Source organism: Rhodococcus sp. OAS809 (assembly GCF_040546695.1).
Classification (GTDB): domain Bacteria; phylum Actinomycetota; class Actinomycetes; order Mycobacteriales; family Mycobacteriaceae; genus Rhodococcus_F; species Rhodococcus_F qingshengii.
Window position 1 is genome coordinate 2,469,774 of sequence record NZ_JBEPOI010000002.1, and the last position, 56,603, is coordinate 2,526,376.

The window sequence follows — 56,603 nt, forward strand, 5'->3', positions numbered from 1 at the left end:
TTCTCGAGGTCGAACGTCAGGAGTTCGAGCTCGCGGTGTCCAGCCCCTGAAGGGTTTTGAGCATGTTGACCAGGGGCAGAAGCTGGAGAATGCCCCAGCCCATACCGTTGGCCTTGAGGAGGTTTCCGAGGGATCCCATATGTGACTCCTTGCATGAATATCTATGACGCGGCGCACGTTTTGTTCGCTCCACGTCTTTGTCGCCAAGCTAAATACGTACGTCCAGTTTGTTTCTGTCCAAGCGAAAACGTGACACATTGGATGAATATGTAAACCTGCAGTTCAGGTGCTGTGACCTGAATCCAATCTCGAATTCGAGCGTGTTCGAGATCACAGTCAATTAGGACAAAAGGATGCAATCGTCAGAGTCGGTGCCAACCTCGACCGCGATCTGTCATACCGTGTGCGTGTGATCAATCGCGAACGAGCGGCAACCGAGGCAACTCACCGGGAACCGTCGTGCTAGCAAAACTCCTCAAGACGTACCTGCCGCCGTACCGCTGGTTGCTTGCCGGGGTCCTCGCACTGCAACTCTTCGGGGCCATCGCGTCGTTGGTCCTCCCCACACTCAACGCGCGGATCATCGACGACGGCGTCGCCCGAGGCGACACCGGATTCATCATGTCCACCGGCGGGATCATGCTCCTGGTCTCGCTTGCGTCGATCATCGCGTCGGTCGCATCGACCTATCTGGCTGCAAAATCGTCGATGGGCTTCGGCCACGACGTTCGAGGCGCCTTTTACAAGGCAGTCGGCAGTTTCTCGGATCGCGAATTCAACAGTTTCGGTGCGCCGACGCTGATCACACGCAACACCAACGACGTCCTGCAGATCCAGGCCCTGGTCATGCTGACGTCCTCGATGCTCGTCAGCGCCCCACTTATGTGCATCGGCGGCATCATCATGGCTCTGCGCGAGAACCTGCAGATGTCCTGGCTCCTGACGATTTCGGTACCACTGCTCGGCATCACCGTCTCGGTCGTGGTGGCCAAGCTGATCCCGCATTTCCGGACGATGCAGACGCGGATCGACAACATCAATCGATCACTGCGCGAACAGCTCACCGGTATGCGTGTCATTCGCGCCTTCGTTCGCGAACCCGACGAAACGATCCGCTTCGACAAGGCCAACAAGGAACTGACCGACACTTCGCTCCTCATCGGCCGGTACCAGGCGGTTCTGCTGCCCACCGTCATGTTGATCGCCAACCTGTCGAGCGTGGCGGTCCTATGGTTCGGCGCGCATCTGGTCGACACCGGGGACATGCAGATCGGACAGATCAGCGCCTTCCTCGCCTACGTCATGCAGATCCTGATGTCGGTGGTCATGGCGACCATGTTGGCCGTCGTGATCCCCCGCGCCGCCGTGTGCGCCGACCGCATCACCGAAGTACTCGACACCGAGGCGACCGTGCCCGCGCCGGCCCAGCCCCTTCGCCCGACCAGCCCATACGGCGTGGTCGAGTTCGGTGGAGCCGGATTCACGTATCCAGGAGCAGAAACGCCGGTTCTGTCGAATGTTTCGATGCGATGCATGCCAGGCACGGTCACCGCGATCGTCGGCAGTACGGGCAGTGGCAAATCGACCCTCGTCTCACTCATCCCCCGGCTCTTCGACGTCACAGCCGGCGCCGTCCTGGTCGACGGCTTGGACGTCCGTGGCTGGGATCAGGACGAACTCTTCGCCAACTTCGGATACGTGCCCCAGAAGGCCTATCTGTTCGCCGGCACGATCGCGAGCAATATCCGCTACGGAAACCCGACCGCCACCGACGACGACATCTGGGCAGCCCTCACCATCGCCCAGGCAGACGACTTCGTCCGGGAGCTGTCCGACGGTCTCGAGTCACCGATCGCCCAGGGCGGCGGCAATCTCTCGGGCGGACAAAAACAACGTCTCGCCATCGCCAGAGCGGTGGTCCGCAGACCCCGGATCTTCGTCTTCGACGATTCGTTCTCCGCTCTCGACATGCATACGGACGCCGCCGTCCGACGCGAACTCCGGACGGTTTCGACTCATTCGACGGTCATCATCGTGGCTCAGCGCGTCGCATCCATCATCGATGCCGACCAGATCATGGTCCTCGAAGACGGTGCGCCGGTCGGCCTCGGCGACCATCAGTTCCTTCTGGCCAACTGTCCGACGTACCAAGAGATCGTGGCTTCCCAGATTCCCGCGGAGATGAGCGCATGACCAGCCCGCAGGACCCGACATGGGGCGGCCCCAACAGCCAGTACTTCGACGATGCCCCGACGGTGGTGTTCGCCAAGATTCCGAGCGAACCTGAATCCGCGGACGGGGATGCGAAGTCGAGTAACCCCGAGACCCCCGACAAAGAGCCGAAGCCCGCGCTGACCGCGACGGACACCAAACCTCGCCACTTCAAGGCGACGATGAAGCGGCTTCTCTCGCTTCTGCAGCCGCACAAGTTTGCGGTCTTCTGTGTCGTCGTTGCGACGATCGCCAGCATCGCACTCTCCGTCGCAGTGCCGAAGATCCTCGGTCACGCGACAGACCTCATCTTCGCCGGGTTCATCGGCAAGAGCCTGCCCGCCGGACTGACCCGCGAGCAGGCCGCAGACGCCATCCGGGCATCAGGGAATTCGACGTTCGCCGATCTTGTCGCCAACTCGACCGACGTCGTTCCCGGTGTGGGTCTGAACTTCGACGCCATCGGCAAGGTCGTCATGCTCGCGATCGGCGTGTACTTGCTCTCGTCGCTGCTTGCCTGGTTGGAAGCATTCCTCCTCAACATCATCGTCCAGAAGACCATCTACAACCTGCGTGCCTCGGTGGAGGCGAAGCTTCACCGTCTCCCCCTTCCGTATTTCGACAAGACGCCGCGTGGCGAGATCCTCAGCCGCGTCACCAACGACATCGACAACATCTCGTCGACGCTGTCGTCGACGTTGACCTCGCTCCTGACGTCGGTGCTCACCGTCCTCGGCGTCCTGACGATGATGTTCGTCATCTCTCCGATGCTCGCCCTGATCGCGCTGATCGCGGTGCCGGTGTCGGTGCTCCTCGTTGCCAGGGTCGCCAAGCGAGCACAGGTGTTGTACAAGGCTCAGTGGACCGAGACGGGCAAGATCAACGCGCAGATCGAGGAGAACTACAGCGGTCGCGACCTGGTACGCGTGTACGGGCATCAGGCCGAAGCCGAGCGTGAATTCGCCGAGCAGAACAAGAAGCTCCTCGACGCGTCCTTCGGCGCACAGTTCCTCTCCAGCCTGATCATGCCGGTCATGAACTTCGTCGGAAACATCACCTACGTGCTGCTCGCTGTGGTCGGCGCTCTCAAGGTCGCCAGCGGCAACATGTCACTCGGTGACGTTCAGGCCTTCATCGTCTATTCGCGCCAGTTCAGCCAGCCACTGACGCAGATCGCGTCCATGTCGACCAGCCTGCAGTCCGGAGCCGCGTCGGCGGAGCGGGTCTTCGAGCTTCTCGACGAACCCGAGCAGTCGCCCGACATCGACGTGCCGCTTCTCCCCGAGCCCGCCGGACGTCATCGCAACGTCGGTCACATCGAGTTCGAGAACGTCTCGTTCCGGTACGAGCCGGACAAGCCGTTGATCGAGAACGTGTACCTCACGGCCCGGCCCGGGCAGATGGTCGCCATCGTCGGGCCCACCGGTGCCGGCAAGACCACCTTGGTCAACCTGCTCATGCGCTTCTACGAAGTCGACTCCGGCCGAATCACTCTCGACGACGTCGACATCTCGCAGATGCGCCGCTCCGACTTGCGCAAGCACGTCGGCATGGTTCTGCAGGACACCTGGCTCTTCGGCGGCACGATCCGCGACAACATCGCATACGGCCGACTCGACGCCAGCGAATACGAGATTCACGAAGCCGCACGCGCTGCCTTCGTCGACCGCTTCATCCACACCCTCCCGGACGGGTACGACACCGTGCTGGACGAGGAGGCGTCGAACATCAGCTCCGGCGAGAAGCAGCTCATCACGATCGCTCGTGCATTCCTGTCGGAGCCGTCGCTGCTGATTCTCGACGAGGCGACGAGCTCGGTCGACACACGTACGGAACAGCTTGTGCAGCAAGCAATGTCCGCGTTGCGCGTCGGGCGGACCAGCTTCATCATCGCGCACCGGCTCTCCACCATCCGTAACGCCGATCTGATCGTCGTGATGGAGGCGGGCAAGATCGTCGAGCAGGGCACACACGACGAACTCATCGCAGCGGCGGGCGCGTACTTCCGTCTCTACAACGCTCAGTTCGAGGGTGCCGCCGTCTAGTGATCGGCGCCTCCCCTGGCGGACACAGTGCCCCGGAGCACACCTGATCGATTCGACACGTTACCGTCGGGTCAGAAGTGTTGTCACCGTCTGAATTGGGAGTGCGTGTGTCTGCAGAAGCTGTGGAGAAGAAGGGCCCGCTCGCGGGCATTCGGATCGTGGAATTCGCTGGATTGGGACCGGGCCCGCACGCCGCGACACTGTTGGCGGACATGGGCGCCGACATCGTCATCGTGCAGCGCGCAGGGCAGATTCCGCAGGACTCGAACGCAACCGACCAGATCAAGCGCGGCCGCCGCATCGTCGAGGCCAACCTGAAGGACCCGGCCGACGTCGCGAAAGTGCTCGATCTCCTGGGCCGCGCCGACGTCCTCATCGAGGGTTTCCGTCCCGGCGTCATGGAACGCATGGGACTCGGACCCGACGTGGTCTCGGAGCGCAATCCGCGCCTCGTCTACGCCCGTATGACGGGCTGGGGACAGGAAGGACCGCTCGCCAACGCCGCCGGTCACGACATCAACTACATCTCACTGACCGGTGTCCTCAACGCCATCGGACGCAAGGGTGAACGTCCCGTCCCGCCGCTCAACATGGTCGGCGATTTCGGCGGCGGTTCCATGTTCCTGATCTTCGGCATTCTGTCGGCTCTCGTCGAGCGCTCGACGTCCGGTAAGGGCCAGGTCGTCGACGCGGCAATGGTCGACGGAACCCTCGCGCTCTCCCACATGATGTGGGCATTCCGCGGTCGCGGCGTCTGGTCCGACGAGCGCGGCGTCAATCTCCTCGACACCGGCGCTCCGTTCTACGACACCTACGAGACCTCCGACGGCAAGTACATGGCCGTCGGATCCATCGAACCGCAGTTCTACGCATTGCTGCTCGAGGGCCTCGAACTCGATCCCGCGACGCTCCCTCACCAGATGGACACGTCCAAGTGGGACGACATGAAGAAGCTCTTCACCGAAAAGTTCCTGTCCAAGACTCGCGACGAGTGGGCCAAGATCTTCCTCGGCACCGACGCCTGCGTCTCCCCTGTCCTGACTTTCGCCGAGGCTCCGTCCAACGAACACATCGCGGCTCGCGGTTCGCTCATCGAACTGGACGGCGTCACCCAGCATGCTCCCGCACCGCGCTTCTCGCGCACGCCCACCACGACGCCTGCTGTGCCGGCGCGTGAGGCGACGGATATCGATACGGTCTGGACCTAGGGCCTTCGGCCCCATGCGCCTTTTTGGTAGTTACTGCAACCAAAAAGGCGCACGGGGCGTCAGCCCAACCTGTAGAACCTGAACATCTCGTGCTCGATCGGCAGCACGTCCACCCGCTCGAAACCTGCCGCCTTGGCATAGCTTTCGAGTGTCGAGTGCCTCATCACCGTCCCGGTGGCAATGCTTCCCGGATGCGAAAGACTGTCCGGTAAGCAGCAGGTCAGCGAAAATCCGTACAGCAATTGCTCGATCGGACCCGCCTCGGGATCGAACTCATCCGCCGTTCGTTCGTCCATCACGATCACCGGAGCGCCCGGCTGGGCAATCGCCCGAGCCGTGGACAGAAAACCCACCGGATCCGGAACGTCGTGAAGGCACTCGAAAGCGAAGACGGCGTCGTAGGTCCCGGCATCGGCTCGCCCGGCCTCAGGAGCCTGTCCGGCGACGTCGACCAACGAGAAATGCACGCGGTCGTCCACCCCCCGATCATGAGCGTTACGACGGGCAGCGTTCACCGACGCCGCGTCGACGTCGAAGCCGTGCACTTCGATCTTCGGGTATCCGAGGGCGAGCGCGATCGACGACCAGCCCTCCCCCATCCCGAGATCAGCGACCTGCCCGCCGTCCGAAAGTGTGGCGTGCAGGTCGGTGACTACCGGCAGAAACTGCTGACAGAGCTGATGGAGATACATCGACCGATTCAGTAGCGCCTGACCCTCGCGAGCATCGGGGCCCATCGATTCCCACGTGACTCCCCCACCGTGACGATAAGCGTCGAGTAGACGTGGCATCGACGACGACGTCGCGACGAACAGCCTGGCCAGCGGCGCCAGGAAAAGAAGGTTCTCGTCGTCGACCAGAACATCGGCGTGGGCCTGCGGCAGGCTGTACCGGCGATCGGCATCCGAATTGACGTCCACATAACCGGCGACGGCCTGCTGCTCGAGCCACTCCCGCGCATATCTTTCGACGGTCCCTGTCCGGTCCGCCAGCTCCGTCGACGTGAGCGGGCCGTGATCGCTCAGCGCGCGGTACCAGCCCAACCGGTCGCCCAGATACACGGCCTGCAGCTCCGATGCCCCGAGCGTGGCCGCGAACAATCGTTCTGCGAGCGCTTCCGCCGCACTGGTTCCCGCTGCGCCTGTACCGTCTACCGCCGTCATGCCCTACCTCCTGGTTTCACACCACTTTCAGGGTGTGTACCCAGTTCTCAGACGACGACCATTCGTTGGTCTGCCGTGTCGCGATCCGTCGCGAGAGTGTCGTACGCAGCGGCGATGGACGCAACGCCGCGAATGAGGTCCTCGGGAGAACGTGCGTACGGCACGCGGATGAATCGTTCGAACGCACCTTCGACGCCGAAACGGGGGCCGGCAGCAAGGAGTACGCCGAAGTTGGGTGCCACCGCCGCCAACGCCGTCGAGACGGGCGCGGACATTCGCATCCAGACCGACATTCCGCCGGAACCGATGGTGGGACGCCAGTCCGGCAGATGCTCGGCCACCGCACCGAGGAGTACCGCACGCTGTTCTCGCAGAACTTCGCGACGCTGTTCGAGCAACGAGCGGTCGTCGGCGAGCAAGTAGGCGGCTGCCAACTGATCCATGACGGGAGTACCGAGGTCGACCGCGGCACGCGCCCCCACCAACTGGGTGATGAGCGCGCCATCGGCGCGAATCCAACCGACACGTAGCCCGCCCCACAGCGACTTCGCGGTCGAACCGAGCGTCACCACTTCGGTTTTCGCTGCGCCTCGCCCATGTGAGGCGACCGGCGCCGGCGGTGGTGCGTCGAGCCACAGATCCACCATCGTCTCGTCGACGACCAGAGTCATTCGCGTTTCGTGCGCAATCTTCGCAAGCTCGGCGCGGCCGGAAGAGTCCATGCAGAGGCCGGTCGGGTTGTGAAAGTCGGGGATCAGGTATGCCATTCTGGCAGCGGTTTGCCTTGCTGCACTACGAATCCCGTCGAGATCCCAGGCTCCGGCTGCCGCGAACTCCGGTCGGACCGGAACCGGTACGGGCCGAGCGCCGTTTCGCCGAATCGCTTCCAGCGCATTGGGGTACGTCGGATGATCGACCAGCACTCGCTCGCCGGGTGAGGTGAGCACCGACAGCAACAATCGAAGCGCGTGCTGCGCACCCGAGGTCACCATGATCTGTTCGGCGGTGGTGGGAAGACCCCGCGCCGTGTAGCGCTGCGCGATCACGTCACGCAAGTCGGCGATCCCGACCGGTTCCATCCCGTGAGTGGGAAGGAAGTTCGGAAGTTCCTGCAGCGCAGACGCATACGCCAGTTCGACCTGAGCGGCGGGAGCTGCCATCGCCGCGTAACTGAGGTCGACGACGGGTCCACTCGGCCCGGGTTGATGGGAGCGGAACATCAACCCGTTCGGCCGCGCGCCGGCAGGCAATGCCACGGTGCTTCGCGACCCCTGCCTGCTGATCAGGTACCCCTCGTCTCGCAGCACCGAGTACGACGACGTGATCGTGGTTCGACTGAGTTCGAGTACCGCCGCAAGTTCACGCTCACTCGGCAGTGCGACTCCCAGCGGAACGCGACCGTCGTGCACGAGCAGGCGGATACCGTCGGCAAGCGCACGGTACGCGGGCCTGCGTCCGGACTCTTCCTGCCAGGATCCCAGATCGCGAGCAAGCGAACGGGCACCGAGAACTCGAGTCATCATGCAGTCCAGTATCGACAACTTGGCTATGTAACTCAATACCAGTCGAGTTGATCATATGTCCATGACTACCTTCGCAACCCTGATCGGCATCGGACTCTTCGTGGCACTCGTCTACTTCTTCGCGCCCGCCGAAGGTGAAGGTACATACATTCGTTTGGAGCAGTTTCGCCTGGCAGCACCCCTCGGCGGCATCTTCCACGACAAGACTTCAGACCGCGAGAACGACGCTGTCAGACCCCCGTGCGATTGTGATCAGGGGGAAGAATTCACTGATCTCAGTCCAGTTGGGTAAAACTGGACTCTTTTCGCACTCAGAAAGTCTCCAGAGAGGGTTCCCATGCCGGCTTCCAAAAAGATTCTCTATATCGATCTCGACAACACCTTGGTCAACTTCCAGTCGGGCATCGATCGCCTGACCCACAGCGTCCGAGAGAAGTACCAGAACGACCTCGACGAAGCGCCGCACATCTTCTCTCGCATGGATCCTCTCGACGGCGCTATCGACGCCTACCACCAACTGGCACAGCAGTTCGACACCTACATCCTCTCGACAGCGCCGTGGAAGAACGCCACAGCCTGGCACGACAAGGTTCTGTGGGTCCAAGAGCACCTCGGAATGGAGGAAGGCAGCGTCGCATACAAACGTCTGATCCTCTCGCACCACAAACACCTCAATCGTGGCGACTACCTCGTCGACGACCGCGGAGCAAACGGAGCAGATCGATTCGAGGGCGAGTGGATCAAGTTCGGCAGCACCAAGTTTCCCGACTGGAAGACCGTCACCGCACACTTGTCGAAGCTGGCTTGAAACACGAAATCCCCGCTCATGCTTGCATGAGCGGGGATTTCGAGGGAACAAACTAGCGGACGATCTCGCGCCGGACGATCGTTTCGTCGCGGCCGGGGCCGACACCGATGCAGGAGATGAACGCACCCGAAAGCTCTTCGAGCCTAAGCACGTAGTTCTGCGCATTCTGCGGCAGTTCCTCGAAGGTGCGAGCCTCCGAGATGTCTTCCCACCAGCCGGGCATCTCTTCGTAGATGGGCTTGGCGTGGTGAATGTCGCTCTGTGACATCGGCATTTCGTCGTGGCGGACACCGTCCACCTCGTACGCGACACAGATCGGCACGGTGTCGAGGCTGCTCAGCACGTCCAGCTTGGTGAGGAAGTAGTCGGTGATGCCGTTGACGCGCGTCGCGTAACGCGCGATGACAGCGTCGAACCATCCCGTACGACGAGCGCGTCCGGTGGTGACACCGACCTCGCCGCCCTGCTTCGCCAGGTATGCGCCGTGATCGTCGAACAGCTCCGTCGGGAACGGACCGGAACCGACACGCGTCGTGTACGCCTTCAGGATGCCGAGCACTGTGGTGATCTTGGTGGGACCGATTCCCGAACCGACCGCCGCACCACCCGAAGTGGGGTTGGACGAGGTCACGTACGGGTACGTGCCGTGGTCGACGTCCAGCAGAGTGCCCTGCGAACCTTCGAGCAGAACGGTCTCGCCGCGCTCGAGGGCGAGGTTGAGTTCCAGGCGCGTGTCCGAGATGCGGTGCTTGAAACCCTCGGCCTGCGTCAGTACCTCTTCGACGACCTGCTGCGGGTCGAGTGCCTTGCGGTTGTAGATCTTGACCAGCACCTGGTTCTTGAATTCGAGTGCTGCTTCGACCTTCTGGGTCAGGATCTTCTCGTCAAGGACGTCCGCGGCACGGACACCGACACGGGCGATCTTGTCCTGGTAGCACGGGCCGATACCGCGGCCGGTCGTGCCGATCTTCTTCGCTCCCAGGAAGCGTTCGGTGACCTTGTCGATGGCCACGTGGTACGGCATGATCAGGTGCGCATCAGCAGAAAGCAGCAGGCGGGACGTGTCCACGCCGCGCTCTTCCAGGCCTGCCAATTCGGTCAACAACACACCCGGGTCGACGACGACACCGTTACCGATGACGTTGTTGACGGCGGGGGTGAGGATTCCGGACGGGATGAGGTGCAGTGCGAACTTGTCACCGTTCGGCAGAACCACGGTGTGTCCGGCGTTGTTACCGCCCTGGTATCGCACGACCCACTGAAGCTGCTCGCCCAGTAGATCTGTAGCTTTGCCCTTACCTTCGTCGCCCCACTGGGCGCCGATCAGGACGATTGCCGGCATGACGTTGTCTCCTACGGTCGACGTGCAGCAGTTGTCCCGCCGCATTGGTACTGCCTGGCTTCCGCGCACATGATGCAGCGCCGAACTGTTGCAGTGACCGAAGGAGCAGTCTAGCCCAGAGCACCAGACCAGACCTGACGGTCCAGAATTTGGCCGGTGACCATCACGATTGCGAGTCGACACAGAGACTCGCACTAAGATCGTCGGCAGTGATTCGGACGGCCATTTCGGGGAAGGGTGGCGAGGTCCCACTACCCGAGAAGAAGTCTTGATCGAGCTAGGAGTGGCTTTGACCCCTGTGGTGCTCAAATGTGGCGATTCGCCGGTTCCACTCCCCCTGGGTGAACTCACGTCGTTCACTGTCCCCGAGCTTCCGGAGAAACAAGACTTCGACGAGGCACTGTCCCAACTGCAGGTCGTGACGGAGCCGCGCTTGATCGTCGTGGGCAACGACGGCGCGTTTGCCGCGGCATTGACGCGGTTGATGCGATTGGAGCGACTCAACGTCGAACTCGCCTACGTCACCGAGAACAGGTCCGACGCAACCGATGCGTACAAACTCGCGACCGGTGCACGAGCTGCGCGCACGGCCTTGAAAGGCACAGTTCACACCGTGCCGCTCATTCGCGACGACGCTGGAATCGCGCTGGTAGGCGCAGCAACTGTCACGGGTCCGGCGGATGCAGACGAACTGATCGGCGAGGCCTACGTCGACGACAACAAGCTGTTCTCCGGCACAGTCCCCGGCATCCGGATAGTGCCGAGCCCCAAGCTCCCCGGGATCAAGGCATCAGTCGACCGCAAGAGCCGCTGGAGCGGGCGACGCTGGCTGGAAGGCCGAGCCATTCAACTGGGCTCGCCGGCAGCGCGACTGGTTCGCGACGGGGTGGCCAACCCACGCGATCTGAAGCGTTCGACCTTCTACCGGCACGACAAGACTTGGTTGTTGGTCAGGTGAGAACCGGAGCAGCACGGTCGGCGGTTCGGCCGAGCCCTGTCTTCCTCGGCGTAGTTGCGATCACTGTCATCGCCGGAATCGTCGCTTGGAACTCGACGTGGGGTTCCATCGCGGGCCGCGCGGGTGTTTTTGTCCTCGTGGTTGCCGGCTGGGTGGTCACGCTCTGCTTGCACGAATTCGCGCATGCCTATCTGGCGTGGCGTCATGGAGACACCGACGTCGAGGCTCGTGGCTACCTGACGCTCAACCCGCTCAAGTACAGCCATCCGATGCTCTCGATCGGTCTGCCGGTGCTGTTCATCGCATTGGGCGGCATCGGGCTTCCCGGCGGCGCCGTGTACCTGCGCACCGGGATGTTCCCGCCCAAGGTGCAGGCCCGAATATCGCTCGCCGGTCCGTTCACGAATGCCGTCGCCGCCGTGATCCTCCTCGTCGTCATACGTACGTACGGCTCATCGGCCGAGCATCTGACGTTCTGGGCCGGCCTCAGTTTCCTGGCTTTCTTGCAGGTCATGGCAACAGTTTTGAACCTGCTCCCAGTCCCGGGTCTGGACGGTTACAACGCGCTGGAGCCCTACCTCGCACCCAATACACGGCACCAACTCGACCAGTTCAAGCCGTACGGACTGCTCCTGCTGGTTGCGCTCCTGTTCGTCCCACAGATCAATGTCGTCTTCTTCGACGCGATCTACTGGATCTTCGAATTGAGCGGTGTGTCCGACTACTACGCCATGCTCGGTAACGCCCTCATGCGTTTTTGGACGTGATCGAGTGCGCTGGAGGAGACTCGTGAGAGTCTGACATTTCAGACATTCATTCTTCTTCAGGGGAGCATCGATGATTGCGACGTCATTTCAGTCCGGCGGAGTGGAGTACACCCTCACGCGGGCCGAGATTCGACACGTGGAGGCACTGATCGACTTGCTCGCCGACGACCCGATCGGCAGCACCCGGGAGACGACCAACCCCGAAGCCCGAACGATCTACGAGGACGCGTTCAAGCGAATCGACGAGGATCCGGCTCAACTTCTCGTCACCGTTCTGGTCGGCGACGCGGTAATCGGCACAATGCAATTGACCTTCATTCCGGGTATGAGCCGGATGGGTGCCACGCGACTGCAGATCGAAGCTGTTCGCGTCCACGAGGACTACCGAAGTAAAGGCATCGGCAGTTCGATGATCCGATGGGCCTGCGAAGAAGGTGCCCGGCGCGGCGCGTTTCTGGCGCAGCTCACCTCGGATCAAACTCGCAAGGAAGCTCACGACTTCTACGAGCGACTCGGATTTGTGGCCTCCCATGTCGGGTTCAAGAAGTCACTGAGCTGACGCCCTGCCACAAAACTCCCAAACTCGGGGACTCCCAAACGCGAGCTCGAGCACCGGGGCATGGTTGTGCCCCGGTGCTCACGTCTTCAGTTGTCGCGATTCACGCCGCGGTGGGCGGACTGTTCCCGCCGATGGGCCGCTGGAACGGATCAATCGACATCGGTGGATAGAACACTGTTTTTCGGTCGGGGCCGATCTCGACCCGCCATTCGGTGTGGTGCAGCGTTCGATGATGATGACCGCACAACAAGATCAGATTGTCGAGATCTCTTGGGCCACCATCGTTCCAGTGAACAATATGATGGGCATCGCACCACCCCGACGGTGTCCCGCACCCCGGAAACGCGCAACCACCATCACGAACCGCCAACGCCCGCCGCTGCGGAACCGTCGCCGTTCTCGCTTCCTTGCCGCAGTCGAGCGGAACACCATTCTCGTCCAACAAAATCCGCGTCACGGTGCAGTCGCACGCCAACATCCGCGCGGTATCGATACTGATGGGGCCCACCCAATCCGCCCACGCGAAACCCAGTTCCTCGGTGGACGGCAGGAGGTCTTTCAAAGCCTGCAGATCCGTCATGTCTTTCGCGGACGCGGTGACCGTGATGTGCGGTTTCACCCCGCCTTCGATCGGACCCAACCCCGCCCGCTCGTACCGCCGCAACAATTCGCAAAACCCGTCCGCCCGCCGTAATGCCGGCGTACGCGTGTCTTTGACGCCGTCCTTCTCCGGCGTCGGCGCCGACAGACTCGACAACAACGTCATCAACCGGGCCCCGTTCACAGCATCCAGATCACCCTTCACAGTTACTCTGCCGTACAGGCCTTTCGACGCGTAGAACTCGTTACGCTCCGAATCCTCGCCGACCGGGACGCCGTCCTCGCGCTTGCCGTACTGCTTCTCGATCCGCCGAATCGCCGCCCGCACCGCATCACAATCAGCAATGTTCTTCGACGCCAACCACAACAAGATCCCTCGGGCCTTGTCCACATCCGCCAGGGTCATGTTCTTCGGCGGATGCTGACAAAACGACGCCACCTGCCGCGCCTTCAACGCATCCACGTCACCACGATGAAACGCATCCGCGACAACAGGTTCGAGCATCAACAACCGCGCCAACCCGACCAGCAGACTGCACTCACCGATCTCCAGATTCGTCGAACCATGCAACCACTGCGCGATCGCCCGAAAACCCTTCCCACCGAGAACCTCACGGGAAAACATCTCCACGATCAGCAACACCATCCGCGACTGCAACTCGTGTCGGGCGCGCACCAGACCCAGAACCTCACTCTTGAGGTCCTCGCCATCCAGCTGCCACGCTTCCCGACTGTCCATGCTCAAAGTTTAATCGAACATACTTTCGATAACCAGAGACAAACCGGACAACTTCAAGAAGACCTACACTCGAGAGCTGTTGAGATGCATCGCTATTCGCGCAACCGCCGACGCGATTCGTTGACAGAGACTCGCAACTCCCCCAAAGGCACTTCACGACCCGACTCACTGCGCACCTCGACGCGAACGCGCTCACCAGTAGCGTCGTCGGCCACCTCCAACGGTCCACCTTTTCCGCCGTGCAGATACTTGTCGCCCCACTGCATCAGCGCGAGAACCGCCGGCAGCAGGTCACGGCCCTTCTCGGTGAGCACGTACTCGTGCCGCGTCCGCTTTCCAGGCTCCTTGTACGGCACACGCTCGAACAGTCCCGCCTCAGTGAGTTCTTTCAGCCTCGCCGACGCAACCGCCTCGGTGATGCCGACTCGCGACGCGAAGTCGTCGAAACGCGTTGTGCCGTAATAGGCCTCTCGCAGAATGAGCATCGCGGATCGAGTGCCGACCACTTCCATGGCCCGCCCGATCGAACAGTGCGTGGCCCGCCAGGCGTCGCGATCTTCGAGCACTCCGGTCAGTCGTACAGCGTCCATGCAATTCACCATACCCCCTGGCTTGCCATAACCATAGCCAGAGTCTAGATTGCTGACTATGGAACTTCATAGCCAGCCGGTGCGGACCGGACCCCTGCTCGCGATACTGTCGGGGGCGCCGTTTGTCGCCAGCCTCGATCTTTTTGTGGTCAACGTGGCCTTCGGCGACATCGCCAAGAGCTACCCGGGTCACTCGCTCGGCGAGTTCAGTTGGATCCTCAACAGCTACGCGATCGTCTACGCCGCACTGTTGATACCCCTCGGACGCTGGGCGGACAGGATCGGGCACAAGCGCGCCTTCATCGCCGGCCTCGCACTGTTCACCCTCGCCAGCGCCGCCTGTGCCTTCAGCCCGTCCTTGTGGGCACTGGTGGCCTTCCGTATCGTCCAGGCAGTCGGCGCCGCTGCGCTCACCCCGGCCAGCCTCGGGCTTCTGATCAATGCGCTTCCCGCCGCGAAACGTCAATCCGGCGTTCGCATCTGGGCAGCCGCCGGCGCTGCAGCAGCTGCATTCGGCCCTGTCGTGGGCGGCATCCTCGTAGAGGCCTCGTGGCGCTGGGTCTTCCTGATCAATGTTCCAGTGGGCATCGTGTTGCTCTACTTCGCAGTCCGACTCGTACCGGATACAACACACAAGGACCCCGATGCCGGTATCGACTTCGTCGGCGCTGCCCTCCTCACCGTCGGAATCGGCTCTCTCGCCCTGGCACTCGTCCAGGGTCCGGACTGGGGATGGACCGACAATCGCGTTCTGATCGCCTTCGCCGTGGCCGCCGTGACACTACTCTCGTTCTGGTGGAGCAACTCTCGTCACCGGACTCCGTTGATTGCTCCGGATCTTCTGAAGATCCGCTCGTTTGCCTGGTCCAACGTCACCGCCATCCTGTTCAGCGCAGCATTCGCCGCGGGTCTTCTCTCGAACATCCTGTGGCTCCAGGAAGCCTGGGGATACTCGGCTCTGCGAACCGGTTTCGCCGTCTCACCGGGTCCACTTCTCGTTCCGCTGTTCGCCATCGCCGGCGGATCGCTGACGCGCAGGTACTCGGCGGGACGCGTCGCCGCACTCGGCAGCCTTCTGTGGGCAGTCGGAACCGTACTCGTTCTCGTCTCGGTTGATACGACGCCCAACTACGCGACCGGACTCCTACCAGGCTGGATCATCGCCGGGATCGGTGTCGGTCTTGCCCTGCCGACCATTCTGTCGCAGGCCACGGCGGATCTGGCACCTGCCAGATCGGCCACCGGTAGCGCAATCGTCAGCATGAGCCGACAGATCGGAACCGTTCTCGGCGTGAGCGTTCTGATCGCGGTTCTCGGCTCTGCTGTCGACTACGACACCTTCCGCCAGGCCTGGTGGGTGATCTTTGCCGTCGCGCTTGTGTCTGCCCTGGCATCACTGGGAATGACGCCTGCGACCACACCCACCCCGGTTGTCCCTGCTGAATCCGCCATCCCTGAAAGGAATTTGTCATGAGAGACGCAGTTATCGTCGAAGCCGTTCGCACTCCGATCGGCAAGGGAAAGGCGAACGGCGCCCTGCACGGCATCAACGCCGTCGACCTCCTCGCCCACAGCCTCAAGGCGGTAGTCGAACGCACTGGAATCGATGCAGCATTGATCGACGACGTCATCGGTGGAGCGGTAAGCCAAGTCGGTGAACAGAGCCAGAATGTCACTCGCACTGCCCTTCTCGCCGCAGGCTACCCTGAGTCGGTACCGGGAACCACCGTCGACCGACAGTGTGGAAGTAGCCAACAAGCAGTTCATTTTGCCGCTCAGGGCGTCATTGCCGGTGCGTACGACATCGTTGTCGCTGCCGGAGTCGAGTCGATGAGCCGAGTCCCTATGGGCTCGAGCAGCATCGGGCGCGAATCACTCGGCGTGGGTTTCGAAGAGCGCTATCCGGACGGTCTGGTACCGCAGGGCATCAGCGCCGAATTGATCGCCGCCAAGTGGGGACTGAGCCGCACCCAACTCGACGAGTTCTCGGCGTCGAGCCATCGGAAAGCCGCGCTGGCAACCGAGAGTGGTTACTTCACCAAGGAACTCGCCACGCTCCCGCAGCTGTCGGTCGACGAGGCCATCCGCCCCGGCACCACGGTCGAGACCCTGGCCGGCCTACGGACCGCCTTCGAATCCGACTACTACGCACAGCGATTCCCACAGATCGACTGGTCCATCACCGCGGGCAACAGCAGCCCGCTTTCGGACGGCAGTTCGGCGGTGATGATCACGACCAGTGAGATCGCCGCGAAACTCGGCCTCACCCCGAAGGCACGATTGCACAGCTTCGCAGTTGCCGGCGACGATCCGCTCTACATGCTCACCGCGGTCATCCCGGCTACGCAGAAGGTCCTGGCCCGTGCGGGATTGACGGTCTCGGACATAGATCTGTTCGAGGTCAACGAGGCCTTTGCCCCAGTGGTCCTCTCGTGGGCAGCGGACACCGGCGTCGACCTGTCCAAGGTCAACGTCCACGGCGGCGCCATCGCGCTCGGCCACCCACTGGGCGGCAGCGGAACGCGGATCATGACCACCCTGGTCAACGCGATGGAGCAGCGCGGCGCGCGCTACGGACTCCAGACCATGTGTGAGGCAGGTGGGTTGGCCAACGCGACCATCCTGGAGCGCCTGGGCTGAGCAATCCCCGATGGACGGCATTCCGACATCAGTGACCGAGTGCCGTCCATTCGGGATCCGGCTTGCGCGCAACGACCCGAAACACGATTCCGCCCCGGCCGCTGCGCTGCACCTCGTCGATCAGGAAACCGGCGTTTTCGAGGTATTCAACCGGTTCACGGGTGAGATGATCGGCACCGAACCGAACAAAAAGCGGTTCGACGACCTTCATCAACGTACGAGCAACAACGTTCTTGCTCGGTCCGTGCTCGGCGAGGACGAATCGACCACCGGGTACCAGGACTCGAAATGCTTCGTTCGCAACTCGGTCCGGATCGGGGATCGTGCAAAAGGCGTAGGTCGAGACCAACGTGTCCACGCACTCGTCGGGAACATCGAGTGCTTGCACGTCTCCGAGTCGTAGGTCGACTTCGGTCTTCACTCCCTCGGAGACCTTGAGCCTGGCCTGATCGAGCATCGCAGTCGAGATGTCCACGCCGATGACGTAATCGACGTCGTCTCCGTAGAGAGGCAGGTTCAGTCCGGTACCCACGGCGATCTCGACCACGCGGCCATGCGCCTGGTCCACGGCCCATTTCCGGGCGTCACCGAGCACAAAGCGTTCGAAGCGCCCGATCTGTCGGTCGTAGTGCGCCGCCATTGCGTCGAAAGTCTTGGCGACCTGTGCAGTGTCTGGTTCACGCATAGTGCCCCGTTTCGATCGATCTTCTGTGCAGTCTTACACGCGAGCACCGGGTCGGGAAGACCTTTCGTGACGAAGGGCAACCGACCTCGCGAGGTCGTCCCTGACGGATGCCCCCGGTATCGTTCCAGGTGACCTGACCTCACCTACGACGATCATGGATAGAGACCTCGTGCGATCAAGTAACTGCGTCACCGGTTCGGTCCGGCCACCTTTTTCCACTGATTCCACTGGAGGTCTGTGATGGCCGGCGGACTCTTCGCCCTGCTCGACGACGTCGCAGCCCTGGCTCGTATGGCTGCCGCCTCGATCGACGACGTTGCCGCCGCAACCGGTAAGGCGACCGCCAAAGCTGCCGGCGTGGTCATCGACGACGCAGCCGTCACGCCGCAGTACGTCCGTGGGCTCGCAGCCGAACGCGAGTTGCCCATCATCAAGCGCATCGCCATCGGATCGCTGCGCAACAAGCTGCTGATCATCCTTCCGATCGCTCTGCTGCTGAGTCAGTTCCTCCCCTGGCTGCTGACGCCACTGTTGATGGTCGGCGGCTGTTACCTCAGCTACGAAGCGGTTCACAAGATCTGGGGTGCAATCTTCGGCCACGGTGACCACCACGAGGCCGCTGACGAGCATCCTCGCGACGAAGAAGCAGTGGTTTCGGGCGCCGTCCGCACCGACCTGATCCTGTCCGCCGAGATCATGGTGATCGCACTCAACACCATCGCAGGCGAAGGCTTCTGGAGCCGATTGGTGATCCTTGCCGTCGTGGCGGTCGTCATCACCGTGGTCGTCTACGGAGTCGTCGGACTGATCGTGAAGATGGACGACATCGGATTGAAGATCGCCGAGACGTCGTCTGGCTTCACCCACAAGGTCGGCCGAGGCCTCGTTCGCGGCATGCCTCACGTGATGTCAGTGCTCTCGGTGGTGGGTACCGCCGCGATGCTGTGGGTCGGTGGCCACATCCTGTTGGTCGGCATCGACGAACTGGGCTTCCACCCGCTCTACGACGCCGTTCATCACGGCGAAGAAGCAGTCAGAGACATCGCCGGAGTCGGTGGCGTGTTGGCGTGGATCGTCAACACACTTGCGTCGGCGGCACTGGGTCTGGTGGTCGGCGCCATCATCGTCGCAGCTCAACTGGGTATCACTCGCCTGCTCGCAAAGCGTTCTGCAACGGCCTAGTCACTGCGAGTGTGGCGGAGCACCATCTGCTCCGCCACAGCCCGCAGTCCTTCACGCAACGACCGTGGCTCGAGCACTTCGACGTCCGCTCCCAAACCGATCAACTGCGAGAGCGCGACAGCTTCGCTCTCGAGTTTCAGCTCGGCACTCACCCATCCGTCGTTGTCCTCTGGCCCTACTTCGACTGCAGCGGCAAGCTCGCCCACCACATCGGGGAGCCGGCGCCTGCCCTCTGGTGTCAATCGCACGCGACACTCGAAGCGAAGCAGCGACCGGTCGAACTCGGCCATCGACGCCGCCCACCACGACGGCAGGTCGAAATCCACCGGCCGAGTGAACGAATCATCTTCTACCACGGCATTTTTGATGCGCCCGACTCGAAACGACAGCGTTCGACCGTTCATCCCCGCCACCAGATACCAAACACCGGCTTTGATGACCAGACCCAGCGGATCGACCGTCCGCTCGCGATCGCGATAGGCGAAGCGCAGTCGACGCGAGTCCAGCACAGCGGATGTGACGATCGGAAGCGCAGAGATGTCGTCGACGCCGCCGAACCAACCCGGAACGTCCACGAGAATGCGGTCCTGCCACAGTCGTGCACTCTCGCGCAGGGGACCGGGCAGGGAGCGGAGCAGTTTGGCCCCCGCCGAACCGACGGCGTCTGATCGTCCGAGATCTGCAGCGATGGACGGCACACCCAACAGCATGAGTGCGGACGTCTCGTCGTCCGTCATGCCGGACAACTTGGACTGCCATCCGTCGAGCAGACGGATGCCACCACCGGGGCCGCTCTCGGTCCAGATCGGCACGCCGGCAGCCGACAACGAGGCCACGTCGCGGTAGATCGTCCGCACCGAAACGCCGAACTCTTCGGCCAACTGCTCGGCGATAACGCCGCGACTCCCCTGCAAACGCAGCATGAGTTGGAGCAACCGCGCGGATCTCATGGACCGAACATTACCGAGAATTACTGACAGAAGTTGTCAGGAATAGGGGTGCACAATGACCGTCATGGTCACTTGGAAGCAGTTCTCCGAAGAAGTACCCGCTCTTGCCGACGCGGTCCAAGCGCGATTCAAAGCCCACAAGCATCACGTCCTCGCAACGCTGCGCAAGGACGGCTCACCACGGGTCAGCGGCACCGAAGTCGAAATCCTCGACGGGCGTCTGGTGCTCGGTTCGATGTTCGGCGCACTCAAGGCGAAGGATCTCATCCGTGACGGGCGCTACGCCCTACACAGCAATCCCGGTGAGCACACCATGGAGGGCGGCGATGCGAAGATCGCCGGACTCGCACGCGAGGTGACCCGCGACGAGTTCGAAGCCGTGCTCGCAAGCTACACCTACGAGGTTCCGAAACCTCTGCACCTCTTTGTCCTCGACATCGACGAGGTGGTGCACACGACTGTCGACGACGAACACATGTATGTCGACCTCTGGAAGCCGGGCAAGGAGATCACCCGCTTCACCAAGTGACGTTCTTCTCGCAATGCTCGCCGTTGGCACACGATTCCACCTGAACGGTGGCGTGGGAAAGACCGTGACTCTCGAGGACGGTGCGCGCGGATTCCAGAATGTTCGACGAATTCGCGTCACTGGTCAGGTGGACCGTCGCGACATCCATGCCGGTGGTGAGCGTCCAGACGTGTAGGTCGTGAACACCCATCACGCTCGGCAGCGCCGCCAGGTCGGCCTCGACCGCTTCGACGTCGACGTCGGCCGGCGACGCCTGCGTCAGAATGCGCAGCGATGCTGCGGCCAGTTTGATCGCACGCGGCACCACCCACAGCGAGATGAGAACACCGACGACGACGTCTGCCCACGTCCAGTTGAACAGCAGGACAAGGCCACCGGCGATCAGAACGCCGACGCTACCGACGGCGTCGGCAAGCACTTCGAGGTAGGCACCACGCACGGCCAGGCTGTCCTTGGAATCGCCGCGCAGCATCAGCATCACGACGATGTTCGCGGCCAGGCCGGCGGCCGCCGTGATGATCAGGGCGCCGCCCGGGATCTCGGGTTCGTTACCGATGCGGCCGATTGCCTCGTAGAAGACCCAGGCGGCGACGGCCAGCAGCATCACCGCATTGGCCATGGCGGTCAGCACTTCGGCGCGGTGCCAACCGAAGGTCCTGGCCGCGGTGGTGCTGCCCCTCTTCGCGAGCAGCAGCGCCGTCAGTCCCATGGCCATACCCACCACGTCTGTGAGCATGTGACCGGCGTCGGCAAGCAGAGCCAACGAGTTGATCAGGATGCCGACCGTGGCCTCGAGTACGAGGAACGCAACGAGGATCGCAAGCGCGATCGCCATTTTTCTGATGCGTTGCGGTGACGGTCCTACGCCGACCGAATCTGCTGCCGAGTGGCCATGTGAATGACCGTGCCCTGCTCCCATTTGTCCTGTTCCCTCCCAAGTCCTTCTCAGAGCATATGCATACATTCGCATACATACAACGAGTTGCTCAGTGAGCGGGAAACGGCAGAGGTCAGTGATCCGGCTCGTAGGCGGGATGAGGCACGGTGGGCGGCAGAGTGGCGATCGACGAGATTCGCTTCATGCCCGCGACCTGCAACAGGTCGACGACCAGCGATCGAATCTGGGCGAACACCACCGTCGAGGACAGGCCCGCGTTCTCCACTATCGCCGGTTTCAGTTCCTTCGCGACCGAGCGCAGGACGCGCGCTGCTTCGGCCTGATCAGGCTGCTCCCCCGGCTCCGCCAGGATCATGTCCTCGAGAACTTCGACGGCTTTCGACAAGCGCTCGACCTGAGCCACCAGACGCGGATCGAGGATCTCGTCGTCCCTGACCAACGTCAACGAACGACGCGCGAGCACTCGAATGTTGCGCATCGCGTTGTCGATGGGATCGGCTGTCGCCATGAGCCTTTCGAGGCGAGGCCGACTGTTCCAGTACAGCGGGGAGATTCGGCTGATCTCGCGCCCGCCGAGAAGGTTACTGCGCAACCCGTCGATGGCACCCTGAGTTGCGCGCGCCTTCTGCAGTGCCTTCACGATCGGGTCCGGGTCATTCGCGACGAGGCCGTCTGCCACCAATTGCAGTACCTCGGAAGCGGTTCCGAGGATCGATGCGGCATCCTTGCGCGCGCGTCGTACCGGGTGGGTGGGGATGATCGCGACCACCGCGATACCCACCAGACCACCGACAAGGGCATCGATCATGCGATCGGGACCGCCGCTGCCGCCCGGCGGGATCAGCGTCGCCACCAGCACAGCCGAGTTTCCCGCCTGCATGGAGAAGATCGGCCCGCTGTTGAGAAGCACCGCGACGGACATCGCCAGCACGACAACCAAACTGATCTGCCACGGTCCGCTCCCGATACCGGAGATGATCAGATCACCGATTCCGATACCGACCGTGACTCCCGCAACCAACTCGAACGAGCGTCGTAGTCGTGCACCCAACGACAGACCGAGCGAGACCACAGCGGCAATCGGCGCGAAGAACGGCGCGTGGTGCCCGATCACCGTGGTGGCAACCCACCACGCCAATCCGGCCGCCAAGGCACATTGAATGATCGGTAGCGCCGACGTCTGAAGCCGACGCACCGATTTGCGAGCCCGGTCCTTGATGCCGGCCCGGCTCGGACGGAAACTGCTAACCGAGGCCAAGCGCTTCGGCGGCGTTGGGATCGCAGTCTTCGAGCAGATCGAGGCAACGCGCGTACTCGTCGGCTTCACCGATCGTCTTCGCGGCCTTGGCCAGGACTGCGACGCAACGCAGGAAACCACGGTTCGGTTCATGGCTGTAGGGCACGGGACCGAAACCCTTCCAACCGTTGCGACGCAGTTGGTCGAGTCCGCGGTGGTATCCGGTACGCGCGTAGGCGTAGGCCGTGATGGTTTCGCCCTTGTCCAGTGCAGCCTCGGCCAGGTAGGCCCACGCAATGGAGGCAGTGGGGTGGTCGGCCGCCACCTGGGCCGGATCAGCGTGGTTGAGCAGTGCCGATTCCGCGTCGTCGTCGCCGGGAAGCAGAGTGGGCTTGGGTCCGAGCAGGTCACCGAATTGGGTCATGCGCTCATTGTGCCCGCTACGCCTTTCTGCCACAGGACCGCCTCGCCGACGGTCGGAGTTATGCAGGCTACATACCGGTCGTTACCCTGACATGGTCATTGCTGCATAAGACCGAAGGGTTACCCGTGCCGGACTCGAAAGACGACAACTCGAAAAAGAGCGCAGCACCGAAGGGTGCGCCCGAGAAGTCGGCCCCGACCGAACCTGCGACTGTGGCGATCCAGAAGACAGACAAGGCCTCGAAAACGGACGGCGACGCCAAAGCTGCCAGCGCACCAACCGTCGCGATCCCCAAGGCAACTCAGGCAACCACAGCAGCACCGACACCCCAGCCCAAGCCGGAGCCTGCCACCGTCGCGATTCCGAAAGCCGCGCAGCCGACACCACCACCCCGGCAGGCTCCGACCCCACCACCACCGCAGCGCGCTGCGCCTCAACCGCAGCAGCGCGCCGCGCCTCAACGTGTGGGTGTCGCAGCGACCCCACCGCCGGCTCAGCCGAAGCCCACTCGCATCGAGCCCGCCGCGCCGGAGAAAACCAAGCGCAGCGGCAAGGGCTGGTACATCGCGGCAGCAGCGGCCGGCGTCGCCGTCCTCGCGGCGATCGGCGTCGCCGTATTCGTCTCGTCCAACAGCGGTAGCGGTGAAAGCTCACCCGAAGCTCAGGTCCAGACCGCCATCTCGACGTACGTCGACGCTCTGCAGACCGGCGATCTGGCAACGCTGCGAACGTCGACCTGTGGGGCGTTGGGCGAGTACTACCGCACCATTCCCGACGCAGCGTTCGCGCAGGTCCACGACAATGCCGTCGCGCAGAAGACGATCCCGCAGGTCGGAGCCGTCGACGCGGTGCGCATCACCGACGACACCGCGATCGCTCAGGTCCAGGCGAGTTTGCCGAGCACGGGCGAGCAGTCGTGGCGCACGTTCGACCTCGAGCGCCAGGACGGCACGTGGAAGGTCTGCGATCCCAGCAAGTAGGTACCTGAACAGAAAATGCGCGCCGGCGAGAATTTCGCCGGCGCGCATTTTGTTCTGTGAAGCGCAGTTGTGAAACCGATCAGCCTGCCGACACCGAGCGTCCGGCCGACTTCAGGTCGTTGCACGCCTCGACGACGCGAGCCGTCATGCCGGCTTCGGCCTTCTTGAGGTAGCTGCGCGGGTCGTATGCCTTCTTGTTTCCGACCTCGCCGTCGACCTTGAGGACGCCGTCGTAGTTGGTGAAGAAGTGTCCGGCGATCGGACGGGAGAACGCGTACTGGGTGTCGGTGTCGACGTTCATCTTGACGACGCCGAAGTTCAGCGAGTCCTCGATCTCCGACTTCAACGATCCCGATCCACCGTGGAAGACGAAGTCGAAGGGCTGCGAACCGGAAGCCAGGCCGAGCTTGGCAGCGGCGACCTTCTGGCCCTCTTCGAGAACCTCGGGCTTGAGCTTGACGTTGCCCGGCTTGTAGACGCCGTGGACGTTGCCGAAGGTGGCGGCAAGGAGGTACTTGCCCTGTTCGCCGATGCCCAGAGCATCGACCGTCTTCTCGAAGTCTTCGCTCGAGGTGTAGAGCTTGTCGTTGATCTCGGCTTCGACGCCGTCTTCTTCACCGCCGACGACACCGATCTCGACCTCGAGGATGATGCGTGCAGCCTTCGAGAGGGCGAGCAGTTCCTTGGCGATGGCCAGGTTCTCGTCGATCGGGATAGCCGAGCCGTCCCACATGTGCGACTGGAACAGCGGGTTACGACCGGCGTCGACGCGCTCCTGCGAGATCGCGAGCAGCGGACGCACGTAGGTGTCCAGCTTGTCCTTCGGGCAGTGATCGGTGTGCAGCGCGATGGTGACGTCGTACTTTGCCGCGATCACGTGTGCGAACTCGGCGAGCGCAACAGCGCCGGTGACCATGTCCTTGACGCCCAAACCGGAACCGAACTCGGCGCCGCCCGTCGAGAACTGGATGATGCCGTCACTGCCGGCGTCCGCGAAGCCCTTGATGGCTGCGTTGATGGATTCGGAGCCGACACAGTTGATGGCGGGGAAGGCAAAGGAATGCTCCTTGGCCCGACCAAGCATCTCGGCATAGACCTCGGGAGTTGCGATAGGCACGGCGGGAGTCCTCCATATACGTGTCGTTCGGAGCGCTCGGCGATGTGAAAGCGCTTCGTGTGGTCCTAGCAGTATGGCAAGTCCGACTCGTCACGTCTCTTTGCGGTCTCGGCCCGCCGCCACCGACGCGATGACCTGCGGTGGTGGGAAACACTCAGATTCGGCCGGTACTCTGGCCACCGTGAATGTGCAGGCAGCAACTGAATCCGTGACGAACCTGGCCTTGCTGCCCGGCTTCCTCGATCCCGTGAACCTCTTGAATTCCTTCGGAACGTGGGTTCTGGTGGGATTGCTTCTGGTGGTCTTCATCGAATCAGGCCTGCTGTTTCCGCTCTTGCCCGGCGATTCGCTCCTCTTCACCGCAGGGCTGATCGCGGCGTCCAAGTCCACCGAGATCGAACCGTTCGCGCCACTGTGGGTGCTCCTGGTGACGATTCCGATCGCCGCGATTCTGGGTGACCAAGTCGGGTTCTACATCGGCGCCAAGGGCGGAACTGCCCTGTTCAAGACGGACGACGCGCGGTTCTTCAAGAAGAAGTACATCGACGAGTCACACGCCTTCTTCGAAAAGCACGGCCCGATCACCATTATCCTGGCTCGGTTCGTGCCGATCGTGCGTACTTTTGCTCCGGTTGTCGCCGGCGCGTCGAAGATGAAGTACTCACTGTTCCTGACGTACAACATCGTCGGCGGCATCCTGTGGGGTGCCGGCGTGACTTTGCTCGGCTACCTCCTGGGGCAGATCGAATTCATCCGCGACAATGTCGACTACATCTTCATCTTGATCGTCCTGGTGTCGGTTCTGCCGATCGTCTTCGAAATCGGGAAGCGAATTCTGGCGTCGAGACGTGGTGAAACGGCGAATACTTCCACTACGGACAATTCGACGGTGACAGTCCCCGAAGACCCCACCCCCTGATTGCAGAACGAGGCGAAGAACTGACGACGATGACGCTCGCATCCGGCAGTTTCTCCCCGCTCGAGACTGCCGGGCCTCTGTTGGTCTGGATCATCGTCGTCACGTTCGTCTTCATCGAGTGCGCGATCATCCTCGGGTTGTTTCTCCCCGGTGATTCGCTTCTGATCACAGCCGGAATCGTTCTTGCCGGCCACGAATCCGGCGCGGGCCACGTGTGGGCGTTGTCTGTCGGTGCGATGATCGCGGCCATTGCCGGCAACCAGGTCGGGTACGTCATCGGCCACCGGACCGGCAATCACATCAAAGCCCGTAAGGGCGGCAAGTACTTCACCGAGAAGAACCTGCACCGCGTGAACATCCTGTTGGAAAAACACGGGTTCTGGGCGGTCCTGATTGCTCGCTGGGTTCCGTGGGTGCGCACCCTGTGCCCGATGGTCGCGGGCGCAGCCAAGATGAACCACACGCGCTACACCATCGCGAGCACCATCGGCGCGATCATCTGGGCGCCCGTGCTCCTGCTGCTCGGTTTCTACGGTGGCTCGTTCCTCGATCGCGTGCCGTGGTTGCTGCCCGCCGTGCTGATCGTGATGATGGTCAGCTTGGTCATCGGTACTGCGCTGGGAATCTGGCAGTACCGCAAGGAAATGGCCCGACCGGCCGAAGACGTCGAGGTCGAAGAAGTCCTCGACTAGAAGCTGACTACTCAGTGCAGGTGGCTCTGGTCCCACGCCGGCAGCGGGTCTTCGTAGCGAGTCCATGCCCGCGGTCCTTCGCGTAGTTCGTCATCGGTCAGCAGAGCCGGATCGAGGATTCGTGACGGCGCCGCCGGGTCCAGTTTCACTCCGATGAACACGATCTCCTGCCCTGGCACCTCCGCCGCCGACGCCCACAGTTGAGCCGGTTCGATGACGAGGTTGGGGCCTGCCTGCGACCAGATCGCGGCGAACTCGGGCCGACTGGCGATCCAGCAGAATCCCTTGCTCCGCAGGAGTCCGGCGAACTGACCGAGCGCGGCCTCGAGTCGCGCCGGATGAAAGGGTCGCGAGGCGCGGTATGTGACGCTGCGTATTCCGTATTCCTCGGTTTCCGGGGTGTGCCCACCGGCCAGTTCCTCGTCCCAACCGGGTACCTGCGCAGCAAGTTCCGGGTTGTAGAGACCGGTTTCGAGGACACGGTCGAGGGTGACTTTGCCGTGATCTGTTCGAATCAGTTGAGCGGTGGGGTTGAGCCTACGAAGCGTCGCCTCGACGGTTCCTGCCGCCCGCGGGCTCACCAGGTCGGTTTTGTTCAGCAAGATGACGTCGGCGAACTCCACCTGATCGACCAGGAGATCGGAGATGCTGCGTCCGTCCCCCTCCCCGGCTTCGAGGTTGCGCTCGTCCAGTCGTTCGCCTTTTGCCAGCTCGCCGAGGAAGGTCGACGCGTCCACCACGGTCACCATGGTGTCGAGCTTCGCGAGCGAGCCGAGGCTGAATCCGTCCTCGAATTCCCAGTCGAAGGTGGCCGCCACCGGCATCGGTTCGGAGATGCCGGTGGACTCGATCACCAACTGATCGAACCGTCCTTCTCGCGCGAGAGCGCCGACGGCGTCGATCAGATCCTCACGCAGCGTGCAGCAGATGCATCCGTTGGTCAGCTCGACCAACTTCTCTTCCGTGCGGTCGAGATGACCCTGGCCCGCGACGAGGGCCGCGTCGATGTTGATCTCGCTCATGTCGTTGACGATGACGGCGACCCTCCGGCCATCGCGATTGGCGAGAATGTGGTTGAGGAGTGTGGTCTTGCCTGCGCCCAGAAATCCGGACAGCACGGTTACCGGTAGCTGCTTCATTCCTTAATGGTAACCATTGTCATTATCGACAACAGCGGGCGGGCCTACTGCACTGCAGAGGCACTACCCGAGAACTGGCTCTCGGGCCTCGGCAAACCGAAATGATCACGAAGGGTCGTACCCGTGTATTCAGTCCGGAAAAGACCGCGATCCTGCAGGATCGGGACCACACGCTCGGTGAAGATCTCGAGCCCACCCGGGTAGTACGGCGGCATGACGTTGAAGCCGTCAGCAGCACCGCTGGTGAACCATTCCTCGATCGTGTCAGCCACCTGCTCGGCGGTTCCGGCAAACACCCGGTGTCCGCGCGCACCCGCCAAACGATGAAGCAGTCCCCGAACCGTCGGACGCTCACGCTCGACGATGCCGGCGATCACCTGCAATCTACTTTGCTTGTTGTCGGTGACATCACCTGCCGCCGCGAACAATTCGACGGGAACCGGTGCATCCAGTTCCAGATTCCGAACATCGGTCCCGGTGAGTGCACCGAGTTGCGCGAGCCCGTACTCCGGCGAAGTCAACTCGTTGAATTCTCGCTCGAGCGCCTTGGCTTGTTCCTCGGTGTCACCGATGAACGGGCTGATTCCCGGCAGAATCTTGACATGATCGGGGTTGCGCCCGAACTGCGCAGCCCTCGACTTGATGTCGGTGTAGAACGCCTGCGCATCGGAAAGTCTCTGGTGCGCTGTGAAAATCGCCTCCGCATACTGACCGGCAAACGCGCGACCGTCGTTGGACGCACCGGCCTGCACCAGCACCGGGTATCCCTGCGGAGTTCGCGGTGCGTTGAACGGTCCCCGCACCCGCAGATGCCGCCCGACGTAGTTGATCTCGTGAATCTTGTTTCTGTCCGCGTAGATTCCGTTCTCCCGGTCCAGACTGATCGCGTCGTCCTCCCAGCTGTCCCACAACCGCACCACCGCGTCGACGAATTCCCTTGCACGCGAATACCGGTCCCCGTGATCCGGGTGCTTGGCCAGCCCGAAGTTGGCTGCCGCCAGATCCGTACCCGTGGTGACGATGTTCCACCCCGCGCGTCCGTTCGAGATGTGGTCGAGCGAGGCGAACAGCCGAGCCAGGTTGTACGGCTCGTAGTACGTGGTCGACGCCGTCGCGATCAATCCGATTCGCTCGGTCGCCACTGCAATGGCCGTCAACAAGGTGATCGGCTCCAATGTCCCTGCGGGACCGTGCTCGACGTCGCTGCGCAACGCGGGACCGTCGGCGAAGAAGATTCCGTCGAACTTCGCCGCCTCAGCAGTGCGAGCGATCTCCTGGAAATACGTGACGTCGAACAGACGTTCCGGGGTTGTCCACGGATGACGCCACGCCGCTTCGTGATGACCGGCGGGGTGGATGAACGCGTTGAGGCTCAGTTGGCGCGGAGAATCAGACATGCCTGAATGCTGGCAACTGCCGCCGCAGTCCGACAGGGTTAGGGTTCGCGTGATTCCAACTCAGGGTGGGCAGGTCGGTATCGTCACATGGGTGAGCCGCGTAGTTGTAGCCGAGTTCGTACCGTCCGGAGCGACAGCAACTGTTCTTCATCAGTGGTGTGAGGTGTTCGCCGAAGGCCAGCGTCACCTGTCCGGGACTGCGCCGACAGCGACTGCGCTGATGGAAATGATCGAGGCCGAGGACAATTCGGCCGATGTACGGCGTTGGATTGCACGCGACGCCGGCACCGACGAGGTCCTCGGCATCGCCCAGGCACGACGCAACTCGGCCGAAGCCGATCTCGCAGAGTTTCGGATGTACGTGACACCCCACGCGCAGCGACGAGGGGTGGGACGAGCGCTTGCCGAACTCGTCGAGATCGACATCGCCGGGTTCGGCGTGCGAAGAATCAGAGTGACGGCGCTCGTCGGAAGCGCAGCCGAGCATTTCCTGCGATCGTTCGACGGTCACCGCGTGTTGCTTCGGTTGGCCAACCAGGTCCAGCACCTCAGTGCTCCCACCGCACACAGCGCTCGCCCCGGCTATCGAATCGTCAGTTGGCGCAACCGAACCCCGGACGAGCTGATCCACTCCTTCTCGGAGGCTTTGAACCGACTCCTCGACGCGCCGGGCGCTGAACTGCAGGTGCCCGAACGCAATTGGGGAGCCGACGAGGTCAGATCGTGGGAACAGAAGATGACGGGTGGCTCTCAAGTACTCCTGGTGTGCTGCGCGGTCGACGACAGCGTCGGCGAAGTAGCCGCAGCGACAGTGGTGACGGTGGACGAACATGACAGCACCCACGCATCGCAGCACGACACCGTGGTACTTCCCCAGCACCGCGGACACGGTCTCGCTCAGTGGGTCAAGGAGCAACAAGCGTCTGTGTTGGCAGCTGAATTTCCCTCCGTGCGAAAGATTTACACAACGGTGAACGCGGAGAATCACCCGATGCTGACCGTCAATCGGAGCCTGGGATACCAGACCGTCGCGGAGCGGATCCTGGTGGAAATCAGGAGAGCCGAGAGTGCGCCGCACAAGCCTCGGTGACGATCTTCCTCCACAGGAGCGGGTGAGACTGCCAGAAGTTGTGCGCGACACCGTCGACGACCTCGAAACTACCGTTAGGCACGAGCTCGGCCAGTTGCTGCAACGGCCACGACGGGCGAATGTCGTCGGCCGCCGCGAGAAATGTCATGGGCACTGGTGAGTCGGCCAACTGCCGAAACAGCTGTGGTTCATGGATCCATTCGATGAACGATTCTTGAAGCGATTGCCAGACAACAGGTTCCCAAGGTATCTGCGGGTCCGGCTCGATTCCCGCTTCGTACTGCTTCGACCATGTCCGGTCCTTGTGGAGGCCGTGCCCCGCGATGCCGACGACGCCGGACACCGATTCCGGACAGTCGAGTGCGTACCGCACCGCCAAGTCGGATCCCCACGAGTGCCCCAGCACGACCCAGCTGTCGATCTCGAACGTGCGGCGGACGAGTTCGAGGTCCGCAACGGCCTGCGCCATCGTATGAGCGCCGCCACCGGACCGGCCGACTCCGCGTGGCTCAGGGCACCACGCGCGCATTCCTTCCGGAACCAGCTCGTCGTGAGCAAGATAGTGAACGCATCCCGGGCCGCCGGAGAGAACCAGAACGTCCGCCCCTGCCCCACCGACATCGACGTGAAGACGTACGCCGTCCGTGTCGACCACGTGCCGGGATTCCATGAGGAAAAAGCCTAACGCTTACGCGGGTATCCAGCCGCCGAGACGACAAATGCCGCCTCCATGAGCATCCACCCACCTACCTGCACCGAGAGGTCTCGCTCGGGCACGCTCGACGAGCGCACGGTTCCGGCGGCGAAGGTGGCGATGTCGCCGGACAGACTCGGCAACTGAGCATCCTTGGTCCAGTCGTGCCCGAACAGCGGCAGACCTTCGATCTGCAGTCTGTTGTTCCAGGCCGCTTCCGCGGAGGACAGAACGATCTGCGCTGCGAGTTCGCGCGCTCGCAGGTCCTCGTGAGTCTCCCAGGACAGGTTCACCACCACGAACGCGAGGTAGCGAGCCAGGATTGCGTTGAACAGTCCGCCGTCGCCTCCGCCACCGCCCGTGATGACTCCGTACTCGGTCATGCCGTCGTACACGGCGTCGACGAGTTTGTGGACTCGCTCGCGGTGACGCGGCTCGCCCAATCGCGTCGACAACTCGGTTTCCAACCCCAGCGTGACGCCCTGACAGTACGAATAGATCGCGCGCTCGAGGGTGCCGTCGCGGCGGATACCGTCGAAGATCAGTCCGGAGTCCGGATCCCGCAGTGTCTCGTCGATCCAGTCGGCCGTTGCCTGCGCACGCCAGAGTTTTCCGGTGCGCGCCAGCATGATTCCGGCGGGTCCGTTTGCCGGTGTGTTGTAGAAATCGGAGCCTTTGCACCACGGAATACCGCCGCCGTCGGCCGGGGACCACGAATCGAAGAGTTGCGATTCGAGCGCCTGAACCGCGGTTCGGTGATCGACCGAGAACATGCGTTGCGCACGTTCGAGCGAGAGGCCCAGCCACGCCATGTCGTCGTAGTAGTTGTTGGTCCACGCCGAGACGTTGCGGACCCGCACACTGCGGGCAACCTTCGCGACCCGGCGACGACGCTTGGGGGTCGGGTCACGTTCGAGTGCGTCGATCGCAGTATCGAGCAGGTGCGCTTGCCACCAGTAGTGCCACGGCTTGAACATCCGCTCGCGTCGAACAGCAGGCCAGGCAACCACGCCGAGTGCTGTCCGGGGCATTCCCCACAGGCGCCGAAGGTGACGACTGACTATCGCGCCCTCAGCCGCATCGGCCCGCTCTGCCCACACTTCCTGCATAACTACCTATCCTGTCTGGTCGAGGCGCTACACGCTAGCCGGAATTCGCGAGCGAGATCAGCGGGAATCGGCGAGATCGGCATGCTCACGTACCCACGCGTGCATCGCGATGCCGGCCGCGACACCGGCGTTGATGCTACGAGTCGAACCGAATTGTGCGATCGAGACCGTCATGGACGCAACCTCTTTCGCATGATCGGTCACTCCGGGGCCTTCTTGACCGAACAGCAGGATGCACTCCCGCGGCAGGCTTGCCGTTTCCAGCGGCACCGACCCCGGGGTGTTGTCGACGGCCACGATCGTGAGTGAATTCTCACGGGCGTACTCGACGAGTTCGCCGATGTCTGCATGGTGAACGATGTGTTGGTATCGATCGGTCACCATGGCGCCCCGCCGATTCCAGCGCCGACGCCCCACGATGTGGACCGCGGCCGCGGCAAACGCGTTGGCCGTGCGGACCACCGTGCCGATGTTGGCGTCGTGCGCGAAGTTCTCGATGGCGACATGCATCGTGTGACGGCGCGAGTCGATATCCGCGACTATCGCTTCCCGCGTCCAGTACCGATACTCGTCCAAGACGTTTCGACGATCACCCTCGGCCAGAAGTACCGGGTCGTAGCGCTCGTCGGTCGGCGGTTCCGTGTCGTGCTCCTCGGCCCAGGGTCCGACGCCGTTGGGATTCTCGCCCCACTCGGTGGGTCCCGGTTCACCGGCTCCGCCGGACACGTCGTCGGCTGCGACTTCGGACATCAGAACACCTCGTTGGAATCTGCAGCCACGGTGAAGCCGTGCGTGGTCTGATCGTTAACACACGAGACGTCTGTCGCGGTGGTCGTACAGGTGAAACCCAGTTTGCTCAGCGGTTGACCGGCCGCCAACACCGGATCGGCGTCGGGGCCGCCAGAGGTGTACACCTCTCCGCCCGAACACATGAAAGCACCCTCACCCTCGTCGGTGACGCGAATACCGTTGCCCCAGTTGACCATGCAGCTCTCCGGCCGCGGCGGAACGGGAGTGGTCGTTCCCTCGCACCCGGCTTCGATTCTGGTGGGCAACTTGATGATGCCGCACTGGAAGTTTCCGTCTGGAGTGGTGAAGTAGTACGACTCGTTGCGCTCGAACTGCACGTCCGTGAGTGTCGTCGTCGGTGGCAGCGTCGTGGTCGGTGGTTCGGTGGTCGTGGGGACGACGGGCGCGACGGTGGTGGTTGTCGTCGGCACTGCGGTAGTGGTGGACGAACTGGGCTGCGCCGCTACGGTCGGCGCTGAATCCGCCTCCCCGCTGCACCCTGCGAGCACGAGCGCCGACCCGACGCCCAACAAGACGAACCCCACCCGAACACGAACCACCCGACTACCTCCACACACGTCATCTTGGCCCAGCAACAGCCGACAGTGCACTCTATCGTGCGGTCGACTAAGTGCTGGTGACGCGCTTGTTCATCAGCCGTGAGAGCCACGCGGGCGAGAACCGCGACGCGCTGAGGAAGAGCTTCGCCTGAGTTCCGACCGGGTAGTGAACCTTGTGCATCCGTCCGGCGCCGCGTGTGGCCGCCCACAGTTCCTGCGCGACGTCGGTTGCAGTCAGCTTGATACCCAACGATCTGGTGGCTCCGGTGTCCATTCCAGTGACCATCGCGGTCTGGACGAACAACGGCCAGAGCGCGAGAACACGGATGTCGTGCTGTGCCCATTCCAGATCGAGCGCCTCGGTCAGGCCGCGGATCGCGAACTTGGTTGCACCGTACGTCGCCAGTTCGGGCTGGCCGTAGATCGCCGAAGCGGAGCACAGATTGACCACCTGGGCGCCGACGGTATCGCGGAGGTACGGGAAAGCCGTGTACGTGCCGTTGAGGGTGCCGGTGATGTTGATGTCGACCATCCGGCGATGCGCCGCAAGAGAAATATCCTCGAACCGTCCCGAGGAGAGCACGCCCGCATTGTTGATCAGGATGTCCAGACGCCCGGACTCCCCGGCAAAATCGGCCAGACACTGCGCCCATCCGTCCGGATCGGTGACGTCCAGGACACCTGTCACGACACTGCCGCCGAAACCGTCGATCTCGGCCTGCAAGGAGGCAAGGCCGGCGTCGTCGATGTCGAACGCGCCGACGCGGTATCCGTTGCGCGCGAACAACAGCGACGTCTCCCGCCCGATTCCAGCCGCAGCACCGGTGATGAAGACGTTCGGTTCGCTCATCCGGTCAGGCTATCCTGGATGTGGAGGAAATCTGATGAATCACCGTCGCGTCGTACACACCGTGTGTTTCATCGCGGTGGGGTATCTGATCGTGCTCGCCGTGTGGCTCGGATGGCTGGTCGAGCACACCCCACCTGGCACGCTGCCCTATCAGATCGGCGGGTTGCTCGCCGCTTTCGGCTCGGTTCTCGGATTCGGAATGGCATGGGCCAACCGCCCGACCCGCGCCGAGCGCAAACTCGAAAAGCACGGCCTCGAAGGGTGGGCACGAATCGACACCGTCACACCCCTGCGCCGAACTGTCGACGGCGAATTGGCCAAGCTCGCACTCCACCTCACGGTTCCAGGTTCCGATTCGTACTCGGGCCGGATCGAGTACGAGATCCGACCCGAGTACAAAGACAAGATCACTCCCGGATCCACGGTCACCGTCATGGTGGACCCGAAGAACCGAGACCGAATCATGCTGTGCCCGTGAAAGACTAGACGCTCTTCTTGCGTCCCAGCGCCAACATGCCTTCCACCAGCATCAGCTGCGCTCCCGCGTACGACGCCAGGATCACACCCTCGGCAGCAGCGCGGCCGGCGGTCCCGCGGATGAACAGACGACGCACCACGATCAGTCCGTCGGATGCGGTGAAGAGCACTCCGCCCAATCCGAGCCAGGAGCGTCGATCCTTGTTCGGGACGACTACGTCGAGCACGGCCTTTGACTGCGGTGCCAGAGCGGGGTCCGCCGACAACGTCGAGGTGGTTCCCAACATCAATCCGTATCCGGTGAGCGGCGTCGACACGCTCGGGGCCTTGGCACGGAGCAGTCCGGACGCCGTCGACCAACCGCTGATGCGGGGCCGCAGGGCAGCGCGGGTCGGCCGAGCGCCGCGCCGCAGCAGGAGCGCCGAGTAACTGGCCTGCATCACCGCGAACGAGGACGCGCCCTTGATCAGACGAGCATCGTTGTCCGGGTCGATCATGAACACGTCGCCGACAGTTGCAGCGGCGAGACCGGCCAGAAGCAGTGCGGTATCGGCAGTTTCCGTCTCCGAGCGCTTGCGCAGCACTCGGGCGGCCAGAGCGGGTGCGATCAACGGCTTCGCGATCTGCTGAACCCGCTCGTTACCGACTACTGCCCCGAACACTGTCGCTGCCGTCGCCGCCGCAAAAACTGCGTGCTCGATGCCCCACTTGCCCGCCATCACAATCCTCCTGTTGGTTACACGTCCAACAGCGACCGTACTGGGTCACTCAGGCGGCATCGCCGGATTTGACGTCCGCGCCGTAGACATCGACGTATTCCTGCCCCGACTGGTCACAGAGCACTGCCATCAATTCGTCCGTCGCCGCACGCACGACGGCCTGGTAGCCACGAAGTTCGCGGTACCGAGAGAAGTCGATCGGCTCCCCTACCGTGATCCGGACCTTGCTGAAGCGCCACATCCGCGTACCCGGCGGGTTGACTGCGTCGCCGCCGTGTACGACGACGGGAATGACCGGCGCCCCGGTTTCCAATGCAACTCGAATCGCTCCGGTCTTTCCCTTGTACAGGCAACCGTCGGGTGATCGTGTTCCCTCGGGGTAGATCCCCCAGACACCACCCTTGTCGAGAATCCCGATGGCCGTGTCCAACGCCGCACGGGAGGCGTCGGCGCCGCTACGGTCGATCGGCACCTGACCGGCCCCACCGAAGAACCAGCGCTGCATCGCGCCCTTCACACCGGTCCCGGTGAAATATTCACTCTTCGCGACGAAGGTGATGCGTCGGCGCACCATGAGAACCAGGAAGAACGAGTCGACGACTGCCCGATGGTTGCCGGCGAGAATCACCGGCCCTTTCTTGGGGATGTGGTGCTGACCCTCGATCGTCGGCCGCCCGAACAGCCAGAGGACCGGGCCGATCAGGACGTATTTGAACAGCCAATAGAGCACAGGGCATCACCTTTTCCGTCTAGTAGACAGTGTCTACGACGAGAATAGTAGACACTGTCTTCCATGACTGTCAGCAGCCTTCGCGAAACACTCGTCGCCACCGGCGTCGAGATTCTCGATGCCGACGGCGCCACAGAACTGACGCTACGGGAGATAGCGCGTCGGGCGGGCGTGTCGCACGGCGCCCCGCGGAGATACTTTCCGACCCACAACAGCCTGCTAGCCGCAATTGCCTCACACGGCCTGCGCGATCTCGCCGACAGACTCGATCCCGTCCTCGCCGGCAAACAATCCGCTCGTAGCCGATTGATCTCGGCAGCAATCGAATACGTGTCATTCGCCCAGGAGCGACCGGCGATGTTCGAGTTGATGTTTCGCCACGACCTCCTCGAGGGCGCAGGCAGCAACCTCCGAGAGTCTTCTCTCCCACTCTTCGCCGCCCTGCAATCCCTGACCGAAGAGGCCGACGCCTCCGATCCCACCACATCTGCGTTGAACATCTGGACCGGAACCCACGGCATCGCAGTGCTGGCGGCAAATCGAAGCCTCGCACTCGTCGCACCCGACCTCGATGTGCCGTCGCTGGTAGCCACCGCCGTGACGGACCACCTTCCACGGACTCGTTGATTTACATAGTTAACCTATGCAATAATATTCTTCGTGACAGACGAAGAACAGCAACTGCACGAACTACTCGTCGACCTCGTGAGCAATACGCACCGCTTCGCGAAGCTGGCAGGCTCCTTCGCGTCCGATCAGTACCCACGCGCCTGGCTGCGCGCACTCTCGTTACTCGAGGAATACGGCGAAATGCGGATCAGCGACTTCGCTCGACTCGACAGAAGCTCGCAGCCCTCTGCCACTGCACTACTGCGCAAACTCGGCGAGAACGGTTACGTCGAACGCCGCGCCGACCCCGAGGACGCCCGGGCAGTTCGAGTGGCCATGACGGACAAGGGCCGAAAGATCTTGAACGACGGTCGAAACGAGATCGCCGACGCTCTAGTCCCCCACTTCGTCGAACTCGGGCCCGAGCAGATCAAGAAACTGGCCGACGGATTGGCCGAATTGCGGTCCATCATCAAGACTTCCGATCCCAGCTGAAACACCCACCACTGAAAAAGGAGGTGGCCGTGAGCAACACGACCGCGACATCAACGCACCAGAACGAGGCTCCGCCGAGCCTCCTGAAACAACCGAAAGCGGTGTGGGCGGTAGCCTTTGCCAGCGTCATCGCCTTCATGGGCATCGGATTGGTCGATCCGATCCTCAAACCGATCGGCGAACAACTCGACGCCACACCGTCGCAGGTTTCGCTGCTGTTCACCAGCTACATGCTCGTCACCGGCGTGGCCATGCTCATCACCGGTGTGGTGTCCAGCCGCATCGGCGCCAAGAAAACACTTCTTGCAGGCCTTGCCATCATCATCGTGTTCGCTTCTCTGGCAGGCGCTTCCAGCACCATCGGCCAGATCGTCGGATTCCGTGCGGGCTGGGGACTCGGCAATGCACTGTTCATCGCAACGGCGCTCGCGGCAATCGTCGGCGCGGCCAGCGGCGGCGTGGCACGGGCGATCATCCTGTACGAGGCTGCATTGGGCATCGGTATCGCAGTCGGACCGCTGGTCGGCGGAGTTCTCGGTGACATCAGCTGGCGCGCACCGTTCTTCGGCGTCGCAGCCCTGATGGCGGTCGCCTTCATTCTCATCGTGGTGATGCTTCCGAGCGCACCCAAGCCCGAACACCACACGTCCATCGCTGCGCCCTTCCAGGCGTTGCGGCACCGCGGGCTACTCACCGTTGCCATCACCGCGCTGCTCTACAACTACGGATTCTTCACGCTGCTCGCGTACACGCCGTTCCCCCTCGACATGGGGGCGTACCCGATCGGATTCATCTTCTTCGGTTGGGGCCTGATGCTGGCGATCTCGTCGGTTTTCCTCGCCCCTCGCCTGCAACGACGCTTCGGCACCCTGCCGATGATGATGCTGGCACTGACCCTGTTCGCACTCGACCTGGGCATGATGGCGCTCTTCACCGAGAACAAGATCGTCTTGATCGTCGGTGTCGTCCTCGCCGGTTTGTTCCTCGGCGTGAACAACACACTCATCACCGAAACCGTCATGATCTCAGCTCCCGTGGAGCGGTCGACCGCCTCGGCTGCTTACAGCTTCGTTCGATTCGTCGGCGGCGCCGCTGCTCCGTGGGTAGCCGGCAAGCTCGGCGAATCCAACGTCCACATGCCGTTCTGGGTCGGCGCGGTGCTCACCCTCGCCGCCGTATTCGTCCTGTCGAGCGGACGTAAGGTTCTCGCTCACGTCGACGACCACGATCCCGCGCCGCACAGCGTCGACGAAGCACTCGCCGTCACCGTAGGCGACTGACCCCTGTGAGTGGTTGAGGAGCGCAGGGACTCCTTAACCACTCACGGGGCGTCAGCTCAGGTTCAGATCTTCCAGGCCCAGCAGCGAGCGGTACTCGACGCCCTCGGCACCGATCACCGCATCCGCACCCGTCGCGCGATCGACGACCGTAGCGACTCCGACCACGGTGGCCCCTGCCTCGCGCAGGGCCTTCACTGCTGTCAACGGCGAATTGCCCGTCGTGGTCGTGTCCTCGACAACCAGGACACGCTTGCCGACGATGTCCGGGCCCTCGATCTGGCGCTGCATCCCGTGGGCCTTCGCGGCCTTGCGGACGACAAACGCATCGATCGGTCGGCCGGGAGCGTGCATCACTGCCATAGCGACCGGATCGGCGCCCATCGTCAAACCGCCGACGGCGTCGAAATCCCAGTCCGCGACCAGTTCACGCAGCAGCGAGCCGATCAGCGGCGCTGCCTTGTGGTGAAGTGTCGCGCGGCGAAGGTCGACGTAGTAATCGGCTTCCTTGCCCGAGGACAACGTCACCTTTCCGTGTACAACAGCCAATTCGCGCACCAGCGCAGCCAAATCCTCACGATCGCTCATGAGTGCTCAGCCTACCGACCACTGCCTTGTGTTCGGCTTCTGCCTCTGGGCTACGTCCGGCTTCCGCCTCTGGGCTACGTCCGCCCGCGGCCACGTCCGACGATGTTGGTCAGCCGGCGAACCAGCCCCTTGGGAACGAGACGCCCGGCCGTCGTGAGGACCTTGTACTGGAATCCCGGAATACTGATGACCTTGTCATCACCGAGATCCTTCATCGACGCCGCAACCACCTGGTCGACGCTCAGCCACATCGGCTTGGGGATCGTGGACATCTCGATGCCCGCGCGCTCGTGGAACTCGGTGCGAATGAAGCCCGGGCACAGCGCCTGCACGCGCACTCCCGTCCCGGCCAACCCGCCGGACAGCCCTTCGGTGAACGAGATGACATAGGCCTTGCTTGCCGAATACGTCGAACCCCGCCCGGACAGCAGGCCCGCGACGCTCGCCACGTTGACAATCGTTCCGTGCGCCGACGCGATCATGCTGGGCAGCGCCGCACGGGTCAGCCGCATCACGGCGGTGACGTTGACGTCGAGTTGAGACTGAAGGAGCGCCGGATCGGCGGTCCAGAACTCGCCGGAGGTACCGAATCCGGCGTTGTTCACCAACACCTCGACGCCCTTCTCCAAACGAAGCGCGACCGTGTCGCGTCCGGCCTCCGATGCGAGATCGGCAACCAGAATCTCCGACTCGGTGCCGAACATCGTCTTCAACTCGGACGCGAGGTCGTGCAATCTGACCTCGTCACGTGCGACGAGAACCAGGTCGTATCCGAGGGAGGCGTATTTCTTGGCGAAACCGGCGCCGAGACCAGAGGTGGGTCCGGTCACCAGGGCAACGGGACGCACAGGGCGATCCGAGTGGGAAGTCGACATACCGGCCACGCTAGTGGTTATCACGCCTGGACGGGAACCTTAAAGGTCAGTCGACCGGGCGAATTGTGCCCGAGCGCTGCGACGCCGGGCGCTGAGCCGGCTTGTCAGCCGCCTCGGGCTTGCGCAGCGATTGATCCGGACGTGGCGCAGATTCCCGCGGTGCGGGCTCACGCGGTGCGGACTCACGCGGGGCAAATTCACGCGGCGGAGCGTCACGGGGCGGCTGCTCTTGACGCGAACGGGGCTGTTCTACCGGATCCGGAGTTGGGCGAGACTTCTCGGCGCCCGGCCGCGGGCGGCTCGGATCGTGATCGACCTCGAGTTCGTTGGGATCGGTGACGGGAGGCAGGACATGCAGAATGCCGGACAGGCGCGCAACCGACTCGATTGCCGCGTCCCAGTCCCGGCCGTTACTGGTCACCGGAAGCGAACCGAGCGTCCACTGCCCTTCGCTCCACAGCATGCTGATCGACGGCGGAACCGATTCGGTGAACGCCACCATGCGCTGATCACAGACACGACGTGCGATCTCGAGATCGGTCGCGAAGACGACTCGTGAACCGATCGCACCCAACAGGTTCAGGTCGCCGTCCTTGGGCGGAGCCGTCGACTTCAACCGAAGATCGATGTCGACGTCCGACCCGATCTCGCGGCGAACAGCCACGATGGTTGCGGTCTCCTCCAGGTCGAACAGCACGAACTGCTCTCCGCGACGGCGGCCGCGGACGACGTCGGTAGCAGTGAGGTAGTCCTGCTTGGCCATGACCGCGCGGTGCCATTCGCCTGCCAGCTGATCGTCAGTGGCCGTGTACGTGTAACCCTGCGCCTTGGCCCAGATCTGACGCACTCGCCCGGATTGATCTCGCCTCGTCCTGTCGACGTACAGAAGCGCACCCGCGCCTGCGAGTGCAATTGCTGCCAGTCCGAACCACATTCCAGTCATCACCCTCCAGGGTAGCGACTCGCGGCCTCAACCTCCCGCGACACCCTGGTGGACTCGCCCGATGTGTCGTGAACGACTCAGTTGCCGAACTTCGGCAGCGACGTACTCAGAATCGTGTTGGCGGTCATCGTGCCGTTCTCCACCGGCGTTCCGTCCACGACGATGTTGTCTCCCGGTTGCAGATCGGCGATGGTGGCGCGGTTGAGCGCGATGAGCGTGGTGTCCGCGGTGGTCAGAATCGTCACCTGCGAACCCCCGATCGAATCGATGACCAACGTGCCGCCGTCGTTCGACTTCACGGTGCCGACGGCTCCCCCGGCGTCACCGATGACTTCGCCGAGCCCGCCTGGAAGCTGGCTGAGCGGAGAATCCGTCGTCGGAGTCGGCGCCGTGGTGCTGGCCTTCGGCGGTGTCGTGGTGGGCGCCTGCGTCGTGGTGGTCGGGGGAACGAAAGCGGTCTGGGTGCCCTTGTCGTTCGAGCCGAACGCCGAGAACGCGATGATCGCGATCACGGCGACCAGGATCCCGACCACACCGGCGGCCACCCACGTCGCGAGCTTGCGCTTCTTACCGCCGCCCGACGATCCATCGTCGATGAACGGCTGTTCCGGCGGAACTCCACCGCCACCACCGGCAACCGGATACTGCTGTGTATTTCCGTACTGCTGCGTGTTCCCGTACTGATCCGGGTTCCCGTACTGCTGAGCGGTGTACGGCGGATAGGCCTGCGTCGCACCAGGCGGCGGCGCCTGCGGATCGAACTGCGGGTTGTAGGCAGGGAACGCCTGAGTGGGATTCGGCTGCTGCCCCTGCTGCCCCAAGTACTCCGTGTTCTGATCCGGTCCGCCGTAGGGATACTGCTGTGCCCCCGGATACTGCTGTGCCCCCGGCGGCTGACCGAAATACTCCGTCGGCTGGTTCGGATTCTGGCCGGACACCGTCCCGTACTGCTCCGTCGGCTGGTCGGGCGTACGCCCCCACACCTCGGTGGCCTCGGGATCCTCACGGCGCGGCCCACCCGAGTTACGCGGATCGTTCTCATCGGTCATGCCTGGCTCACCTTCGGTTGGGACGAAAGAGCGTCGAAGTCGTTCGGAGAGGCGCGGGTGCACTCGTCCCCGGTTCGAGCATCCAGCCATCCAGGGTAGAACAAAATGCGAATGCCCCGCCGATCCAAGTGGATCGACGGGGCATTCCGCCTACCGAATCAGGAGAGAACCAACTGATCCGCGTCCTCGCTGACACCGACGTGCACGGTGTCGCCGTCCTGGACCTTGCCGGCCAGGAGCAGCTTGGCGAGCTGGTCGCCGATCGACTGCTGAACGAGTCGACGCAATGGCCGAGCGCCGTACAGCGGGTCGTAGCCGCGCACTGCGAGCCACATCCGAGCCGCACCGTTCACCTCGAGGGTGAGACGACGCGCAGCCAGACGCTTCTGCAACTGCTCGAGCTGGATGTCCACGATGTGCTCCAACTGCTCCTCGGAGAGCGAGTCGAAGATGACCACGTCGTCGAGACGGTTGATGAACTCCGGCTTGAACGCGTGGCGTACCGCATCCATGACCTGCTCCCGCGTACCACCGGATCCCAGGTTGGAGGTCAGGATCAAGATGGTGTTGCGGAAGTCCACCGTGCGGCCTTGACCGTCGGTCAGTCGGCCTTCGTCGAGCACTGCAAGCAGGACGTCGAACACGTCGGGGTGTGCCTTCTCGACCTCGTCGAAGAGGACCACGGAGTACGGGCGTCGTCGAACTGCTTCGGTGAGCTGGCCACCGGCTTCGTAGCCGACGTATCCCGGAGGAGCACCGACGAGTCGGGCCACCGAGTGCTTCTCACCGTATTCGCTCATGTCGATGCGGATCATCGCGCGCTCGTCGTCGAAGAGGAAGTCCGCCAAGGCTTTGGCGAGCTCCGTCTTACCGACGCCGGTCGGGCCGAGGAACAGGAAGGAACCGGTGGGCCGATTGGGGTCGGCGACACCTGCTCGGGCGCGGCGAACCGCATCCGAGACGGCGACGACGGCGTCGGTCTGGCCGACGACGCGCTTGCCGAGTTCGGACTCCATGCGGAGTAGCTTCTCGGTTTCGCCTTCCATCATCCGGCCGGCGGGGATTCCGGTCCAGGCTGCGACCACGTCTGCGACGTCGTCGGGCCCGACCTCTTCCTTGAGCATCACGTCACCGTCGGAGGCAGCTCCGGAAGCGGCTGCTGCCTCTTCCAGTTCCTTCTCGAGCGCCGGGATACGGCCGTAGCGCAACTCGGCTGCCTTGCCCAGATCGCCGTCACGCTCAGCGCGTTCGGACTCTCCTCGCAGGGTTTCGAGCTGTTCCTTCAGCACGCGCACCGAGTCGATGGCCTGCTTTTCGTTCTGCCAGCGGGTGCTGAGCTGATTGAGCTTTTCGCGGTCGTCCGCGAGTTCCTGACGCAGCTTCTCGAGCCGAGCCTTGGACGCGTCGTCGGTTTCCTTCTCGAGTGCCACTTCTTCGATTTCGAGTCGGCGAACCGTGCGTTCCACCTCGTCGATCTCGACGGGACGCGAGTCGATCTCCATACGAAGTCGCGATGCGGCTTCATCCACGAGGTCGATGGCCTTGTCCGGCAGGAACCGCGACGTGATGTAGCGGTCCGACAGCGCGGCAGCCGCCACCAACGCGGAGTCGGTGATGCGCACGCCGTGGTGCACCTCGTAGCGCTCCTTGAGGCCGCGCAGGATACCGATGGTGTCCTCGACCGAGGGCTCACCGACGAGCACCTGCTGGAAACGACGCTCGAGTGCTGCGTCCTTCTCGATGTACTTGCGGTACTCCTCGAGTGTGGTCGCACCGACCAGCCGTAGCTCACCACGGGCGAGCATCGGCTTGATCATGTTGCCTGCGTCCATCGCGGATTCACCGGTGGCTCCGGCGCCGACGATGGTGTGCAACTCGTCGATGAAGGTGATGACCTGTCCGGCACTGTTCTTGATGTCGTCGAGGACAGCCTTGAGGCGTTCTTCGAATTCACCGCGGAACTTGGCACCGGCGACCATGGACCCGAGATCCAGGGACACGACGGTCTTGCCTCGCAGCGATTCCGGGACGTCACCCGCGACGATGCGTTGGGCAAGGCCCTCCACGATCGCGGTCTTGCCAACGCCGGGCTCACCGATGAGTACCGGGTTGTTCTTGGTACGACGCGAGAGCACCTGCACGACACGGCGAATCTCGGTGTCGCGACCGATCACCGGGTCGAGCTTGCCGCTACGTGCAGCTTCGGTGAGGTCGGTGGAGTACTTTTCCAGCGCTTGGTAGGTGCCTTCGGGCTCCGGGCTGGTGACGCGAGCGCTACCGCGGACGGTGGTGAAGGCTTCACGCAATGCGTCCTGGGTGGCGCCGTGCCGTACGAGCAACTGTGCGACGTCGGAGTCGCCGCCGGCCAGTCCGTAGAGGACGTGCTCGGTGGAGACGTATTCGTCGTCCATCTCGGTGGCGAGGTGCTGAGCAGCAGTGAGTGCCGCGAGTGCCTCACGCCCGAGTTGCGGGGTGGAGCTTGCGCCGGTTGTCTTGGGTAGGCGATCGACGATTGCCTGTGCTTCACGGTGTACGACCGTGGGGTCGACGCCTACAGCTTTGAGTAGTGGGGCAGCGATGCCGTCGGTCTGGTCGAGCAATGCGACCAGCAGATGGGCAGGCCGGATATCGGGGTTACCCGCCGACGACGCCGACTGCAGTGCAGCCGTCATCGCAGCCTGGGTCTTGGTTGTTGGTGTGAACGAGTCCACTTGTCACCTTTCTGGCGAAGTCGAACGGGAAGAGCCGCGACCGGTTGGTATTGCGACTGTGTCAATATGCTCAACGCGGACAAACTTGAGTCTATTCCGCTCAAGTTTGTTTTCGCCAGGCCGAGTTGGTTTCGTAGGTCACATTTTCAGCCGTACTAGAATTGTGGCGAGAGTTGCAGCTGGTGCGAAAGGGGGATGGATTGGATCCGACAGTGATCGCCCGTCTGCAATCCAGCCTCGATTCTCTGACCGACGACGAAGAGAGCCGTGCGCACTTCTCGGCAGTGTTCTACACCGGCCTCTTTGCGGAACATCCTCTGTACCGCTCATTGTTCCCGGCCGGGATGGAATCGCAGGGCCACCGTTTCTTCAGAGCCATCGAGTTCGTCGTGAAGAATCTGCCCCAGCATCGCCGAATCCGGAAGTTCCTCACCCAACTCGGCCGCGACCACCGTCGCTACGGCGTCGAGCGTGAGCACTACGAGGCCGCCGGCGTCGCTCTGAAGCGTGCGGTTCGGTCGATGTACGGCACGAGCGCGCACAGCCGCTACAAGTGGACGCCGGATCTGGACGAGGCCTGGTCTCAGTTCACCGACCTCGTCGTCGGCACGATGGCCGACGGCGCCGAATCCGATACGACCCCGGCGCTCTGGGGCGCAACCGTGGTCAGTCACGAACGAGTCCTCGACGATCTGGCGATTGTTCGCCTCGAAGCCGACCCACCCATTCCGTACGGGGCGGGGCAATACGTAGGTGTTCAGATTCCCCAGCGCCCGAAAATGTGGCGGTACTACTCACCGGCGATTCCGACCAACCCTTTCGGTCAGCTCGAGTTCCACATCCGCAAGGTGTCGGGAGGATGGGTCAGCCCCGCGATCGTCAGCGAAACCAACGTCGGTGACCGCTGGGTCATGTCCACTCCCCTCGGCGGTCTCGAGGTCGACTTCACCAGCGACCGTGACGTTCTCATGATCGGGTCCGGCACCGGTATCGCTCCACTGCGGGCACAGGTGATGGAAATGTCTCAACGCGCGCACAACCCGCGCGTGCACCTGTTCGTCGGCGGCCGCTATCCGTGCGATCTCTACGACCTCGAAACCCTCTGGCACATCTCGCTCAGCAACCCGTGGTTGACCGTCGTACCGGTTTCCGAAGAACCCGAAAACCCTTGGTGGCACAACGGACCGGTGCTCGAACCACCGTTCGGAATGCACAGCCGGCTGATCGGACCGATCGGAAAAGTGGTCGCGCAGTTCGGCTCGTGGGCCGACCGCCAGGTGCAGATCTCGGGGTCACCGTCGATGATCAAGACAACCGTCTACGCCTTGCGTGCCGGCGGAACTCCGCTCGACCAGATCCGGCACGACCCGCTCTACTGACTACAGGAGTACTTTCATGGCCCAGCGAACCTGGTCGAGCACAGTCGTCGAACATCACCGTCTCCGTGAGGATCTGGCGGTTGTTCGTCTTGTCGGCGACGTCGTCCCGTTCCGACCCGGCCAGTACGTCGACGTCAGCGTCCCGCAGAATTCGCGGTTGCTCCGTCGACTCCCCCCCGCACTGCCTCCCTCACACGACGGGAAGTTGGAGTTTCACGTCAAGACGGTTCCCGGTGGTTGGGTCAGCGGTTCGATAGTCAAGGACACCCAGCCTGGTGACGTCTGGCAGATCCTCGACCCGCGCGGCAACCTGTCCGTCGACGAGAACGGCCCCACCGTCATCATGGTCGCGGGCGGAACCGGTTTGGCCCCACTCCGGTCGATCATTCTCGATCTGGCTCAGACCCCGAACCCGCCGCAGGTGTACCTCTTCTTCGGTGGCCGAACGCTTCGTGATCTCTATGCTGCGGACATGCTGTGGCTGCTCGCCGACCAGTTTCCGTGGTTGCAGCCCATTCCTGTCGTCGAAGATCTCTCCGACGGCGGCCCGCCCGACGGATGGTTCGACCGGTTGAACGTCGACATCGGATTCGGCGACGATCATCTCATCGAAGGCACGCTCGCCGACGTCGTCGCGTCGTACGGTGCATTCACCGAACATCAGGTCCTGGTGTGCGGATCGGCGGCCATGGTTCGGTCGACGCGTGATCGATTGATCGAGGCCGGAACGCCGGCCGAGGTCATTCAGTTCGATCCGTACTGACGGTCAGTACGTCGGGTCGTTGCGAACGGTATCGACGTCGATGCCCACTGCGCGAAGCCTGAATTTGGTGCTGTTGACCATGGATTCGCTGCCGACGACCTGAATGTCGTAGCCCGCCCAGTCCCCGAACGAGGTCACGACCTTACCGACCTTGCCGACGATGCGCCGCTTCATGCCGATCGGCGGCAGTGGCTCCGCTTCGGTGTGCCACCACGGATTCTCGTCTTCTTCGGAGACCGGGATGATCGTGAGCCACGGGTACTTCTCGGCCAGCTTCCACAGATGCGGAAGGTCGTAGAGATCGCACGGATGCTGTCCGGAGTAGAACAGTTGGACCTTGCGAGTGTTGCCGCGTCGGATCAGTTCGAGGATCTGAGCGCGAAGAGGCGCGACACCTGTTCCCGACGCGATCATCAAAAGGTCCTTGGAGTTCTCCGGAATCCCCAAGGCGCCGATGGGCGAACCGACCACCCAGGTGTCACCGACAGCGGTCTGGTTCACCATGACCGGGCTGACCCACCCGCCGGTGACCTGGCGGATGTGGAACTCGAGGATTCCGGTCCCGTCGTACGGCGTGGCCGGAGAGAGGTAGCGCCACATCCGTGGCCTCGCGGCGACCTGCACGCTGACGTATTGACCGGCGCGGTACTCCATCGTCTGGTCGAGTTGCAGCCGCACGACGGCGACGCCCTTGATGACCGGGCGGCATTCGATGACCGTGGCACTCCACGCGGGCGGACCGTCTTCCGCGTTGGCGGCATCCATCATCGCCGCCGAGATGATCGCGAGCGCGTTACGCCACGCGCTGTCGACCTCGTCGGTCCACATTTCGGCGCCACCGAAGGTCTCGAGTGCTTCGATCAAGGCATTGCCGACTGCCGTGTAGTGCTCGTCGGTGACGCCGTACTTACGGTGATCGCGGCCGAGCTGTGCGAGGTACTCGAGTATCGCGTCGGACTCGTCGAGGCGTTCGACGACGTGAGCGATAGCGCTGACAAGCCGGTCACGCTGCACATCCATCGCTGCCGGAAAGAACTCCCGGGTTTCGGGCGATCGAGCGAACAGGATCGAATAGAAGGTACGGGCGAGCCGTTCCGGACCATCTTCTACCGCAGCGACGGATTTGAAGCTCGACCGGACCAGAGAGATTGCTTGCGAATCCACGCTCATCCTCGTCCCGACTAGACGCGGCAAGACCCGCCGCGGAATTTCGTCTGCAGCTTATGTCACAAATGTCTGACTCGTAAATCATTCTGGACAAGTGTCACAATGCGACCCCATTTCGCGGTGTGACCGTCCCTTTCTTATTCTTGCGTGCAAGATAAACAAGAGCTTCGACACTCTCGATCGCCGAGCTAACGTTCAGCGAAATCTCAACCAGCCAAACAGGAGTCGTGCCGTGGATTTTGTTCGACAGGACGAATTGCCCACCGATAGCGGGCTTACGTCCCAGATCGCCTCCACTACCCCGACGCTGACCGAGCTTCAACGTCGGGAACTCGAGTGCGTCGAATTTTTCGACTCTCCGGAACTGGGCCACCTCCCGACGTCTCGGCGGCGTGAGGCCTTGCGTGAACTCCATCGGACCGGCACCTACACGCACACAGCGGAGGAATTGCTCGTCGGCGCCAAACTCGCGTGGCGAAACCACGCCAGGTGCGTCGGTCGCGCGCATTGGCGGACCCTCAAACTCATCGACGCGCGCGATGCCGTCACGGCTTCCGCTCTCGCCGAAGCATGCTGGGAGCACCTGCGACTGTCGACCAACGGCGGCGCTCTGCAGTCGGTCGTGACGGTCGGACCACTCCCCCGCGAGGACGGTCAGGAGTACCGAATCCTCAGCCCGCAACTGATCCGCTACGCCGGCTACCGGCAGCCTGACGGCACCATTCTGGGCGACCCGTGGCACGTCGATCTGACTGCTCAGGTCACCGCGATGGGGTGGAAGGGCGCCGGTACGCCGTTCGACGTTCTCCCCGTACTGATTTCGGTTCCCGACGAACCCCTGCAGTACTTCGACGTCCCGACCGACCTGATTCTCGAGGTCGAGATCGAGCATCCCGAATACAGCTGGTTCGCTGATCTGGGGCTTAAATGGCATGCCGTCCCTGCGGTCTCGGACATGAACCTCGACATCGGCGGAATCGTTTATCCCTGCACGCCGTTCAGTGGTTGGTACGTCAGCACCGAGGTAGGCGCACGCAACTTCAGCGACACCGATCGCTACAACATGTTGCCCACCATCGGAGCGATGATGGAGCTCGACATGAGCCACGACCGCACGCTCTGGAAGGACCGCGCACTGGTCGAACTGAACCGTGCAGTTATCCACAGCTACCGCAAGGCCGGCGTCATCATGGTCGACCATCACACTGTCGCAAAGCAATTCATCGATCACATCGCGCGTGAGGACAAGGCCGGGCGCAAGTGCCCGACCGACTGGTCATGGGTGAACCCGCCCATGTCCAGCTCGCTCACGCCGACGTTCCACCGCCTGTACGACGAGCCCGATCTCGACATCCGGCCCAATTTCGTGACAAAAAAGAAGAAGGGCACCGACCAAGGCCGGTGCCCCTTCCACAACTGATCGCGCTCAGAAGGGGATCTGCCCCAATCCGACGCCGACCACGAGCATCGTGATCGAGATCAGGCCCGCTCGCCACAGAACCTTCTTGTGGTGATCCGCCAGAGAAACACCGGCGAGTGTGACCAGTAGCAGGATCGCCGGGACCAGCGGGCTCTGCATGTGCACGGCCTGCCCGGTGATCGAGGCGCGCGCCATCTCCACCGGCTCGATGCCGTACTGCGCTGCAGTCTCGGACAGCACCGGCAGCACACCGAAGTAGAACGCGTCGTTGGTCATGAAGAACGTGAGCGGGATACTCAGGACGCCCGTGATGACGGCGAGGTGCGGGCCCATCGCGTCGGGGATGACCTGCAGCAGCCACTCTGCCATCGCCTCGACCATGCCGGTTCCCTGGAAAACGCCGGTCAGCACCGCTGCTGCCAGCACCATCGCGACCACCGAGACGATGCTCGACGAATGGCGTGCGATTGCTTCACCCTGATCCTTGACCGCCGGGAAGTTCACCGCGAGGGCGATCGACGACGCGATCATGAACAGCACCGGGATGGGCAGGATGTCCATCACGAGTACGACGAGAAGGATCGTCGTCAGCGCAGCGTTGAACCAGAGCAATTTCGGCCGCAAGGTGTCCCGCTTGGGGTCGAGGCCGTCGATGAATCGTCCGGTGTCGCCGCCGTCGTCCTCGGAGTCGTTCGAGCCGCCGGTGCCGGCGCTACCGGTGCTGGAACTTCCACCGTTTCCGACCTTTTCGAGGATGCGCTCAGAAGTCAGGACCAAAGTCCCGATCCTGCGGCGCTCCATGATCCCGAGGTGAATCGCGAATCCGAGCACCATGATCAGGCCGACGATCAACGACGGCACCATCGGCACGAACACGTCGGAGGGTGAGAGTCCCAGCGCGCTCGCGGCCCGGACGGTCGGGCCGCCCCACGGAATGATGTTCATCGTCGCGTTGGACAGGCCGGCGATCACCGTCAGAACGACGGGACTGACACCGAGTTTGAGGTAGAGCGGAAGCAGCGCCGAGGTCACGATGATGAAGGTCGTCGAACCGTCTCCGTCCAGCGAGACCACCATCGCGAGCACTGCGGTTCCGACCACTCGAGCCTCATCGGATCGTCTCGCACCATCCGCAGGATGAGCTTGACCAGCGGATCGAAGAGGCCGACGTCGATCATGATTCCGAAGAAGATGATCGCGAAGAACAACAGCGCCGCGGTGGGTGCGAGCGACTTGATGCCGTCGGTGATCATGTCGCCGATTCCGAGGCCGGCCCCGGCAAGTAGTCCGAAGGCCACCGGAACCAGAGTCAGTCCCACCACCGGGGTCGCGCGTTTGGTGAGAATCAGGAACATGAACACCGCAACCATGAGGAAGCCGAGTGTGACGAGCATGATGAACTCCTTTAGTGCTGAATTGCCGAGAAAAACGGCACGGCAAATCGAGCCGGTGACCTTCGTGGAGGTGAAACGAAACTTCGGTAGTGCTCAGTTGATGCCGGGCGGATCGAGTGTTGCGTCGACGAACCGGGATTGATCGGTGAGGAATGCGGAGAACTCGGGTTCGGTGAGAACTGCACTGTTCCAACCGTTTCGGCGAGACAGCTCGTTCCAGCGCGGGCTTGCCGCCAGATCCCGCACCAAATTCTGCAAGTGCTGACGCTGATCGTCCGTCAGGCCCGGCGGCGCCATGAGACCCCGCCAATTGGTGAACGTGACGTCGACGCCAGACTCCGCCATCGTGGGCGCATCCACCGCCGGGGTACGGGCCGGCGAACTGACCGCAAGGACCCGAACCGTGCCTGCCGCAATCTGATCGAGGTACTCACCGATACCGGTGGCGGCTACGTCGACCTGCCTCGTGAGCAGTGCGGGAAGCAGTTCGCCGCCGCCGTCGTAGATGCGGTACGGGGAGCGCGACGGATCGACGCCGACCGCCCGTGCGAACAGAAGGCGGAACAACCCGTCCGGTCCACCTTCACTCGAACCACCGCCGATCGAGATCGACGACGGATCCGCCACCCAGGCCTGCGTCAGATCGGCGAGAGTTTTGTACGGTGAATCTGCTGGAACCAGTAGCGCTTCCGGTTCTTCGACGAGTCTCGCAATCGGTGTCACGTCGGCAAGTGTGTGCTCGGACGGCAGTATCTCGAGCGAACCGAGAACTCCGAGCCCCATGACCATGAGTAGGTCGGGATTCCCGCTTTCGAGAGCCAACCGGTTGAGTCCGACGATGCCACCCGATCCGGGCAGCACAACGACGTCGGCGTCGACGGTCCCTTCGTCGGCCAGTGCTTGCACCATGGTCCGGGCGGTCAGGTCGTAACCACCACCGGCCACCGAGGGCACCAGCACGCGCAGTTCTTCGGAACTCTCACCCGCTCGGCCACCGGCGAAGAAGGACTCGACCGGAGTGCATCCGGTCGAGAGCACGAGAGTCATCGCGCAGGCACCGAGCAGGGCGATATGCCTGCTCAGCCGCTTCGATGTGCTCATGGCTTCGTCCTTGTCTGCCGGTACCGATGTGTGAACAGGTTTCATACTGACGCACTTTGTGACTGGGGTCACCATTGGGAAAGCAAATTGATTTGTGCTCATTGTGCTCACGAACGGCCGCTTTCCCGGCATCGAACTGAAGGCTAGGGTCTGGCTGGTGTCCTCAGGAAACGAGCAGGCGGAGCGAGAGAGCAAGTCGTCTCTGTTTGCCCGGCTGTTTCGCCGCCGGCACACTCTGGCGACACAACTTCTCGAACTGCAACTTCTGATCGTCGTTGCAGTTCTCGTGTGCGTCACCGCCCTCTCCCTCGCGCAGTCGTCCGCGAGTTTCCAACGCGAGGAGGGACGTCGCGCACTCTCGGCAGCGGAATCGCTCGCAGCCAATCCGGCAGTACGCGAGCTACTCCCCCAGGCGCAGACCCGCCTCCGCTCCGGACTACAAGGTTCGGTCGACTCGGTACGCGCCATCTCGGGCGTCACCTACGTCTCGCTTGCCGACGCCGACGGCAGTGTCGTCATTTCGACGCGTCCCGGTGATGTCGGCATCGACGCACGTCAGACGGAGGATCGGTCGTGGACGGGTTTGGTCGACACGCCCTCCGGCAAGGCCGTGGAGGCGCACGTTCCGATTCTCGGCAGCGAAGGAGCGATTACCGGAACCGCGATCGTCGGCATCGAGTACCCCTCGATCTGGACACGGCTGCTGCAGTCTGCACCGAATCTCCTGGTATACCTCGCGGTGGCATCCCTTCTCGGCGGCGTCGGGTCGATCCTGTTGGCCCGCAGGGTAAAACGGCAAACCCTCGGCATGGAAGCCGGCGAGATCCTGGACCTGGTTCGCCAACGTGAAGCAATGCTGCGCGGTCTCAAGGAAGGCGTCATCGCATTCGACGCGCAGGGAAAGGTGGTGCTGATGAGCGACAGTGCCCACCAACTCCTCGACATCCCACGCGGCAGCGCCGGTAGATCGGTGCGGGACCTCGGTCTCGACGACCGCCTCCAGAGTGTACTGACCTCCGGCACAACCGAATCCGATCAGTTGGTTCTTGTCGGCGATCGCCTGCTCGTCCTCAACACCGTCTTGATCGAATCGAAAGGCCGCACCATCGGGTCGGTCACCACTTTCCGCGACCGCACCGAATTGCGCTCCGTGGAAGAAGAACTCGACGTGACCAAAACCAGCACCGACGCACTACGCGCCCACATCCACGAGTTCGACAATCAACTGCACACCATCTCCGGCCTCATCCAGCTCGGCGAATACGACGAGGTGGTCGGCTACGTCGAGGGTCTGACCATGGAGCGCGCGCAGGTCAGCGCGACCGTGACCGAGAAGATCGCCGACGTCGGCACCGCCGCACTCGTGATCGCCAAGATAGGTGCTGCTGCACAGGGGTTGGTCACGGTCGAGCTGGCGGCGGACACGCATCTGGAACCGGTGGACCGCAGACTCGGACGAGATCTCGTGACAGTGGTCGGAAACCTCGTCGACAATGCCATCGACGCCGTCGGTGAGATGCCGGAAGCCGCGCGCCGCAAGGTTCGGTTGTCGATTCGGGGCCGTGGCACAGCGGTCGAAGTGCGGGTCGAGGACGCCGGCCCCGGTATCGCGCCGGAGAATCGCGACAGGGTGTTCGGCCAGGGTTGGAGCACCAAGGGACAATCGAGCGACGGACACGGTTTCGGTTTGGCGCTGGTGCGCCTGACGTGTCGTCGGCGGGGCGGCGACGTCACCGTGAGCACTCGTTCGGCAGAGGACATCGAGTGGACTGTCTTCAGCGCGGTCCTACACGACGGAGAGGGCGCATGATCCGGGTACTGGTGGTCGACGACGACTTCATGGTGGCGAAGGTGCACAGCGGATTCGTCTCACGGATAGACGGTTTCGAAGTGTGCGGCGTTGCCCATTCGGCCGAGACCGCGCTGGCCGCAGTCGGTGAGTTGCAACCCGACCTGGTGCTTCTCGACGTCCACCTGCCTGGCACCACCGGACTCGATCTGATCGCCCCGTTTCGCGAGCTGGCACCGGAGCTGGATGTTCTTGTCATCACTAGTGAGCGCGAGGCCGGCTCGGTCAAGAAAGCGCTGCGCAGCGGCGTCGTGCATTACCTGATGAAGCCCTTCACGTTCGAGGTTCTCCGTGAGCGTCTCGAGCGTTACCGATCGACATACGCAAACCTCGACAGCTCCGGCGAAGCAGAACAGGAGGCGGTGGACGAGGCTTTCGGCGTGGCAGGTGGCGCGACAACGGCGTCGTCCCTCAAGGGTCTACCGAAAGGACTCAGTCCTGAGACCCTTCAGCTGGTCGAGGCAGCACTACGAGACGAAACCGAACCCGCCTCGGCCACAGACATTTCCGAGAGGGTCGGCATCTCACGCGCGAGCGCGAGGCGCTACCTCGAATACCTCTACGAAACCGGGCGGTCCACCACTTCGCTGAAATACGGAGTGGTGGGCCGCCCGGAACGTCGTTACGTCTGGAAACGCTGACCCTTCGCTACACGACGCTGGTTCCTAGACCGCGCGGGCGCTGGTCTCCCAGTACCGCGCGCGCAGCGCCTTCTTGTCCAGCTTGCCCAGCGGTGTCAGCGGGAGTGATTCCACGAAGTCGATGCTCTTGGGAGCGTGAACCGAACCCTTGGCTGCCTTCACCTTGTCGACCAGTTCCTCGGTGTCGACGGTCAGTCCGGCACGAAGTACGACACAGGCCTTGACGGCTTCGCCCCACTTGTCGTCCGGCACACCGACTACCGCCACCGACGCGACGGACGGATGCGCCGAGATCACGTCTTCGATTTCGCGGGGGAACACGTTGAAACCACCGGTCACGATCATGTCCTTCTTGCGATCGACGATGGACATGAACCCGTCCTTGTCCTTGCGCGCGATGTCGCCGGTGTGCAGCCAACCACCCCGGAACGCCTCGGCGGTTTCGGCCGGCTTCTTCCAGTAGCCCTTCATGATCAGCGGGCCACGGACGCAGATCTCACCGAGTTCTCCCTGCGGCACCTCGTTGAGGTCGTCGTCGAGCAACCGGACGTCGAGCCACGGCACCGGACGCCCACACGTGGCGAGGCGGGCCGGATCGTCGGCGAGGTGTTCTTCCTTGCGCAGCACCGAAATAGTCATGCCGCACTCGGTCTGACCGTAGAACTGGAAGAAGATCTGACCGAACTTCTTGATGCCCTCCTGCAATCTGGCGGGAGACATCGCGGACGCTCCGTAAAACAGCGTCTGCAAACTCGAGACGTCCCGCTTGGGCAGATCGGGGTGGTCCATGAGCATGTAGATCATGGTGGGCACCAACATGGTTGCCGTGATCTTGTGCTTCTCGATCGCTTCGAGCACAGCACCTGGCTCGAAGGCAGGCAGGACGATCAACGCACCGCCGCGCAGCAAGGTCGGGATGAAGAACGCTGCACCTGCGTGTGAGAGTGGCGTGCAGATGAGGAAGCGGTTGTCCTCGGGCCACTGCCACTCCGACATCTGGATCTGATTGAGCGCAGCACCCGAACGGAAGGATCCGACAACACCTTTGGGCTTGCCGGTCGTTCCACCGGTGTACACCATGCTGCTGGCGTCTTCGGCGTCGACGTGCGCTGCCTTCAGCGGCGCGGGCTCGAACGTGGCAGCCAGCGCGAGGATGTCGATTCCCACCTCGGACGGCCCCATCGAGAGCACGTTGGTCAACGAGGGTGACGACGCCTTCAACTCGGCGGCGCGCTCTTCGAAGGCATTGGGATCGAAGATCAGCGTCTCGATCTCGGCGTCGTCGACGATGTACTTGTGGTCGTCGAGCGATCCCATCGGGTTCAAGGCGCTCGCCCGGCAGCCGGTGATCATGGTCGCGCCCATACTGATCAGAACCTCGGGGCGATTCTTCGACAGCATCGCGGTGCTGGTGCCCTGAGTGATTCCCAAAGACGCGAGCGCCTGGGCGAAGCAGCTGATCTGATCGCGCATCTGACCGCCGGTGAGGATCACGTCGCCGAGGTACAGCGCGGGCTTGTCGTGATTGCGTTCCAGAGCGGTGATGAGCAGGTCCGGACCGTATACCGGTCGGTGCAGGTCAGCGAACTCGTCTGTCATCTGGTCTTCCTTCTGCTCGGCGCGTGCAGTCATCGAGATGTGCTCCCGGTCACGGATACGATATCCAGAATTGCACAAAACTGGAACAGGTTCCACCTCTTCGATCGAATCCGAGAATGCTCCCGATCAGCGGGAAGCCCGTCGTCACCCGCGAGAGCGGTGGTTAGCGTCGATGTACCCACCGAGACGACAGCGTCTCGGTCGCGTCCAACGGAGAGTGTCATGACTACCAACCTCGGTACCGCCCACTTCACGGCAACTGCTCCGCGTACTGCCACCACGCTCCTCTCCGATTTCGACTCGTTGTACGGCACCGTGCGCTCGGCACCCGACGGGGCCGTCGTCGAGCAGGACGTCGTGTTCTTCGGACGCCCCGATCCCGGCGCACTGCTCACCGGATCCGTGAGGGCGCTGAGTTCGACA

The 56,603-nt window shown here is 62.9% G+C and carries 55 protein-coding genes and 1 pseudogene (1 of these 56 only partly in view); 26 read left to right on the forward strand and 30 right to left on the reverse strand.

The features are described 5' to 3' along the window. Positions 1 to 16 precede the first annotated feature (16 nt). Complete coding sequence (locus ABIE52_RS14520; RefSeq protein WP_003944443.1) at positions 17 to 139, reverse strand: hypothetical protein; 123 nt, start codon at positions 137 to 139, stop codon at positions 17 to 19. Between the two features lie 320 nt (positions 140 to 459). Here ABIE52_RS14520 and ABIE52_RS14525 point away from each other — a divergent pair, with 320 nt between their 5' ends. The 3 genes from ABIE52_RS14525 to ABIE52_RS14535 all read left to right on the forward strand — a co-directional run bounded on the left by ABIE52_RS14525 (position 460) and on the right by ABIE52_RS14535 (position 5,464). Next, entirely contained in the window at positions 460 to 2,193 is a 1,734-nt protein-coding gene (locus ABIE52_RS14525; RefSeq protein WP_007726810.1) for an ABC transporter ATP-binding protein, read from the forward strand. Then, entirely contained in the window at positions 2,190 to 4,256 is a 2,067-nt protein-coding gene (locus tag ABIE52_RS14530; RefSeq protein ID WP_003944426.1) for an ABC transporter ATP-binding protein, read from the forward strand. The genes ABIE52_RS14525 and ABIE52_RS14530 overlap by 4 nt, the downstream gene beginning before the upstream one ends. Before the next feature lie 107 nt (positions 4,257 to 4,363). Beyond that, entirely contained in the window at positions 4,364 to 5,464 is a 1,101-nt protein-coding gene (locus ABIE52_RS14535) for a CaiB/BaiF CoA transferase family protein (RefSeq protein ID WP_064688898.1), read from the forward strand. Positions 5,465 to 5,523: 59 nt separating this feature from the next. On the opposite strand, the gene ABIE52_RS14540 is transcribed toward ABIE52_RS14535, so the two are convergent. Both ABIE52_RS14540 and yczR read right to left on the reverse strand, forming a co-directional pair. Then, positions 5,524 to 6,627 (reverse strand): class I SAM-dependent methyltransferase, encoded by a 1,104-nt coding sequence (locus ABIE52_RS14540; RefSeq protein ID WP_192712074.1) that lies wholly within the window; start codon positions 6,625 to 6,627, stop codon positions 5,524 to 5,526. Positions 6,628 to 6,674: 47 nt separating this feature from the next. Beyond that, positions 6,675 to 8,150 carry a MocR-like transcription factor YczR gene (gene yczR / locus ABIE52_RS14545; protein WP_054827550.1) on the reverse strand — a complete coding sequence of 492 codons (1,476 nt, stop codon included), beginning with the start codon at positions 8,148 to 8,150 and terminating at the stop codon, positions 6,675 to 6,677. Positions 8,151 to 8,211: 61 nt separating this feature from the next. On the opposite strand from yczR, the gene ABIE52_RS14550 reads away from it, so the two are divergent. Further along, a complete protein-coding gene (locus ABIE52_RS14550; RefSeq protein ID WP_042924212.1) occupies positions 8,212 to 8,442 on the forward strand; it encodes a hypothetical protein in 231 nt (76 codons plus the stop codon). A 45-nt stretch (positions 8,443 to 8,487) separates the two neighbouring features. Then, positions 8,488 to 8,958, forward strand: coding sequence for a 5' nucleotidase, NT5C type (locus tag ABIE52_RS14555; protein WP_042924209.1), 471 nt, complete (start codon positions 8,488 to 8,490; stop codon positions 8,956 to 8,958). 52 nt (positions 8,959 to 9,010) lie between these two features. On the opposite strand, the gene ABIE52_RS14560 is transcribed toward ABIE52_RS14555, so the two are convergent. Beyond that, positions 9,011 to 10,300, reverse strand: a complete 1,290-nt coding sequence (locus ABIE52_RS14560; RefSeq protein ID WP_003944351.1) for an adenylosuccinate synthase — start codon at positions 10,298 to 10,300, stop codon at positions 9,011 to 9,013. Positions 10,301 to 10,583: 283 nt separating this feature from the next. On the opposite strand from ABIE52_RS14560, the gene ABIE52_RS14565 reads away from it, so the two are divergent. From ABIE52_RS14565 to ABIE52_RS14575, 3 genes are all read left to right on the forward strand, one after another. Beyond that, positions 10,584 to 11,258: a hypothetical protein gene (locus ABIE52_RS14565; RefSeq protein WP_080961056.1), complete on the forward strand. Its 675-nt coding sequence runs from the start codon at positions 10,584 to 10,586 to the stop codon at positions 11,256 to 11,258. Beyond that, the gene (locus ABIE52_RS14570; RefSeq protein ID WP_003944319.1) at positions 11,255 to 12,025 is read left to right on the forward strand and encodes a site-2 protease family protein; all 771 of its coding nucleotides are present in this window, start codon (positions 11,255 to 11,257) and stop codon (positions 12,023 to 12,025) included. The genes ABIE52_RS14565 and ABIE52_RS14570 overlap by 4 nt, the downstream gene beginning before the upstream one ends. 70 nt (positions 12,026 to 12,095) lie before the next feature. Beyond that, positions 12,096 to 12,584 carry a GNAT family N-acetyltransferase gene (locus ABIE52_RS14575; protein WP_007726792.1) on the forward strand — a complete coding sequence of 163 codons (489 nt, stop codon included), beginning with the start codon at positions 12,096 to 12,098 and terminating at the stop codon, positions 12,582 to 12,584. Between the two features lie 100 nt (positions 12,585 to 12,684). Here the strand turns inward: ABIE52_RS14575 and ABIE52_RS14580 are convergent, their stop codons facing one another. Continuing rightward, entirely contained in the window at positions 12,685 to 13,923 is a 1,239-nt protein-coding gene (locus ABIE52_RS14580) for an HNH endonuclease signature motif containing protein (RefSeq protein ID WP_192712073.1), read from the reverse strand. A gap of 92 nt (positions 13,924 to 14,015) precedes the next feature. After that, entirely contained in the window at positions 14,016 to 14,513 is a 498-nt protein-coding gene (locus tag ABIE52_RS14585) for a winged helix-turn-helix transcriptional regulator (protein WP_003944415.1), read from the reverse strand. A gap of 58 nt (positions 14,514 to 14,571) precedes the next feature. On the opposite strand from ABIE52_RS14585, the gene ABIE52_RS14590 reads away from it, so the two are divergent. Together ABIE52_RS14590 and ABIE52_RS14595 are read left to right on the forward strand one after the other, a co-directional pair. Then, a complete protein-coding gene (locus ABIE52_RS14590; protein WP_125050443.1) occupies positions 14,572 to 15,987 on the forward strand; it encodes an MFS transporter in 1,416 nt (471 codons plus the stop codon). Beyond that, the gene (locus ABIE52_RS14595; protein WP_042452159.1) at positions 15,984 to 17,153 is read left to right on the forward strand and encodes a thiolase family protein; all 1,170 of its coding nucleotides are present in this window, start codon (positions 15,984 to 15,986) and stop codon (positions 17,151 to 17,153) included. Before ABIE52_RS14590 ends, ABIE52_RS14595 begins: the two co-directional genes overlap by 4 nt. 28 nt (positions 17,154 to 17,181) lie before the next feature. Here ABIE52_RS14595 and ABIE52_RS14600 read toward each other — a convergent pair whose 3' ends face one another. Next, positions 17,182 to 17,838: a class I SAM-dependent methyltransferase gene (locus ABIE52_RS14600; RefSeq protein ID WP_042452162.1), complete on the reverse strand. Its 657-nt coding sequence runs from the start codon at positions 17,836 to 17,838 to the stop codon at positions 17,182 to 17,184. A 240-nt stretch (positions 17,839 to 18,078) separates the two neighbouring features. On the opposite strand from ABIE52_RS14600, the gene ABIE52_RS14605 reads away from it, so the two are divergent. Next, positions 18,079 to 19,020, forward strand: coding sequence for a DUF808 domain-containing protein (locus tag ABIE52_RS14605; RefSeq protein WP_030535980.1), 942 nt, complete (start codon positions 18,079 to 18,081; stop codon positions 19,018 to 19,020). Here ABIE52_RS14605 and ABIE52_RS14610 read toward each other — a convergent pair. Then, positions 19,017 to 19,970 (reverse strand): helix-turn-helix transcriptional regulator, encoded by a 954-nt coding sequence (locus ABIE52_RS14610; protein WP_192712072.1) that lies wholly within the window; start codon positions 19,968 to 19,970, stop codon positions 19,017 to 19,019. The two genes, ABIE52_RS14605 and ABIE52_RS14610, sit on opposite strands and share 4 nt — an antisense overlap. 64 nt (positions 19,971 to 20,034) lie before the next feature. Between ABIE52_RS14610 and ABIE52_RS14615 the strand changes: the two genes are divergently transcribed. Next, positions 20,035 to 20,499 (forward strand): pyridoxamine 5'-phosphate oxidase family protein, encoded by a 465-nt coding sequence (locus ABIE52_RS14615; RefSeq protein ID WP_054828425.1) that lies wholly within the window; start codon positions 20,035 to 20,037, stop codon positions 20,497 to 20,499. Here ABIE52_RS14615 and ABIE52_RS14620 read toward each other — a convergent pair. The 3 genes from ABIE52_RS14620 to ABIE52_RS14630 form a co-directional block, all read right to left on the reverse strand. Beyond that, positions 20,489 to 21,418 carry a cation diffusion facilitator family transporter gene (locus tag ABIE52_RS14620; RefSeq protein WP_063314832.1) on the reverse strand — a complete coding sequence of 310 codons (930 nt, stop codon included), beginning with the start codon at positions 21,416 to 21,418 and terminating at the stop codon, positions 20,489 to 20,491. The two genes, ABIE52_RS14615 and ABIE52_RS14620, sit on opposite strands and share 11 nt — an antisense overlap. Before the next feature lie 91 nt (positions 21,419 to 21,509). Continuing rightward, positions 21,510 to 22,655 carry an FUSC family protein gene (locus ABIE52_RS14625; protein WP_003944297.1) on the reverse strand — a complete coding sequence of 382 codons (1,146 nt, stop codon included), beginning with the start codon at positions 22,653 to 22,655 and terminating at the stop codon, positions 21,510 to 21,512. After that, positions 22,642 to 23,058: a DUF3151 domain-containing protein gene (locus ABIE52_RS14630; protein ID WP_042452165.1), complete on the reverse strand. Its 417-nt coding sequence runs from the start codon at positions 23,056 to 23,058 to the stop codon at positions 22,642 to 22,644. Before ABIE52_RS14630 ends, ABIE52_RS14625 begins: the two co-directional genes overlap by 14 nt. A gap of 125 nt (positions 23,059 to 23,183) precedes the next feature. Between ABIE52_RS14630 and ABIE52_RS14635 the strand changes: the two genes are divergently transcribed. Continuing rightward, complete coding sequence (locus tag ABIE52_RS14635; RefSeq protein WP_192712071.1) at positions 23,184 to 24,038, forward strand: Rv0361 family membrane protein; 855 nt, start codon at positions 23,184 to 23,186, stop codon at positions 24,036 to 24,038. A gap of 79 nt (positions 24,039 to 24,117) precedes the next feature. Here the strand turns inward: ABIE52_RS14635 and fbaA are convergent, their stop codons facing one another. Further along, positions 24,118 to 25,155, reverse strand: coding sequence for a class II fructose-bisphosphate aldolase (gene fbaA, locus ABIE52_RS14640; protein ID WP_007726777.1), 1,038 nt, complete (start codon positions 25,153 to 25,155; stop codon positions 24,118 to 24,120). 181 nt (positions 25,156 to 25,336) lie between these two features. On the opposite strand from fbaA, the gene ABIE52_RS14645 reads away from it, so the two are divergent. Beyond that, positions 25,337 to 26,074, forward strand: coding sequence for a VTT domain-containing protein (locus ABIE52_RS14645; RefSeq protein ID WP_003944390.1), 738 nt, complete (start codon positions 25,337 to 25,339; stop codon positions 26,072 to 26,074). Positions 26,075 to 26,103: 29 nt separating this feature from the next. Next, positions 26,104 to 26,766 carry a DedA family protein gene (locus ABIE52_RS14650; protein WP_003944306.1) on the forward strand — a complete coding sequence of 221 codons (663 nt, stop codon included), beginning with the start codon at positions 26,104 to 26,106 and terminating at the stop codon, positions 26,764 to 26,766. Between the two features lie 11 nt (positions 26,767 to 26,777). Here ABIE52_RS14650 and ABIE52_RS14655 read toward each other — a convergent pair whose 3' ends face one another. Both ABIE52_RS14655 and ABIE52_RS14660 read right to left on the reverse strand, forming a co-directional pair. Continuing rightward, on the reverse strand, positions 26,778 to 27,905 hold the full coding sequence (locus tag ABIE52_RS14655; protein ID WP_003944416.1) for a GTP-binding protein: 1,128 nt from the start codon (positions 27,903 to 27,905) through the stop codon (positions 26,778 to 26,780). A gap of 44 nt (positions 27,906 to 27,949) precedes the next feature. After that, positions 27,950 to 29,302: an LLM class flavin-dependent oxidoreductase gene (locus tag ABIE52_RS14660; RefSeq protein WP_007726771.1), complete on the reverse strand. Its 1,353-nt coding sequence runs from the start codon at positions 29,300 to 29,302 to the stop codon at positions 27,950 to 27,952. A 91-nt stretch (positions 29,303 to 29,393) separates the two neighbouring features. On the opposite strand from ABIE52_RS14660, the gene ABIE52_RS14665 reads away from it, so the two are divergent. Continuing rightward, on the forward strand, positions 29,394 to 30,392 hold the full coding sequence (locus ABIE52_RS14665; protein WP_354541495.1) for a GNAT family N-acetyltransferase: 999 nt from the start codon (positions 29,394 to 29,396) through the stop codon (positions 30,390 to 30,392). On the opposite strand, the gene ABIE52_RS14670 is transcribed toward ABIE52_RS14665, so the two are convergent. The 5 genes from ABIE52_RS14670 to ABIE52_RS14690 all read right to left on the reverse strand — a co-directional run bounded on the left by ABIE52_RS14670 (position 30,355) and on the right by ABIE52_RS14690 (position 34,394). After that, entirely contained in the window at positions 30,355 to 31,062 is a 708-nt protein-coding gene (locus tag ABIE52_RS14670) for an alpha/beta fold hydrolase (protein WP_054187134.1), read from the reverse strand. The two genes, ABIE52_RS14665 and ABIE52_RS14670, sit on opposite strands and share 38 nt — an antisense overlap. A gap of 11 nt (positions 31,063 to 31,073) precedes the next feature. Continuing rightward, on the reverse strand, positions 31,074 to 32,195 hold the full coding sequence (locus ABIE52_RS14675; RefSeq protein WP_003944321.1) for a glycoside hydrolase family 76 protein: 1,122 nt from the start codon (positions 32,193 to 32,195) through the stop codon (positions 31,074 to 31,076). A gap of 57 nt (positions 32,196 to 32,252) precedes the next feature. Further along, positions 32,253 to 32,945: a TrmH family RNA methyltransferase gene (locus tag ABIE52_RS14680; protein ID WP_058227541.1), complete on the reverse strand. Its 693-nt coding sequence runs from the start codon at positions 32,943 to 32,945 to the stop codon at positions 32,253 to 32,255. Next, a complete protein-coding gene (locus ABIE52_RS14685) occupies positions 32,945 to 33,544 on the reverse strand; it encodes a DUF6636 domain-containing protein (RefSeq protein ID WP_003944380.1) in 600 nt (199 codons plus the stop codon). The genes ABIE52_RS14680 and ABIE52_RS14685 overlap by 1 nt, the downstream gene beginning before the upstream one ends. A 67-nt stretch (positions 33,545 to 33,611) precedes the next feature. Then, entirely contained in the window at positions 33,612 to 34,394 is a 783-nt protein-coding gene (locus ABIE52_RS14690) for an SDR family oxidoreductase (protein WP_192712069.1), read from the reverse strand. Positions 34,395 to 34,428: 34 nt separating this feature from the next. On the opposite strand from ABIE52_RS14690, the gene ABIE52_RS14695 reads away from it, so the two are divergent. Further along, positions 34,429 to 34,872, forward strand: coding sequence for a hypothetical protein (locus ABIE52_RS14695; RefSeq protein WP_007726759.1), 444 nt, complete (start codon positions 34,429 to 34,431; stop codon positions 34,870 to 34,872). Between the two features lie 4 nt (positions 34,873 to 34,876). Here ABIE52_RS14695 and ABIE52_RS14700 read toward each other — a convergent pair whose 3' ends face one another. Both ABIE52_RS14700 and ABIE52_RS14705 read right to left on the reverse strand, forming a co-directional pair. Beyond that, positions 34,877 to 35,590 (reverse strand): lysoplasmalogenase, encoded by a 714-nt coding sequence (locus ABIE52_RS14700; protein ID WP_064443267.1) that lies wholly within the window; start codon positions 35,588 to 35,590, stop codon positions 34,877 to 34,879. A gap of 49 nt (positions 35,591 to 35,639) precedes the next feature. Continuing rightward, a complete protein-coding gene (locus tag ABIE52_RS14705; protein WP_003944312.1) occupies positions 35,640 to 36,320 on the reverse strand; it encodes a lysophospholipid acyltransferase family protein in 681 nt (226 codons plus the stop codon). A 63-nt stretch (positions 36,321 to 36,383) separates the two neighbouring features. Here ABIE52_RS14705 and ABIE52_RS14710 point away from each other — a divergent pair, with 63 nt between their 5' ends. From ABIE52_RS14710 to ABIE52_RS14720, 3 genes are read left to right on the forward strand one after another with little or no spacing between them, the layout of a single operon-like run. Continuing rightward, positions 36,384 to 36,947: a TetR/AcrR family transcriptional regulator gene (locus ABIE52_RS14710; protein WP_007726755.1), complete on the forward strand. Its 564-nt coding sequence runs from the start codon at positions 36,384 to 36,386 to the stop codon at positions 36,945 to 36,947. Positions 36,948 to 36,980: 33 nt separating this feature from the next. Continuing rightward, a complete protein-coding gene (locus ABIE52_RS14715) occupies positions 36,981 to 37,424 on the forward strand; it encodes a MarR family winged helix-turn-helix transcriptional regulator (protein ID WP_003944339.1) in 444 nt (147 codons plus the stop codon). A 23-nt stretch (positions 37,425 to 37,447) separates the two neighbouring features. Then, entirely contained in the window at positions 37,448 to 38,704 is a 1,257-nt protein-coding gene (locus ABIE52_RS14720) for an MFS transporter (RefSeq protein ID WP_003944384.1), read from the forward strand. 51 nt (positions 38,705 to 38,755) lie between these two features. Here the strand turns inward: ABIE52_RS14720 and pyrE are convergent, their stop codons facing one another. From pyrE to clpB, 5 genes are all read right to left on the reverse strand, one after another. Next, complete coding sequence (pyrE, locus tag ABIE52_RS14725) at positions 38,756 to 39,289, reverse strand: orotate phosphoribosyltransferase (RefSeq protein ID WP_003944385.1); 534 nt, start codon at positions 39,287 to 39,289, stop codon at positions 38,756 to 38,758. Positions 39,290 to 39,363: 74 nt separating this feature from the next. After that, entirely contained in the window at positions 39,364 to 40,164 is an 801-nt protein-coding gene (locus tag ABIE52_RS14730) for an SDR family NAD(P)-dependent oxidoreductase (RefSeq protein WP_037131478.1), read from the reverse strand. 46 nt (positions 40,165 to 40,210) lie between these two features. Next, a complete protein-coding gene (locus tag ABIE52_RS14735) occupies positions 40,211 to 41,098 on the reverse strand; it encodes a TtfA family protein (protein ID WP_003944407.1) in 888 nt (295 codons plus the stop codon). 86 nt (positions 41,099 to 41,184) lie between these two features. Further along, positions 41,185 to 42,156: a hypothetical protein gene (locus tag ABIE52_RS14740; protein ID WP_192712068.1), complete on the reverse strand. Its 972-nt coding sequence runs from the start codon at positions 42,154 to 42,156 to the stop codon at positions 41,185 to 41,187. 158 nt (positions 42,157 to 42,314) lie between these two features. Continuing rightward, complete coding sequence (gene clpB, locus ABIE52_RS14745) at positions 42,315 to 44,867, reverse strand: ATP-dependent chaperone ClpB (protein WP_007726750.1); 2,553 nt, start codon at positions 44,865 to 44,867, stop codon at positions 42,315 to 42,317. A gap of 182 nt (positions 44,868 to 45,049) precedes the next feature. On the opposite strand from clpB, the gene ABIE52_RS14750 reads away from it, so the two are divergent. Together ABIE52_RS14750 and ABIE52_RS14755 are read left to right on the forward strand one after the other, a co-directional pair. After that, entirely contained in the window at positions 45,050 to 46,246 is a 1,197-nt protein-coding gene (locus ABIE52_RS14750; RefSeq protein WP_042453449.1) for an FAD-binding oxidoreductase, read from the forward strand. Positions 46,247 to 46,262: 16 nt separating this feature from the next. Then, positions 46,263 to 47,009: an FAD-binding oxidoreductase gene (locus ABIE52_RS14755; RefSeq protein WP_192712067.1), complete on the forward strand. Its 747-nt coding sequence runs from the start codon at positions 46,263 to 46,265 to the stop codon at positions 47,007 to 47,009. Between the two features lie 3 nt (positions 47,010 to 47,012). Here ABIE52_RS14755 and ABIE52_RS14760 read toward each other — a convergent pair whose 3' ends face one another. Next, positions 47,013 to 48,173: a globin domain-containing protein gene (locus ABIE52_RS14760; protein WP_003944359.1), complete on the reverse strand. Its 1,161-nt coding sequence runs from the start codon at positions 48,171 to 48,173 to the stop codon at positions 47,013 to 47,015. Between the two features lie 235 nt (positions 48,174 to 48,408). On the opposite strand from ABIE52_RS14760, the gene ABIE52_RS14765 reads away from it, so the two are divergent. Next, positions 48,409 to 49,596, forward strand: coding sequence for a nitric oxide synthase oxygenase (locus tag ABIE52_RS14765; protein ID WP_082845667.1), 1,188 nt, complete (start codon positions 48,409 to 48,411; stop codon positions 49,594 to 49,596). Positions 49,597 to 49,602: 6 nt separating this feature from the next. Here the strand turns inward: ABIE52_RS14765 and ABIE52_RS14770 are convergent. Both ABIE52_RS14770 and ABIE52_RS14775 read right to left on the reverse strand, forming a co-directional pair. Next, a pseudogene (locus ABIE52_RS14770) lies at positions 49,603 to 50,990 on the reverse strand (CitMHS family transporter). Between the two features lie 93 nt (positions 50,991 to 51,083). After that, the gene (locus ABIE52_RS14775) at positions 51,084 to 52,136 is read right to left on the reverse strand and encodes a Bug family tripartite tricarboxylate transporter substrate binding protein (RefSeq protein WP_058038573.1); all 1,053 of its coding nucleotides are present in this window, start codon (positions 52,134 to 52,136) and stop codon (positions 51,084 to 51,086) included. A 112-nt stretch (positions 52,137 to 52,248) separates the two neighbouring features. Between ABIE52_RS14775 and ABIE52_RS14780 the strand changes: the two genes are divergently transcribed. Next, a complete protein-coding gene (locus ABIE52_RS14780) occupies positions 52,249 to 53,901 on the forward strand; it encodes a sensor histidine kinase (RefSeq protein WP_233272364.1) in 1,653 nt (550 codons plus the stop codon). After that, a complete protein-coding gene (locus tag ABIE52_RS14785) occupies positions 53,898 to 54,581 on the forward strand; it encodes a response regulator (RefSeq protein ID WP_003944308.1) in 684 nt (227 codons plus the stop codon). Before ABIE52_RS14780 ends, ABIE52_RS14785 begins: the two co-directional genes overlap by 4 nt. A 24-nt stretch (positions 54,582 to 54,605) precedes the next feature. On the opposite strand, the gene ABIE52_RS14790 is transcribed toward ABIE52_RS14785, so the two are convergent. Next, positions 54,606 to 56,180 carry an AMP-binding protein gene (locus ABIE52_RS14790; RefSeq protein WP_039972740.1) on the reverse strand — a complete coding sequence of 525 codons (1,575 nt, stop codon included), beginning with the start codon at positions 56,178 to 56,180 and terminating at the stop codon, positions 54,606 to 54,608. Between the two features lie 222 nt (positions 56,181 to 56,402). On the opposite strand from ABIE52_RS14790, the gene ABIE52_RS14795 reads away from it, so the two are divergent. Continuing rightward, positions 56,403 to 56,603 carry the 5' end (the start) of a hypothetical protein gene (locus ABIE52_RS14795; RefSeq protein WP_003944299.1) on the forward strand. Its footprint extends 345 nt past the window's final position, so 201 of the gene's 546 nt are visible here — the first part of the coding sequence; the start codon lies at positions 56,403 to 56,405; its stop codon lies beyond the right edge, outside the window.

Excerpts from the sequence above, each read along its gene's own strand:
- ABIE52_RS14520 (WP_003944443.1), bottom strand. The coding sequence starts at position 139 with ATGGGATCCCTCGGAAACCTCCTCAAGGCCAACGGTATGGGCTGGGGC.
- ABIE52_RS14530 (WP_003944426.1), top strand. The coding sequence starts at position 2,190 with ATGACCAGCCCGCAGGACCCGACATGGGGCGGCCCCAACAGCCAGTAC.
- ABIE52_RS14540 (WP_192712074.1), bottom strand. The coding sequence starts at position 6,627 with ATGACGGCGGTAGACGGTACAGGCGCAGCGGGAACCAGTGCGGCGGAA.
- yczR (WP_054827550.1), bottom strand. The coding sequence starts at position 8,150 with ATGATGACTCGAGTTCTCGGTGCCCGTTCGCTTGCTCGCGATCTGGGA.
- ABIE52_RS14550 (WP_042924212.1), top strand. The coding sequence starts at position 8,212 with ATGACTACCTTCGCAACCCTGATCGGCATCGGACTCTTCGTGGCACTC.
- ABIE52_RS14555 (WP_042924209.1), top strand. The coding sequence starts at position 8,488 with ATGCCGGCTTCCAAAAAGATTCTCTATATCGATCTCGACAACACCTTG.
- ABIE52_RS14560 (WP_003944351.1), bottom strand. The coding sequence starts at position 10,300 with ATGCCGGCAATCGTCCTGATCGGCGCCCAGTGGGGCGACGAAGGTAAG.
- ABIE52_RS14575 (WP_007726792.1), top strand. The coding sequence starts at position 12,096 with ATGATTGCGACGTCATTTCAGTCCGGCGGAGTGGAGTACACCCTCACG.
- ABIE52_RS14580 (WP_192712073.1), bottom strand. The coding sequence starts at position 13,923 with ATGGACAGTCGGGAAGCGTGGCAGCTGGATGGCGAGGACCTCAAGAGT.
- ABIE52_RS14585 (WP_003944415.1), bottom strand. The coding sequence starts at position 14,513 with ATGGACGCTGTACGACTGACCGGAGTGCTCGAAGATCGCGACGCCTGG.
- ABIE52_RS14590 (WP_125050443.1), top strand. The coding sequence starts at position 14,572 with ATGGAACTTCATAGCCAGCCGGTGCGGACCGGACCCCTGCTCGCGATA.
- ABIE52_RS14595 (WP_042452159.1), top strand. The coding sequence starts at position 15,984 with ATGAGAGACGCAGTTATCGTCGAAGCCGTTCGCACTCCGATCGGCAAG.
- ABIE52_RS14600 (WP_042452162.1), bottom strand. The coding sequence starts at position 17,838 with ATGCGTGAACCAGACACTGCACAGGTCGCCAAGACTTTCGACGCAATG.
- ABIE52_RS14605 (WP_030535980.1), top strand. The coding sequence starts at position 18,079 with ATGGCCGGCGGACTCTTCGCCCTGCTCGACGACGTCGCAGCCCTGGCT.
- ABIE52_RS14610 (WP_192712072.1), bottom strand. The coding sequence starts at position 19,970 with ATGAGATCCGCGCGGTTGCTCCAACTCATGCTGCGTTTGCAGGGGAGT.
- ABIE52_RS14615 (WP_054828425.1), top strand. The coding sequence starts at position 20,035 with ATGGTCACTTGGAAGCAGTTCTCCGAAGAAGTACCCGCTCTTGCCGAC.
- ABIE52_RS14620 (WP_063314832.1), bottom strand. The coding sequence starts at position 21,418 with ATGGGAGCAGGGCACGGTCATTCACATGGCCACTCGGCAGCAGATTCG.
- ABIE52_RS14630 (WP_042452165.1), bottom strand. The coding sequence starts at position 23,058 with ATGACCCAATTCGGTGACCTGCTCGGACCCAAGCCCACTCTGCTTCCC.
- ABIE52_RS14650 (WP_003944306.1), top strand. The coding sequence starts at position 26,104 with ATGACGCTCGCATCCGGCAGTTTCTCCCCGCTCGAGACTGCCGGGCCT.
- ABIE52_RS14655 (WP_003944416.1), bottom strand. The coding sequence starts at position 27,905 with ATGAAGCAGCTACCGGTAACCGTGCTGTCCGGATTTCTGGGCGCAGGC.
- ABIE52_RS14660 (WP_007726771.1), bottom strand. The coding sequence starts at position 29,302 with ATGTCTGATTCTCCGCGCCAACTGAGCCTCAACGCGTTCATCCACCCC.
- ABIE52_RS14670 (WP_054187134.1), bottom strand. The coding sequence starts at position 31,062 with ATGGAATCCCGGCACGTGGTCGACACGGACGGCGTACGTCTTCACGTC.
- ABIE52_RS14675 (WP_003944321.1), bottom strand. The coding sequence starts at position 32,195 with ATGCAGGAAGTGTGGGCAGAGCGGGCCGATGCGGCTGAGGGCGCGATA.
- ABIE52_RS14680 (WP_058227541.1), bottom strand. The coding sequence starts at position 32,945 with ATGTCCGAAGTCGCAGCCGACGACGTGTCCGGCGGAGCCGGTGAACCG.
- ABIE52_RS14690 (WP_192712069.1), bottom strand. The coding sequence starts at position 34,394 with ATGAGCGAACCGAACGTCTTCATCACCGGTGCTGCGGCTGGAATCGGG.
- ABIE52_RS14695 (WP_007726759.1), top strand. The coding sequence starts at position 34,429 with ATGAATCACCGTCGCGTCGTACACACCGTGTGTTTCATCGCGGTGGGG.
- ABIE52_RS14700 (WP_064443267.1), bottom strand. The coding sequence starts at position 35,590 with ATGGCGGGCAAGTGGGGCATCGAGCACGCAGTTTTTGCGGCGGCGACG.
- ABIE52_RS14710 (WP_007726755.1), top strand. The coding sequence starts at position 36,384 with ATGACTGTCAGCAGCCTTCGCGAAACACTCGTCGCCACCGGCGTCGAG.
- pyrE (WP_003944385.1), bottom strand. The coding sequence starts at position 39,289 with ATGAGCGATCGTGAGGATTTGGCTGCGCTGGTGCGCGAATTGGCTGTT.
- ABIE52_RS14730 (WP_037131478.1), bottom strand. The coding sequence starts at position 40,164 with ATGTCGACTTCCCACTCGGATCGCCCTGTGCGTCCCGTTGCCCTGGTG.
- ABIE52_RS14735 (WP_003944407.1), bottom strand. The coding sequence starts at position 41,098 with ATGTGGTTCGGACTGGCAGCAATTGCACTCGCAGGCGCGGGTGCGCTT.
- ABIE52_RS14740 (WP_192712068.1), bottom strand. The coding sequence starts at position 42,156 with ATGACCGATGAGAACGATCCGCGTAACTCGGGTGGGCCGCGCCGTGAG.
- ABIE52_RS14755 (WP_192712067.1), top strand. The coding sequence starts at position 46,263 with ATGGCCCAGCGAACCTGGTCGAGCACAGTCGTCGAACATCACCGTCTC.
- ABIE52_RS14775 (WP_058038573.1), bottom strand. The coding sequence starts at position 52,136 with ATGAAACCTGTTCACACATCGGTACCGGCAGACAAGGACGAAGCCATG.
- ABIE52_RS14785 (WP_003944308.1), top strand. The coding sequence starts at position 53,898 with ATGATCCGGGTACTGGTGGTCGACGACGACTTCATGGTGGCGAAGGTG.
- ABIE52_RS14790 (WP_039972740.1), bottom strand. The coding sequence starts at position 56,180 with ATGACAGACGAGTTCGCTGACCTGCACCGACCGGTATACGGTCCGGAC.